The 57,671-nt window shown below is 55.2% G+C and carries 47 protein-coding genes and 3 pseudogenes (1 of these 50 running past the window's edge); 20 read left to right on the forward strand and 30 right to left on the reverse strand.

Annotation, left to right across the window (positions count from 1 at the left end; all coding sequences use genetic code 11):
• Positions 1 to 423: 423 nt before the first annotated feature.
• Together uxaC and B2G88_RS17890 are read left to right on the forward strand one after the other, a co-directional pair.
• Complete coding sequence (gene uxaC / locus B2G88_RS17885) at positions 424 to 1,791, forward strand: glucuronate isomerase (protein WP_087715569.1); 1,368 nt, start codon at positions 424 to 426, stop codon at positions 1,789 to 1,791.
• An 86-nt stretch (positions 1,792 to 1,877) separates the two neighbouring features.
• Positions 1,878 to 2,702, forward strand: coding sequence for an SDR family oxidoreductase (locus B2G88_RS17890; RefSeq protein WP_054861926.1), 825 nt, complete (start codon positions 1,878 to 1,880; stop codon positions 2,700 to 2,702).
• Between the two features lie 75 nt (positions 2,703 to 2,777).
• On the opposite strand, the gene B2G88_RS17895 is transcribed toward B2G88_RS17890, so the two are convergent.
• Entirely contained in the window at positions 2,778 to 3,626 is an 849-nt protein-coding gene (locus B2G88_RS17895) for a bile acid:sodium symporter family protein (RefSeq protein WP_054861925.1), read from the reverse strand.
• Positions 3,627 to 3,828: 202 nt separating this feature from the next.
• Between B2G88_RS17895 and B2G88_RS17900 the strand changes: the two genes are divergently transcribed.
• The 6 genes from B2G88_RS17900 to B2G88_RS17925 all read left to right on the forward strand — a co-directional run bounded on the left by B2G88_RS17900 (position 3,829) and on the right by B2G88_RS17925 (position 12,243).
• A complete protein-coding gene (locus B2G88_RS17900) occupies positions 3,829 to 5,250 on the forward strand; it encodes an extracellular solute-binding protein (RefSeq protein WP_054861924.1) in 1,422 nt (473 codons plus the stop codon).
• Between the two features lie 25 nt (positions 5,251 to 5,275).
• Positions 5,276 to 6,232, forward strand: coding sequence for a carbohydrate ABC transporter permease (locus B2G88_RS17905; RefSeq protein WP_087715571.1), 957 nt, complete (start codon positions 5,276 to 5,278; stop codon positions 6,230 to 6,232).
• A gap of 1 nt (position 6,233) precedes the next feature.
• Positions 6,234 to 7,151, forward strand: coding sequence for a carbohydrate ABC transporter permease (locus B2G88_RS17910; protein WP_054861922.1), 918 nt, complete (start codon positions 6,234 to 6,236; stop codon positions 7,149 to 7,151).
• Positions 7,152 to 7,206: 55 nt separating this feature from the next.
• Complete coding sequence (locus tag B2G88_RS17915) at positions 7,207 to 8,382, forward strand: ABC transporter ATP-binding protein (RefSeq protein WP_087715572.1); 1,176 nt, start codon at positions 7,207 to 7,209, stop codon at positions 8,380 to 8,382.
• Between the two features lie 121 nt (positions 8,383 to 8,503).
• Positions 8,504 to 10,264 carry a glycoside hydrolase family 2 protein gene (locus B2G88_RS17920; RefSeq protein ID WP_087715573.1) on the forward strand — a complete coding sequence of 587 codons (1,761 nt, stop codon included), beginning with the start codon at positions 8,504 to 8,506 and terminating at the stop codon, positions 10,262 to 10,264.
• Between the two features lie 215 nt (positions 10,265 to 10,479).
• Positions 10,480 to 12,243 (forward strand): glycoside hydrolase family 2 protein, encoded by a 1,764-nt coding sequence (locus B2G88_RS17925; RefSeq protein ID WP_054861921.1) that lies wholly within the window; start codon positions 10,480 to 10,482, stop codon positions 12,241 to 12,243.
• A 113-nt stretch (positions 12,244 to 12,356) separates the two neighbouring features.
• Here B2G88_RS17925 and B2G88_RS17930 read toward each other — a convergent pair whose 3' ends face one another.
• On the reverse strand, positions 12,357 to 13,601 hold the full coding sequence (locus B2G88_RS17930) for an enolase C-terminal domain-like protein (RefSeq protein WP_087715574.1): 1,245 nt from the start codon (positions 13,599 to 13,601) through the stop codon (positions 12,357 to 12,359).
• Positions 13,602 to 14,459: 858 nt separating this feature from the next.
• Between B2G88_RS17930 and B2G88_RS17935 the strand changes: the two genes are divergently transcribed.
• Positions 14,460 to 15,416 (forward strand): mannonate dehydratase, encoded by a 957-nt coding sequence (locus B2G88_RS17935; protein ID WP_087715575.1) that lies wholly within the window; start codon positions 14,460 to 14,462, stop codon positions 15,414 to 15,416.
• A gap of 175 nt (positions 15,417 to 15,591) precedes the next feature.
• Here B2G88_RS17935 and B2G88_RS17940 read toward each other — a convergent pair whose 3' ends face one another.
• The 4 genes and pseudogenes from B2G88_RS17940 to B2G88_RS17960 all read right to left on the reverse strand — a co-directional run bounded on the left by B2G88_RS17940 (position 15,592) and on the right by B2G88_RS17960 (position 18,142).
• Entirely contained in the window at positions 15,592 to 15,867 is a 276-nt protein-coding gene (locus B2G88_RS17940) for a HalOD1 output domain-containing protein (protein WP_087715576.1), read from the reverse strand.
• A 135-nt stretch (positions 15,868 to 16,002) separates the two neighbouring features.
• The gene (locus B2G88_RS17945; RefSeq protein WP_054862011.1) at positions 16,003 to 16,659 is read right to left on the reverse strand and encodes a trimeric intracellular cation channel family protein; all 657 of its coding nucleotides are present in this window, start codon (positions 16,657 to 16,659) and stop codon (positions 16,003 to 16,005) included.
• Between the two features lie 537 nt (positions 16,660 to 17,196).
• Positions 17,197 to 17,412 (reverse strand): MarR family transcriptional regulator, encoded by a 216-nt coding sequence (locus B2G88_RS17950; protein ID WP_054862010.1) that lies wholly within the window; start codon positions 17,410 to 17,412, stop codon positions 17,197 to 17,199.
• 53 nt (positions 17,413 to 17,465) lie between these two features.
• A pseudogene (locus B2G88_RS17960) lies at positions 17,466 to 18,142 on the reverse strand (IS6 family transposase).
• A gap of 809 nt (positions 18,143 to 18,951) precedes the next feature.
• On the opposite strand from B2G88_RS17960, the gene B2G88_RS17965 reads away from it, so the two are divergent.
• Entirely contained in the window at positions 18,952 to 20,076 is a 1,125-nt protein-coding gene (locus B2G88_RS17965; RefSeq protein ID WP_087715577.1) for a ComEC/Rec2 family competence protein, read from the forward strand.
• The gene (locus tag B2G88_RS17970; RefSeq protein ID WP_054862009.1) at positions 20,076 to 20,354 is read left to right on the forward strand and encodes a DUF3006 domain-containing protein; all 279 of its coding nucleotides are present in this window, start codon (positions 20,076 to 20,078) and stop codon (positions 20,352 to 20,354) included. The genes B2G88_RS17965 and B2G88_RS17970 overlap by 1 nt, the downstream gene beginning before the upstream one ends.
• A gap of 302 nt (positions 20,355 to 20,656) precedes the next feature.
• On the opposite strand, the gene B2G88_RS17975 is transcribed toward B2G88_RS17970, so the two are convergent.
• Complete coding sequence (locus B2G88_RS17975; protein WP_176393288.1) at positions 20,657 to 23,137, reverse strand: DUF262 domain-containing protein; 2,481 nt, start codon at positions 23,135 to 23,137, stop codon at positions 20,657 to 20,659.
• Positions 23,138 to 23,400: 263 nt separating this feature from the next.
• On the opposite strand from B2G88_RS17975, the gene B2G88_RS17980 reads away from it, so the two are divergent.
• The gene (locus tag B2G88_RS17980; protein ID WP_087715579.1) at positions 23,401 to 25,050 is read left to right on the forward strand and encodes an MBL fold metallo-hydrolase; all 1,650 of its coding nucleotides are present in this window, start codon (positions 23,401 to 23,403) and stop codon (positions 25,048 to 25,050) included.
• A gap of 42 nt (positions 25,051 to 25,092) precedes the next feature.
• Here B2G88_RS17980 and B2G88_RS17985 read toward each other — a convergent pair whose 3' ends face one another.
• The 20 genes and pseudogenes from B2G88_RS17985 to B2G88_RS18070 form a co-directional block, all read right to left on the reverse strand.
• The gene (locus B2G88_RS17985; protein WP_245835444.1) at positions 25,093 to 25,317 is read right to left on the reverse strand and encodes a PIN domain-containing protein; all 225 of its coding nucleotides are present in this window, start codon (positions 25,315 to 25,317) and stop codon (positions 25,093 to 25,095) included.
• 97 nt (positions 25,318 to 25,414) lie between these two features.
• The gene (locus tag B2G88_RS17990) at positions 25,415 to 25,744 is read right to left on the reverse strand and encodes a hypothetical protein (RefSeq protein WP_054862004.1); all 330 of its coding nucleotides are present in this window, start codon (positions 25,742 to 25,744) and stop codon (positions 25,415 to 25,417) included.
• Positions 25,745 to 25,746: 2 nt separating this feature from the next.
• A complete protein-coding gene (locus B2G88_RS17995) occupies positions 25,747 to 26,103 on the reverse strand; it encodes a hypothetical protein (protein WP_054862003.1) in 357 nt (118 codons plus the stop codon).
• A 78-nt stretch (positions 26,104 to 26,181) separates the two neighbouring features.
• Entirely contained in the window at positions 26,182 to 26,673 is a 492-nt protein-coding gene (locus tag B2G88_RS18000) for a hypothetical protein (protein ID WP_087715580.1), read from the reverse strand.
• An 11-nt stretch (positions 26,674 to 26,684) separates the two neighbouring features.
• A complete protein-coding gene (locus B2G88_RS18005; RefSeq protein ID WP_054862002.1) occupies positions 26,685 to 26,990 on the reverse strand; it encodes a ribbon-helix-helix domain-containing protein in 306 nt (101 codons plus the stop codon).
• A 158-nt stretch (positions 26,991 to 27,148) separates the two neighbouring features.
• Positions 27,149 to 27,406: pseudogene (locus tag B2G88_RS18010) on the reverse strand (DUF7437 domain-containing protein); the annotation flags it as partial.
• A gap of 12 nt (positions 27,407 to 27,418) precedes the next feature.
• Positions 27,419 to 27,685, reverse strand: coding sequence for a hypothetical protein (locus tag B2G88_RS19265; protein WP_140408906.1), 267 nt, complete (start codon positions 27,683 to 27,685; stop codon positions 27,419 to 27,421).
• A 23-nt stretch (positions 27,686 to 27,708) separates the two neighbouring features.
• On the reverse strand, positions 27,709 to 28,098 hold the full coding sequence (locus tag B2G88_RS18015) for a type II toxin-antitoxin system VapC family toxin (protein ID WP_054862000.1): 390 nt from the start codon (positions 28,096 to 28,098) through the stop codon (positions 27,709 to 27,711).
• Positions 28,095 to 28,253, reverse strand: a complete 159-nt coding sequence (locus B2G88_RS19755; RefSeq protein WP_176393289.1) for a hypothetical protein — start codon at positions 28,251 to 28,253, stop codon at positions 28,095 to 28,097. Before B2G88_RS19755 ends, B2G88_RS18015 begins: the two co-directional genes overlap by 4 nt.
• A 174-nt stretch (positions 28,254 to 28,427) precedes the next feature.
• Entirely contained in the window at positions 28,428 to 28,964 is a 537-nt protein-coding gene (locus B2G88_RS18020) for a hypothetical protein (RefSeq protein WP_140408907.1), read from the reverse strand.
• Between the two features lie 70 nt (positions 28,965 to 29,034).
• Positions 29,035 to 30,303, reverse strand: coding sequence for a phage NrS-1 polymerase family protein (locus B2G88_RS18025; RefSeq protein WP_087715581.1), 1,269 nt, complete (start codon positions 30,301 to 30,303; stop codon positions 29,035 to 29,037).
• 276 nt (positions 30,304 to 30,579) lie between these two features.
• Positions 30,580 to 34,887, reverse strand: a complete 4,308-nt coding sequence (locus tag B2G88_RS18030; RefSeq protein ID WP_087715582.1) for a primase-like DNA-binding domain-containing protein — start codon at positions 34,885 to 34,887, stop codon at positions 30,580 to 30,582.
• A complete protein-coding gene (locus tag B2G88_RS18035) occupies positions 34,880 to 37,051 on the reverse strand; it encodes a VirB4 family type IV secretion system protein (RefSeq protein WP_087715583.1) in 2,172 nt (723 codons plus the stop codon). The genes B2G88_RS18030 and B2G88_RS18035 overlap by 8 nt, the downstream gene beginning before the upstream one ends.
• Positions 37,044 to 38,159 carry a hypothetical protein gene (locus tag B2G88_RS18040; protein ID WP_087715584.1) on the reverse strand — a complete coding sequence of 372 codons (1,116 nt, stop codon included), beginning with the start codon at positions 38,157 to 38,159 and terminating at the stop codon, positions 37,044 to 37,046. The genes B2G88_RS18035 and B2G88_RS18040 overlap by 8 nt, the downstream gene beginning before the upstream one ends.
• Positions 38,160 to 38,161: 2 nt before the next feature.
• Positions 38,162 to 39,313 carry a hypothetical protein gene (locus B2G88_RS18045; protein ID WP_176393290.1) on the reverse strand — a complete coding sequence of 384 codons (1,152 nt, stop codon included), beginning with the start codon at positions 39,311 to 39,313 and terminating at the stop codon, positions 38,162 to 38,164.
• 3 nt (positions 39,314 to 39,316) lie between these two features.
• Positions 39,317 to 40,153: a hypothetical protein gene (locus B2G88_RS18050; RefSeq protein ID WP_087715585.1), complete on the reverse strand. Its 837-nt coding sequence runs from the start codon at positions 40,151 to 40,153 to the stop codon at positions 39,317 to 39,319.
• Positions 40,150 to 41,889: a hypothetical protein gene (locus B2G88_RS18055; protein WP_245835448.1), complete on the reverse strand. Its 1,740-nt coding sequence runs from the start codon at positions 41,887 to 41,889 to the stop codon at positions 40,150 to 40,152. The genes B2G88_RS18050 and B2G88_RS18055 overlap by 4 nt, the downstream gene beginning before the upstream one ends.
• 29 nt (positions 41,890 to 41,918) lie before the next feature.
• Entirely contained in the window at positions 41,919 to 42,341 is a 423-nt protein-coding gene (locus B2G88_RS18060; protein ID WP_054861997.1) for a hypothetical protein, read from the reverse strand.
• A 30-nt stretch (positions 42,342 to 42,371) separates the two neighbouring features.
• Positions 42,372 to 42,644, reverse strand: a complete 273-nt coding sequence (locus B2G88_RS18065; protein ID WP_054861996.1) for a hypothetical protein — start codon at positions 42,642 to 42,644, stop codon at positions 42,372 to 42,374.
• 379 nt (positions 42,645 to 43,023) lie between these two features.
• Positions 43,024 to 43,323, reverse strand: a complete 300-nt coding sequence (locus B2G88_RS18070; protein WP_054861995.1) for a hypothetical protein — start codon at positions 43,321 to 43,323, stop codon at positions 43,024 to 43,026.
• Positions 43,324 to 43,549: 226 nt separating this feature from the next.
• Between B2G88_RS18070 and B2G88_RS18075 the strand changes: the two genes are divergently transcribed.
• From B2G88_RS18075 to B2G88_RS18085, 3 genes are all read left to right on the forward strand, one after another.
• On the forward strand, positions 43,550 to 44,809 hold the full coding sequence (locus tag B2G88_RS18075; protein ID WP_087715586.1) for a sensor histidine kinase: 1,260 nt from the start codon (positions 43,550 to 43,552) through the stop codon (positions 44,807 to 44,809).
• 32 nt (positions 44,810 to 44,841) lie between these two features.
• A protein-coding gene (locus B2G88_RS18080) for an IS630 family transposase (protein ID WP_087715587.1) occupies positions 44,842 to 45,842 on the forward strand; the annotation gives its coding sequence in 2 pieces (ribosomal slippage) (positions 44,842 to 45,334 and positions 45,334 to 45,842; 1,002 coding nt in all).
• 96 nt (positions 45,843 to 45,938) lie between these two features.
• The gene (locus B2G88_RS18085; RefSeq protein ID WP_087715588.1) at positions 45,939 to 47,906 is read left to right on the forward strand and encodes an acetate--CoA ligase; all 1,968 of its coding nucleotides are present in this window, start codon (positions 45,939 to 45,941) and stop codon (positions 47,904 to 47,906) included.
• 155 nt (positions 47,907 to 48,061) lie between these two features.
• Here B2G88_RS18085 and B2G88_RS18090 read toward each other — a convergent pair.
• Positions 48,062 to 48,256: pseudogene (locus B2G88_RS18090) on the reverse strand (multicopper oxidase domain-containing protein); the annotation flags it as partial.
• A gap of 472 nt (positions 48,257 to 48,728) precedes the next feature.
• Between B2G88_RS18090 and B2G88_RS18100 the strand changes: the two are divergent.
• Positions 48,729 to 49,529, forward strand: a complete 801-nt coding sequence (locus B2G88_RS18100) for an IclR family transcriptional regulator (RefSeq protein WP_054861992.1) — start codon at positions 48,729 to 48,731, stop codon at positions 49,527 to 49,529.
• Between the two features lie 335 nt (positions 49,530 to 49,864).
• On the opposite strand, the gene B2G88_RS18105 is transcribed toward B2G88_RS18100, so the two are convergent.
• Together B2G88_RS18105 and trkA are read right to left on the reverse strand one after the other, a co-directional pair.
• Positions 49,865 to 50,146, reverse strand: a complete 282-nt coding sequence (locus B2G88_RS18105; RefSeq protein WP_006825315.1) for a hypothetical protein — start codon at positions 50,144 to 50,146, stop codon at positions 49,865 to 49,867.
• Between the two features lie 46 nt (positions 50,147 to 50,192).
• The gene (gene trkA, locus B2G88_RS18110; RefSeq protein ID WP_087715632.1) at positions 50,193 to 51,527 is read right to left on the reverse strand and encodes a Trk system potassium transporter TrkA; all 1,335 of its coding nucleotides are present in this window, start codon (positions 51,525 to 51,527) and stop codon (positions 50,193 to 50,195) included.
• Between the two features lie 770 nt (positions 51,528 to 52,297).
• Here trkA and B2G88_RS19270 point away from each other — a divergent pair.
• The 4 genes from B2G88_RS19270 to idsA3 form a co-directional block, all read left to right on the forward strand.
• Positions 52,298 to 52,477 (forward strand): DUF5786 family protein, encoded by a 180-nt coding sequence (locus B2G88_RS19270; RefSeq protein ID WP_140408908.1) that lies wholly within the window; start codon positions 52,298 to 52,300, stop codon positions 52,475 to 52,477.
• A 654-nt stretch (positions 52,478 to 53,131) separates the two neighbouring features.
• Entirely contained in the window at positions 53,132 to 54,109 is a 978-nt protein-coding gene (locus B2G88_RS18115; protein WP_054861991.1) for a deoxyhypusine synthase, read from the forward strand.
• A gap of 912 nt (positions 54,110 to 55,021) precedes the next feature.
• Entirely contained in the window at positions 55,022 to 56,944 is a 1,923-nt protein-coding gene (locus B2G88_RS18120) for a multicopper oxidase family protein (RefSeq protein WP_087715589.1), read from the forward strand.
• A gap of 503 nt (positions 56,945 to 57,447) precedes the next feature.
• Positions 57,448 to 57,671, forward strand: partial view of a geranylfarnesyl diphosphate synthase gene (gene idsA3 / locus B2G88_RS18130; protein ID WP_087715591.1) — the 5' portion only. Its footprint extends 826 nt past the window's final position; the window shows 224 of its 1,050 coding nt (coding positions 1-224); it begins with the start codon at positions 57,448 to 57,450; its stop codon lies beyond the right edge, outside the window.

The raw sequence follows: 57,671 nt of genomic DNA on the forward strand, positions 1-57,671 counted from the left end.
AGGCTTCTCGAGACTGAATATGCGGTCGATAGTTGGCGAGGAGCAGCGACTATGACGAGCGTATCGATGCCCCACCCACCTAATTACACCAGTACACGCGTAAATCAGTGTCGTGGAATTCGTAACTGTGGTGACAGTTCACACATGCTGTTCGAGTGTGTCGAATCATCCCGAATGGTGCTCGAGAGAGCTGTTTGGGAGTTATTCCAGAACACGCTATACGAGGACGGCCGCCGCGATAGTCGCATTCGCCACGCTCGAGACACGGCTAGAAGTGCCAGACACTGGAGGAAAACTCACACCAGAGACGGAACAGTCTGTTCGGCCCTATCGAACCGCTACCGCGCGCTAGTGCGCACAAGAGGCGTCAACTCGGCAGTTTGTAGTCGGTATCCTTTTGTGAGCTGGGACGAACCGACGTGTATGGGCTTTCTGAGTGACACATACCTGCTCGAGTCGGCGGCCGCAGAAACCCTGTACGCCGAAATCAAGTCAGTTCCGATTGTCGACCCACATACGCACGCAGACCTCGAGGAAATCGTCGCAAACGATGGCTGGGACGATATCTGGGAGGTCGAAGGCGCAACGGACCACTACGTCTGGTCGATGATGCGAACACGCGGCATCCCCGAGCGAAAGATTACGGGTGACGCGTCGAACAAGGAGAAGTGGCTGGCACTTGCAGCGGAGTTTCCCAACTTCGCCGGCAATCCGAGCTACGAGTGGATTCATCTCGATCTGAAACGCCGATTTGGCATCGAGAAGCCGATCTCCGAGGCGACGGCCGAATCAATCTGGACCGAGACGAAAGCGCAACTGGCGACGGACACAATGCGTCCACAGCAGTTGCTCGCGGACATGAACGTCGAACTGTTCTGTACGACCGACGACCCAACATCGTCGCTCGAGGCCCACGAAGAAGCCGAACGTGCCATCGATGGCGTCGACGTTCGCCCGACGTGGCGACTCGACCGGGCGCTCCACATCGGCCGGGACTCCTGGGACGAGTTCGTCGACGACCTCGAGCAGGCAACCGGAACCGGCGTCCAGTCGTTTTCGGGATTTATCGAGGCACTCGAGCAGACCCACGAGTATTTCCACGCCCATGGCTGTCGAGCAAGCGACCTGAGTCTCGAGCAGATCAGCACGCGGCCGGTGAGCCAGCGGCGAGCACGAACAGTGTACCGGAAAGCACTCGAGGGGACCAATCTCACACCGGATGACGTGGCAGACTTTCAGGCGTACCTGATCGAGACGGTCGGACGGCTCAACGCAGCAAGGGGCTGGGTCACCCAACTGCACCTCGGCGCAGTTCGGGATTATCGCGACGAACTATTCCAGACTGTTGGCGCTGATGCCGGCGGCGATGTCTCGAAGCACTCAATCGATCTCGCTGACGAACTCGTGTATTTCCTCAACGAGTTCGATGGCGAGACCGATATCGTCCTCTACACCGTCGATCCCACGCAGTACCCAACGATCACGACCATTGCTCGAGCGTTCCCAAACGTCAGCGTTGGACCCGCATGGTGGTTCAACGACAGCCCGTACGGGATCGAAGAGCAACTGCAGTACGTCGGGTCCGTCGATCTATTGGCTAATCACGCCGGTATGGTGAGTGACTCGCGCAAACTGCTGTCCTATGGCTCCCGATTCGAGATGTTCCGTCGAACGCTGGCGAACGTCGTCGGCGAAATGGTCGACCGAGACCGCGTCGCCATGGCACACGCCGAACACCTCGTCAACTATCTGGCCTACGAGCGGCCGAAATCGCTCTACGGCTTCGAGTAGTCATAGTTGCCTGCGGCCAGAACTGGCTGCCGTCGAGAACACGGAACATACATACTCCTCGTTGCCAACAGCTATCGTAGGGACCGATGACAGCGCAAACTGATTTCGACCTCGACGGCGACGTATGCGTACTAACCGGCGGCTCAGGCGTCCTCGGCACAGAAATGGCAACAGCCATCGGCGAACAGGGTGCTACCGTTGTTCTTCTCGCTCGTGGTGAGGACAAACTCGAGGCAGCAAGCGACGACCTCAAGGCGCGGGATATCGAGCACATGACGATTCAAGCGTCAGTGCTCGACCGCGCAGCGTTGGATGCAGCGGCCGAGATGGTCGTCGACGAGTACGGTCGCATCGACGTCCTCATCAACGCAGCGGGTGGCAATCATCCAGATGCGACAACGGGCGAAGAGACGTCATTCTTTGACCTTCCGAAAGATGGCCTCGAGCAGGTGATGAACGTCAATTTCGTGGGGACAATCCTTGCGTCGCAGGCGTTTGGCGAGTACATGGTCGAACAGGGAGAGGGGCGTATTCTGAACGTCTCATCGATGAACGCCTTTACGCCGTTGACCAAGATCCCGGGCTATTCGGGTGCGAAGGCGGCAGTATCGAATTTTACTGAATGGCTGGCAGTGCATATGGCCCAGGAGTACTCGCCCGATATCCGCGTCAATGCGATTGCACCGGGCTTCTTCTTGACGGAGCAAAATCGCTATCTGCTGATCGACGAAGAAACTGGCGAGTACACCGACCGCGGGCAGACGATCATCGATCACACGCCACAGAACCGCTTTGGCGATCCGGAAGATCTCTCGACGACGGTCTGTTGGCTGCTCGCTCCCGGCTCTGCGTTCGTCACCGGTACGGTGATTCCGGTCGACGGCGGCTTTTCGGCCTTCAGCGGCGTCTAGCGGCCGTACTGAGAACGACTCGAGGATGGCGCGATCGTCTCGATCTGTGTCGTGTTGGACAGACCAGCCCTGCAGTCACTGGGGATCGTCCGTTCGCCAGATGCCAGCCGTAACAACGGAGACGACGAGTCCGACAGTACCGAAAACGAGCGTGACAGCAAGCACCCGCGTATCTGCAAAGGTCGTCGTTGCAACGAGAAGGGCGATTGCAATATTCCGTGCGGCAGTCGTCGTCGCGAGCGCCTCACGCGTGCCCACTGCTGGCCCGCCAAGAGCATAGCCAAGCGCAATTGAGCCGACGACGACAGCGACCGACACGGACAACACCCCGGTGCCAAGTAGCGAGACAAACTCACTGGCAGTCGCCGGAACGAGCAACACAGTCAACAACAGCATCGAGTACGTCGACAGTCGTCGCATTGGCTCGAGGAGTCGCGTTGCAACGGATCTGAACCGGCGGCGAATCCCAAGACCAACGAGCAGCGGCGCGAGCTGGGCGATGATAACGACCTGTGCGACCGTCATCGGATCGACGGCGGCCCCATCGGGGATGAGAAGTGCCATACTGAGCGGAATCGTCACGACCGAGACGAGACAGAGCAACACCATAAGCCCGCTTGCGAACGCGATGTTGCTCCGAGAGATCTCAGCGAGTTTTGGGCCAAACGGCGCACCAGGAGCAATCGCAACCAACAGAAGGCCGATTGCATAACTCGAGTCCATCGGGACGACTGCGATCAACACCACGGCAAGCAACGGGACGAGAACGAGGTTCGACAGAAGCGAGCGAACCACCAGCCAGCGCTGCTCGAGCGAGGCAACGAGGCGACTAACTGGAACACCGAGGCCGGTCGACAGCATGGTTGCGAGGACGAAAACGGCAGTCAGGAGATCGATTGCGGTACCGACGGGACCCTCTAACATTCGTATTGTACTGGAGAGAAGGCCAGTAAAAAACATATTGGTTCCACCGTCTCGGTCGATTCGTGCCCGACTGGCCCGCTGAGGCTTGCTATTCGGAATGGCAATGTGAGACACACCCAAATCTATAAATAATAGTGTTGAATAGCTACGGGTGGTTATGCCAGAACATACCAGTGCCAATCGTCTCTCTAGGCGACGGGTTATGCAAGCAGTCGGGGCAACAGGTGCAACAGTCTCGCTCGCGGGCTGTTCCGGGAGTAACGGCGATGGTGACGACGCTGTACAGATCACCGTTCTCGAGGACGGCTACCCCACCGAGGAAGACCGCGAGGAGTTCAAACAGGCACTCCATGACGCGGGTGTTTCAGAGGATATCTCCCTCGAGGTCATGACGATGGGGTTAGACACGATCGACGATCAGTACAGACAGTGGCTGAACGCGGGGCGATCGGAACCGGACGTCCTGACCATGGACGTTGGCTGGTCGATCCCGTTCATCGAGCGGGGCCAGTTAGTCAATCTCAACAACCACCTTGATGATGACGAACTCGATGAACTCGAGAGTGAGTTCAATGGTCCAAGCCTCGACTCGAGCCGTGATCCCGATGGGGACCTGTATGGCGTTCCGTCAAACATGGACATCCGAGGAATGCTCTACCGGAAGGATCTCGCGGAGGAGGCGGGGTACGACCCGGAGGGAGAAAACTGGTCGACGGAACCGATGTCGTGGGCCGAGTGGTCACAGGTCGTCGCGGATGCAATGGAGGAAAGCGACGAGTTGGAGTACGGACTGACGCTTCCGCTGGAACTCTCACAGACGATTACCTGTTGTTCGTTTAACGCGATCATGTCCCAATGGGGTGGCGCATACTTCGGCGGGCGCGATCACCTGTTCGGCCCAATCGGAGATCGGCCGGTGACAGTCGATGAGGAGCCAGTTCATGATGCGTTGCGAATGCTCAGGACGTTCCTGTACGGCCACGACGACGACCACTCCCTCGACAGTTCCGACTTTGCAGGCGAGATCGTTCCTGAAGGGTCCCTCGGCTGGCGGTTTACCGTCGACATGGAGTCGTTCATAAACGGGGAATCGTTCGCATACGACGGCGGGATACCGCTGCTCATACAGATGGCAGCCAGCGAGGATAACTTCGGTGATGATGTCCACGACAAGGTCGGCCTGATGCCGTACCCGTACGGCGTTGAGGAATCCGAATCGGAGTACGATGGACTCGGCGGCTCAGTCTCCGAACTGGCTGGATACAACTACTCGATCAACGAAAACACCGAGATGCTCGAGGAGTCAGTCGAAGTCATCACGGCAATGATGACCGACGAGTTCCAGGCGTTCCAGTTTAACGCAACGGGGAACATCCCCCCAAAGATTCCCGTGTTGGAGTCCGACGACGTACAGGAGCATCCGTTCTTCGGAGACTACATGGACACGTACGAAATCGCCGCCGAGAACCCGATGCCACGGCCAGTCACCTCGATTTACTTCCAGCAGTCAGACATCATCGCACAGGAGGTCCACAACGTCCTCTCACAGGATAAATCACCAGAAGAGGGGATGGGAGACCTCGAGGAGCAGCTACTAACGATCGAGAACGACAATGCCCAATAGCACATCGATGCGGTCACAGACCAGTATGAACACGACAGGGACGATCCGACAGACCATCGCGACGGTCAACAACTGGATCGAAAACCGGACCGAGTCCCAGTTCGCGTACTTCATGCTGTTTCCGGTACTGTTGGTGTTCAGTGTGCTGGCTCTCTGGCCCGTCCTGTACACGTTAGAAACCTCACTGTACGCAGATAGCTTCAGTCAGTTCCGTGGAGAGTTCATCGGGCTATCAAACTACACGGAACTGGTGACTGGCGGGCGAGACTCCGTCCTGATTCGCCCATTCATTGATCTGGGCAATCCGTTCCAGAGCATCCTGCCAGTAACGCTCATGTTCACGGCCGTCACGGTCGTGTTTGCGACGATACTCGGGTTCGTACAGGCGCTCGTACTCAACGGAACGTACCGTGGCCGGTCAATCGTCCGAGTGGCAGTGTTGCTCCCATGGGCAGTCCCAATCGTCGTCCAAGGAATGATTTTCTACCTCCTCTTTATTCCGGCCGGCGCTGGGACTGACCTCGTCAACTCACTCGGGTTGATGGGGTCCCAGCCGCTCAACGAGAGTGTAACCGCCTTTGCGATCGTCTCACTCGCCGATATCTGGGTGAGCGCCCCGTTCATCGCACTGATAATCCTGGCCGGGTTGCAGGGGATCGATCAGAACCTCTACCAGGTCGGGAAAGTCGCGGGTGCCTCGAGATGGGAGCAGTTCCGACTGATCACGCTTCCGCAGGTGATGCCCGTTCTGATGATTGCGATGTTGCTGAAGTCGCTGATGTCGATGCGCGTATACGGGCTCATCGATGCGACGACGAACTGTAGCACCGTTCCATCACTGACGTGTGGCGTCGTCGGAACGTTCAACGGCAGCCTGTACGGAACGTCAGCAGCGCTGGCGTTCATTACGGCGATACTGATCGGTCTTGTGTCGGTGGGCTACCTCATCAAGTACGGCAATTCCAGTACCGGAGGGATCTAACATGAGCACCGAACGATCAGGGAACGACTCGAAACTTGAGCAGCTCGTCTCATACAGTATCGTCAACAGTGACACGTTGTACCGCAACCTGTTTTACTTCACTGCGATCTGTATCGTGCTGATCTCGCTAGCCCCGTTCTATTATCTCTTCGTGATCGCACTGACGCCCAGTAGTCGGACGACCGATGCGGGTATTGTACCCGCTGGGTTCGACCCATCATCCTTCATCGAGATGTTTCAGGTCGTTCCACTCCATCGGTTCGTATTCAACAGCCTCGTTATCGCGGTGATGGTGACCATGATCGTGCTCGTGTTCGCGAGTCTCGCTGGCTACGTCTTCGGACGGATGGATTTCCGAGGGAAGCCGATACTGTTTATCGGAATCCTCGTCCTCTCGTATTTCCCCGGCGCGACGTTCATCGTGGGGCTCTTCCGACTCCTCACCGGGAATATCAGCGTCCTTGGAATCAGTTCGCCCGATCTGTTCGGTACCCCTGGCGTCGTTGCACTCCCGTTGACGACCCTGACACTGCCGATTGCGATCTTGCTGCTAACGACGTTTTACAGCCAGATCCCGGACGGTCTCGAGGACGCCGCACGAGTGACCGGCTCGACACGGATCGGGTCGCTATATCGCATTATCGCACCGCTTTCGGCACCGGGACTCGTCACCGCGGGTATCCTGACGTTCATCACCGCGTACAACGAGTTCTTCTTCTCACAGTTGCTCACAACTGGCGCCGCAGCAGACTGGTCGCCGATCGTCTGGGGATTGTCGAACTACCAGACGCAGGTGTCGGTCAGATACGACCTGATGGCAGCAGCCAGCCTGTTTGCGATCCTTCCGATCGCGCTACTCGTGTTAGTCGCACAAAAGAAAATCGTGAGCGGACTCTCCGGAGGGACACTGCGCGGATGATCGAACTGAATCACGCACCAAGCAACACGCACGAAAATAACGGAGGTAGTACGCTATGAGCCACCTAATGTTAGATGACGTAACGAAGCAGTACAGGGACGTCGTCGCCGTTGACGACATGAATCTCGATATTGAAGACGGGGAGTTCATCTCCCTCATCGGCCCGTCGGGGTGTGGGAAATCAACAACGCTAGAGACGATTGCCGGCCTGACGAAGCCGACCGACGGGACGATCGAAATCGCGGGACGAGACGTCACGAACGAACCGCCGAAAGACCGAGATATCGCGATGGTGTTCCAAAACATCGCGCTGTTCCCGCATATGACCGTCCGCGAGAACATGAACTTCGGTCTCCGGCTGAAAAACTACGACGACGACAAAATTGAGGAGCGAGTCCAAGACGCCGCCGATATCCTCCAGATAGACGGCATGCTCGATCGGATGCCCGACGAACTATCCGGCGGACAGCAACAACGCGTCGCCATCGGGCGTGCAATCGTGATGGATCCCGAGGTGTTCCTGATGGACGAACCCCTCGCAAGTCTCGACGCGAAGTTGCGGGTCCACATGCGGACTGAACTACAACGACTCCAACAGGAACTCGACGTAACAACCGTCTATGTCACGCACGACCAGGCGGAGGCAATGACGATGTCCGACCGGATCGCCATTATCAACGACGGTGACCTCCAGCAGTTTGCGCCCCCGCTCGAGTGTTACAACAAGCCGGCAAACCTGTTCGTTGCAGGGTTTGTTGGCTCTCCAAGCATGCGGTTCGCCCACGGGGAGGTAGACGGCGGAACGTTCACTGATTCCGAATTCGGCATCAGCCTAGACGTGCCGTCATCGGTGGATATCGACGATAGCAGCCAGATTACGCTCGGGGTTCGTCCTGAAAACGTCTACCCCAAAGACCACGGCACCGTCGCAAACGCCACTGAACCGATAGCGCTTGACGTAGATGTCGTGCAACCGATGGGTGACGAGCTGATGGTCTATCTACGCGCGCCAGATTCGGGTCAGACATTTGAATCTGACCTCGATGACACGGACCAGACCAGTTCAAAAACAGAGCAACTGCTTATGTCGGTCGACCCCACCGTGGATATCAACGTTGGGCAGTCGATCGATATCGTTCTCGACCGTTCGCAGGTCCATCTGTTCAATTCGGCGAACGGAGACGCCCTCGTACATAGCTTAGAACAGAAGCCTGACCCCGTCTCGAGATAGCGAATCAGGCTGTTTTCCGTTCGGTATCGCCCCGTTTGACATCGATATCCGTACCAAGGTACGATATAATAAATATCTAATAACCATAGTTTTTTATAGTTACATACTGATGTAATACTCGATGCAGTTGTTAGTAGGTCCTCGAGAGACTGTCTCGATCGACGGTGTCTGGCAGGCAATTCCAGATCAATACGAACAGCACGATGGCTACGACGAGGATTATTTCGACGACCTCGACCAGCCTGATATCGAGATGATGCATAGGTCAATCTACGAACCGGAGGCGTCAACCGACGCCGACCTGATCGATTACAACATTTACGATGGCTACTCCGTGCAGGTACCCTCGAGTCTGGGAGAGAACATTCCTGAGTTCCGTGGCTACGAAGGATGGATGTGGTTCGCACAGACATTCGATCGCTCGCTCATCGAGGACGGAGACCGGACGCATCTGCGCTTTGGTGCCGTCAACTACAAAACAAAAGTCTGGCTGAATGGACACGAGTTAGGCACCCATGAAGGCGGGTTCACGCCGTTTAGCTTCGAGGCCACTGACGCTCTCGAGGACGGTGAGAACGTGGTGGTCGTCCGGGTAGACAGCAAGCGATACGAAGACGGAATGCCGGAGAAGATGACCGACTTCTACAACTTCGGCGGCATCAACCGAGGGGTCGACCTCGTCACGACTCCGGCAGAGTTCATCAGGAACTTCAAAGTCGGGACGACGATTGCAGACGGGGCTGTCGACATAGACATATCGGCCTGGGTCGACGCGTCAGAGCCATCCGAGCCAGTCACCGTCGAAATACCAGACCTCGGAGTCGAAACCGAACTCGAGGCCGAGAATGGGCCAGCGTTCAGTGGGACGATCTCAATACCGGAGTCGGCTGTGGATCTGTGGAGTCCATCCGATCCACGTCTTTACACGGTCCGACTCTCATACAGAGGTGACACGATCGAAGACCGAGTTGGGCTCCGCGAGGTGTCAGTTGACGGCGGCGAGGTTCGCATCAACGGGGAGCCGATCTGGCTACGTGGTATTGCACTGCACGAAGAAGTCGCCGGGCAGGGCCGTGCACTGGACAGCGAGGACATCAGAACACGGTTCCAATGGCTAAACGAGTTGGGCTGTAACTACGCGCGGTTGGCACACTATCCACATACCGAGGAGATGGCTCGAGTAGCGGACGAAGAGGGCATTCTCCTTTGGGAAGAGGTGCCTGCATATCACGACGTCAATTTCGGAGACGAGGACGTCCAAGAGCTGTACCGACAGCAACTCCGTGAGTTAATCCAGCGCGACTGGAATCGCGCGTCCGTGATTCTGTGGTCGATCGCCAACGAGACCAACCACAACGACGAGACCCGGAACGAAGTCCTGCCGCAGATGGCCGACTACGTCCGCGAACTGGACGATACCCGGCTCGTGACCGCAGCCTGTTTCATCAAAGATACCGACGACGGACTCGTCATCGATGATCCGCTCAAAGGCCACCTCGACGTCGTCGGCATTAACGAGTACTACGGTTGGTACTACGGCGATGCCGACGATATGCGACGCTTTCAGGACGACCCTGAGGGCACACCTGTCGTTATCTCCGAAACTGGCGGCGGTGCAAAGTGGGGCTACCACGGCGAGAGTAACGAACGCTGGACCGAGGAATTCCAAGCCGATATCTATCGAGGGCAAACAAGCGCCCTCGAGGATCTCGAGCAAATCGCTGGGATGTCCCCCTGGATTCTCTTCGATTTCCGGGCACCAATCCGACAGAACGAGTATCAACGCGGCTTCAACCGGAAGGGACTGATTGACCAGCACGGCCGCAAGAAAGAGGCCTTTGACGTCCTTCAGGAATTCTACCAATCCGGTCGCCTCGAGTAACAGCTATAGTAGCCACTGAAAGTCAGTGCACACCCAATCGCACGAGGGCTATGCGATTGGTGTGTAAACAGTTTCAGTTGTTGCTCTAGAATCAACGCAGCACTCACCCGGCTTGTCTCGCCCATTTTATGTAATCGCTAGCGTCGTCTGTCGCCGCGTTGAGGTGTGAATTGGTACCGGTATACTTTTATCGGATTAGCCGGAACGATAGTTTGATGCACCTGTTATCGTACCCGCGGGACAGCGTCTCGCTCGACGGAACGTGGCAAGCGATCCCCGACCAGTACGAGATGTACGACGGCTACTTCGAGGATATGGTCGGTGACGATGACGAGGATAATCCGGCTGGCTTTTCGCCAAAATCGATCTACGAAGTTGGTGCCTCCGAGCAGGAAGGCATGCCGGTCGATTTTAACGTCCACGATGGCTACTCCGTCGATATCCCGGCAAGTTTCGGTGAAGCGGTCACTGAGTTCCGCCACTACGAAGGGTGGGTCTGGTTCGCGCGGACGTTCGACTGGGACGCCGAGACAGCCGACGACCAAACGCACCTCCAATTCGGTGCGGTCAACTACAAAGCAGAAGTCTGGCTCAACGGTGAACGACTGGGCGAACACGAGGGTGGATTCACGCCGTTCAGCTTCGACGTTACCGACGAGTTGGTCGACGGCGAGAACCTCGTCGTCGTCAAAGTCGACAACAAGCGCTACGACGACGGGATTCCAAACGCCAGTACGGACTGGTTCAACTTCGGCGGCATCAACCGCTCGGTCGAACTCGTCTCAGTGCCGGAAACCTACATCCGTAACTACAAACTCGAGACCGAGCTTTCCGAAGACAGCGTTCACGTCTCCGTGCAGGCGTGGGTCGAACACGCAGCAGGCGACGCCGAGGTGACAGCGTCGCTGCCCGAACTTGATACCTCGCTCAAGCTTACTGCTGACGACGATGGCGTGTTTACCGGCGAGGTAACGCTCGCTCGCACAGACGTAACGTTGTGGAGTCCATCGGATCCGCGGCTGTACACCCTCGAAGTGACGGCTGACTCGGATACGCTCGAGGAAGCGGTTGGACTTCGCGAGGTCGAGGTCGTCGATGGCGATATTCAACTCAACGGCGAGGATCTCTGGCTCCGCGGTATTGCACTGCACGAAGAGTCCGCTGGGAAGGGGCGTGCACTCGATATCGAAGACGTCAACGAGCGCTTCGAGTGGCTCTCGGAACTCGGCTGTAACTACGCCCGGCTCGCACACTACCCGCACACCGAAGAAATGGCGCGGAAAGCAGACGAAGAGGGAATCCTCCTCTGGGAGGAGGTCCCCGCCTACTGGGACATCAACTTCGGCGACGAGGAGATCCAGGAGCTGTACCGCCAGCAGCTCCGTGAGGTGACCCAGCGCGACTGGAACCGGGCGTCGGTCGCCCTCTGGTCGATCGCCAACGAGACCGACCACAAGGACGACACCCGGAACGAAGTGCTCCCGCAGATGGCCGACTACGTCCGCGAACTGGACGAGACCCGACTCGTCACCGCGGCGTGTTTCGTCGACGACACTGACGACGGCATCGTGCTCAAGGATCCGCTGAAGGAGAACCTTGACGTGGTCGGGATCAACCAGTACTACGGTTGGTACTACGGCGATGCAGACGACATGCAGCAGTTTCAGGAGGACCCCGACGGAACGCCCGTCGTTGTCTCGGAAACCGGCGGCGGCGCGAAATGGGGACACCACGGCGACGAGGACGAGCGCTGGACCGAGGAGTTCCAGGCAGAAATCTATCGCGGCCAGACGGAGGCCATCGATGGGAACGACCAGATCGCCGGGATGGCGCCGTGGATCCTCTTCGACTTCAGGGCGCCAATGCGACAGAACGAACACCAGCGCGGCTACAATCGCAAGGGTGTCGTCGACCAGCACGGCCGCAAAAAGCAGGCGTTCCACGTCCTGCGAGAGTTCTATCAGGAAAAGCGGCCCTGAGAGGGAACGTAGACACGACACCGGCCGTCAGATGAACAAAACCGGATGACAGCCCTCAGTTCATCAGTCAGTTCGTACTCGGACCGCCACGAGGACGTACGATCTGGAGGCTGCTAGTCCTGATCGTAGCGGAATTCGGTCCACGGCCCATCCACGAACGGATACTCCTCGAGGACGTCCACGTTTAGTTCGATGCCTAATCCGGGCTCGTCGGAGACTGACAGCACGCCGTCGGAAATCTCGGGTCGGCCCTGGATCAGGTCGAACGCGAGATCGAACGGGTACATGCCCGGATCGACGTCCGTGTCGAACAACGGATCGTTCTCGAAGACGGGGTACTCCACCAGCTCCGCATCGGGAGCGGCGGCGACGAGGTGTGCGTTCGCAGCGAGTCCGATCCACGTCCCGAAGTTGTGCGGGACGAACTCGACGGCGTCCCGTCCCGCGCAGCATTCGACGGCGTCACGACAGCCGGTAAAGCCCTCGTGGTGGCGAACGTCACCCTGCAGGAACGCGACGGCGCCGGTCTCGCCGAGTTCGACGAGCGTCTCGGGCGACGCCTCGCTCTCGCCGCCCGCGAGGGGCGCTCCCGTCTCCGCGAGGTCGGCGTACCCTCGATGGTCGGCAGGTTCGACCGGCTCTTCGATCCAGTACGCGCCGTGCTCGGCCGCGTGAACGACGAGATCGCGGACCGTCTCGCGGTCGTACCCCTCGCGGAGCTTCCACCAGGTGTGGACGTCGAGCATGAGCTCGATGTCGTCGACGGCGTCGGCGAGCCGTTCGACGATCCGGCGGTCGCCATCGGGCCCGATCCCGGGTCGGTACTTGTATCCGAAGAAGCCCAATTCCTCGAGAACGCGGGCCTGTTCGACGTAGCCCTCGGGCGCCATGTACATGCCGGCGCTGGCGTAGAGATCCAGTTCGGTGGTCGGGGTCGATTCGTACTCGTCGGCGAGCAGTTCATAGACCGGTGCGCCGTGGTACTTACCCGCGATATCGTACAGGGCGACGTCGATCGCGGAGATCGCCTCCGTTAGATCACCCTCGGGAACGTCGCTCTCGCGGAGCAATGCGTGGGCGTCTTCGATTTCCTCGATGGTCTCGCCCTCGAGGGCGTCGGCGACGGCGGTATCGACGACGTCGGCGAACGTTCCCTGTGACTCGCCGTCGAAGTACTCGCTCATCGCGGAACTGCTCGCGCCGGCAGTTGCGACCCCTCGTTGTCCGTCGGCTGTTTCGACGACGACCACCACCACGTCGCGCTTGCGTAGTCGTCGGACGCCACCGTGAAATGGTCGCTCCTGTACCGGTTCGATTGGCGACGAAAGGGCGTATCCGTTTACATTGGCAATATCCATGGTAATACTTCATCGGACCAGAATTATAAATCATACGTGATCAGCCACTGTGGAGACAGGTACGTGCGTATCAAAGGGTCGTTCAGAAGGTGTAACGGAGTCAGTAGAGTGGATCGTCACAGTGTGAAGAGTGACCAATCGTTCTCTCGTGTCGAATCCTCCGGGTTAGGGGCGATACTCGCTACGAATCGGCGCTAACCTCGAGTAGTGCGGATTTTGATTTCCGAAATTATCTACGAAACAGTATACGGAACGTCGTCATCAGTGAGTCTGAATTCGACTCTCGAGGTGTCGATGCTCGAGTCGCAGTCAGCGCCGTGACGAGCCGTTGCGTTGAGAGATGGGGCCGGACGAGTGAATCGTTCGACTGGAGCGAATTCGGGGTTTCAGATCGTCTTCTATCGATATTTCGTAGCAAAACGGGATATCCGACTCACGCCGAATCAATTACACTCGTACTGGTGTAAATGGACAGCCGAGTACTGACAATGGAATGAATCACGGACGAGAGTCCGGTATCCCCGTATCCCCAAGATGGGGCCCATGCGGAGCGGAGTCGGAACAGTGTACGCTGAAGCCAATTCGCCGCGAGTATCGGCTCGGTCGCGCGTTCGAGCGTGGCGAACAGTCTTGCCGATGAGTATCTATTTTCGCGATCTGGGGCGTCGACCAGAAACGCGGAGCTGATCCGCGTTTTAGCAGCATCCCACCCCAGGCGTTCTGATATGTACCGCATCGTATCAGTAGTGGTCCGGCACAAACGGCATCTCAACCGCTCAGATCGGCTATTCTACCGAATCGAACGGGATTGTGACTGTAGAACAGAATGCATATATGTGGACCGGACTAGCGAGAACTATGGTACGGCCAGCACTAGTACTCCCTCCGGAGCCAGACGAACGATGGGACCTCGCAAAACAGATGGGCGTCACGGACGCCGTGATTCACCCGCTGGAAATTGGGACTGACAAAACGACGTGGACGTACGACGAACTCCGACAGCTACAGAACTGGCTCGAGAGTGCCGGACTCGAGTTCTCCGTGCTCGAGGGCAGCGTTCCGTTGACCGATCAGATTCGGCTCGGCCTCGACGGGCGCGACGAGGATATCGAGGACTTCAAACAGTTTCTTCGAAACTGCGGTGAACTCGGCATCTCCACCGTCTGCTACGATTGGATGGCGGGCGTTCGCTGGGCGCGCACCGAAGCGCACGTCGAAACGCGCGGAAACGCCCTCACCACCGGCTACGATAACGCGAAGATGCAGGGCGGACCGACGGTTCCAGCGTCCGAGAAAAGCCACGACGAAATCTTCGAAGCGCTCGCATACTTCCTTGAGGAAGTCGTTCCAGTCGCCGAGGACGCGGGCGTCCGTCTCGGACTGCATCCCGACGACCCACCTCGTGACTCGGTTCGGAACGTTCCTCGAGTAGCGAACAGCGTCGAGAACTACGAAAGGATACTGAACGTCGTCGAGAGCGAATACAACGGCGTCACGTTCTGCCAGGGGAACTTTGCAGCGATGGGGGTCGATATCCCGGCGACGATCCGCCGGTTCGGTGACCGGATCAACTTCGTCCACTTCCGAGACGTCAACGGGGATGCCGACCGGTTCGTCGAAACGTGGCACGATGCCGGGCCGACGGATATGCACGCGGCGATGGCGGCCTACGACGAGGCGGTCGATGAAGACGTCCCGATGCGGCCGGATCACGTCCCGACGATGGCCGGAGAGGACAATTCGAACCCTGGCTACCATACGAAGGGGCGCCTCTTCGCGATCGGATACATGCGCGGGCTCTCGGATTCGCTATGACAGGTTTCGTCAGCCGACTGCTAGCACACGGATATCCTAGCGACTGATCAATGCACACCTAATTGCACGACGGCGTTGCAGCCGGTGTGGAAATCAGTTCAGTCGCAACTACAGCTCTTCTACCACAAATTTTCCAGCACGAACTCATTACGAGTTGACGCGTCCCGATTATCGATTATCGGTCGGTAACGGTTATCCCGCCGGTGCTCTCGACGGTTACCGTGTATCCATCGTGGACGAATTCGACCGTTCCGATCGGTTCCTCGCTGGCTGCAGTCTGGAATAGCGCATCCAGGGCGTCCGGATCGATCGTTTCGTACAGGGGTGCGATCTCCGCAGTACCGTCCGCAGACATCGCCACCGGGCTCTGGTCTGCGTGAGCGGCTATCGCTTGGACCACTCTCACAGACAACCGCGTATTTTCCGCGTTGGTCAGTAGTGCCGTTGACATCACATACTACTTCGATGACGAGGTATGAAGGTCCTCACGTTCACCCTCTTCATGGTATATATGCGGCCGGAATAGCGGGTACAGCAGGACGAAAACGGATCCGATGTGCTGCGTATATTCACAGGAGGCTACGGATCATCGCTCGACGAGTCCTAATCCCTGTACTGTCGGGAGAGTCCAACCGTAGGTGACCGCAGCTAACCGCGTGAGCACAGTAACAACCGCGCATAGTCCGGCAGCGGTGCCCCCGGAGACGCCGACAACCGTCGCGAGAAAGTAGGCGCACCCGCCTAACACTGCACAACTCGCGTAGAAATCGTCGAAGAGAATGAACGGGGAGCGATCGAGCAGGATATCGGCGACTGCACCACCACCGACTGCGTTTATCGTTGCAATAGTAACGACTCCAAACGCCGATACACCCGCTTCGGTAGCGACGATCGCCCCGGTCGTCGTAAACGCGGCGAGTCCGATCGCATCCGCGAGAAGCGTGATTGGATGCGTATCCGGTGACGTGAGAACGATGCTCAGTGTAATCGCAAGGCCAACGCCGAGCAGTCCCAGACTGATTTCGATCGGGGACTGAAGCGCTAACGGAACCCGCGTCACGAGAATATCGCGCGTCGCGCCACCGGCAAATGCCATCGCCAACCCGACGATGGTGATCCCAAGCAAGTCGAATTCCTCGCGGATCGCCTTGGATGAACCGACGAGAGCGAACGCGAGTAAGCCGATCGTATTCATTACCGCAAATGGATCGCCAAACAATACTTTGAGGAGACTCTGACCCATTACCGACGCCTACGAGGACGAGCCTCTTAAGCCTCTTGAGTGCGCCGAGTATTCGTCTTTAGCGAGGATTCGCACCTCGGTTGTGTAGCGGTAGCGAGCGTCTCTTGTAACAGTGGACATTACTGGTGACTCTTCCGTGCGTCTTCGGCCAGTCGTTCTATAGTAACAACTGAAACTGTTTACACACCACTGGCACTTCCGCAGTTCTCGCTCATTTCACTCGTTCACGGGTCGTTCCTCCCCGTTCGCGTTTTCGCGGTTCTCGTTCACTTCGTTCACTCCGAACCGCGCTGCCTTCGTGCGATTGGGTGTGCACTGACTTTCAGTGGCGACGATAGCATCAGTGTCGATGAATAGCCGAGGTATTCACAACGTTCGTAGAGGATGAGTTGGCGCACGACCGGAAGATCGCCGCCCAGCGTTCTGGCGAAATCGGAGACTGTCTAATCCACACATAACCGTAGAAGTACAGCGAAGAGCGAGGCCCTACTCTATATCGAGGTTGTACAAGCGCTTGCGGGCATCCGAGAACGAGAATCAGGAGTCAACGACGTCCTTCTCGTCAAGTCTATTCAGGGCATAGCGAACTGTCCGGGCCGGTAGAAGTGTTTCGTCGGCGATCTGTTTCTGGGCCATCGTGCCACTGTACTCGAGGACCTTTGCGACGAGTTTAGCGCTCGGTGGCAAATCGTGGATGTCGTCCCACGATCCATTTTGCGTCGGCTTTCGATGCTGAGACTCTGCTGAACTCATTATATACACACCATTCCAAATATAGTGTCATAATATTTTCTATTCTTCACTGTCTAGTTTAGCACCTCCTCAGTCGGCGTTCGTCCATCGAGCGATTGATGCGGTCTCTGTCGGTTGTAGTAATGCACAAATTGTTCAATCTATTTGCGAGCGCTCCGCCGACTGCCCACCATGAGTTATGGAAACGGTCGACGCGCATTTTGAATGTGTGAAACCACTTTTCGATGAGGTTTCGGTCGGTATAGTCAACCCGACCGTTCAGACCTAACCGCGCAATGGCAGTCCGATTGCCAAATTGATAAACGAGAAACACCGCCTCGGAGAGATCGTGTTTCTCGCGGAGTCCATGCAGGAACGCAGCCGCCGGATCGGTGCCGTGGCGTCCGAACAATTGAGCGTCGAGAATCAACTTTGTATCGAGGTCTATTGCAGCGTATAACCAAGACCATTCGCCGTTTATTTTGACAGCGGTCTCGTCAACCGCGACCCGCGAGGGCTTCGCCCTCCGCGGGCCAGGAACGATATCAGCCAGCCGATGTACCCAATTCCAAACTGCGCCATGAGAGCGTTCAACGCCTAATTCAGCGAGAATAGTTGTTGTCTCACAAAGTGAACAACCGGTGGCATGGAGGCGGACGGCAAACGCCCTGACGGGCGTTGCCGTCCGCTCGTTCTCCCAAGTTTCTTTGAAATCCGCGTCGTAAGACTCGCTGAGCAGGTCTGCAAGCATTGTTCCAAACTAACTCAACGACCTGCTCACTTCTCAAACTGGCTCAACTAGACAGTGCCTCCAAATCAATATTCTGCGAAGTTCCCGATCTACGACCGACGAGTCTGGAACGCCTATGTTTATCTCTGGAGGATCCGCGGAGACGGAGAGCAGTTGTATAGACAAGCGAGTCAGAGTCCATCCCAATACAGTGAATTCTGTCGAAAGTTCAACCAGACCTGTCCAGACGGAGAGGCACGTGATTACGAACGGGCACTATTCATGTTCGGAGGTTTCATCATGAATCTACAACCGGGAGACTCTCCGACACCAATAGAAAAGATAGACGAGAAACTCAGAGAACAAGAGAAGTCACTCACCAACATGCATGATACATCGGGATACGCGTTGATCAATATCACTGAGATACAGGACTCTAACTAATAAAGAGAGACAGATATTTCTGAGTTCACTATCTGGGTCCTATACCGTACTTCTCACGGATTATATCGAATTGCAGGGCAAAACCGAGACAGCAGAATGTCAGCGGGGTGGTAGTGCCTCTGACGATTATGGTTTGTAGTAGGACCGAGAAAAGCATACCGAGTGTGGTCTTCCTTAAGTCCTTCTGGATACAAAGCAGAGCTATGACAGAAGCCGTTCTTCGATATATTTCATCTAAGAACTCCTCATAGACTTAGGGACGCTTCAAATTTTCAGCCGCAGTATCTACTATTGTCAACAACCCCCACCTCAAGGGTCGGGGTTCTCGTCCTGTACCGCCTATAGAAACCGAACGGTCATATAGTGGCGACCGAACCTCACAAGCAATGAAACGGCTTCTCCTAATCGCTCTCGTCGCAGCACTGCTCATCCTCGCGGGTTGTACTGAGACTGGAACAGAGACTGATGACCCGACAGTCGAAGCAGATGATGCCCTCGAGAATGCCGACGAAACTGGTTCTGAAGACGAGACAACAACCGATGGAGACGAAGCCGATCCAGAGGAGACCGACGAAAGCGAAGCGGATGAACCCGGCTCAGACACTGACCCTGATGTCGACGGTGATCTCGAGATTCATCACATCGATGTCGGCCAGGCCGATGCCACGCTTCTGATCGGCCCCGCCGGTGAGACGATGCTCATCGATTCCGGCGATTGGCGTCAAGGAGGCTCCGGTGTGATCGAGTATCTCGAGGACCAAGATGTCGACCGAATCGATCATCTCGTTGCAACACATGGCCATGCCGACCACATCGGCGGGCACGACGAAATCATCGCACACTACGAAACCGAACACGATGGAATTGGCGTAGCCTATGACTCCGGCGTCGCACACACGAGCCAGACGTACGAGCGATATCTCGACGCCGTCGAAGAGTACGATGTTGAACTCCTGGTTGTCGAAGACGGTGACCACTTTGAGTTTGGTGATGCAGACGTCGACGTCCTCAACCCACCAGAAGGTGACTCGGATTCAGATCTGCACTACAACAGTGTCGCATTCACCATTAAATTTGGTGAGTTCTCCTATCTCACTACGGGTGATGCAGAAGCCGACGCAGAGCAACGAATGATCGACGCACACAGTGATGGCCTCGAGGCAGATGCATATCAGGCTGGCCACCACGGTTCGACGACGTCCTCAACAACGCCGTTCATGAACCACGTAACTCCAGACGTGGCGATCATCTCGAGTGCATACGACTCCCAGTACGGCCATCCACATGACGAGGTCCTCAAGGACTTTGCTGACCGCGGAATCGAGACCTACTGGACCGCCGTCCACGGCGATATTGTGCTCACGACTAACGGGAACGACGTTGCCCTCGAGTCAAAACACGAGTTCTCGACTGATGCGACGGATCTCCTCGAGGAGAAACCAGCTGATGACGATACACAAGCGTCGCTCACCCACCCGATTGACGTGGTTACAGCACCACTAGTCGGCTAATGACCGAGACCTACATTGCGACGCTTGACCGGATCGTCGACGGACAAACAGCAGTGCTCTTACTCGAGGAGAACGGCAAGACCGTCGATCAACTAGACGTCGACGTAACGAAGCTGCCACCAGAGGCTCAGCACGAGGGGGCCGTTCTCGAGATTGCTGTTGAAGCAGGCGAGTTCTGTGACGCCGAATATCGTCCTGATGCTACACAGTCTCGCAAAGAGTCTGCACAGGAACGGCTTGATCGTCTGTCGACGAAGTTATCAGATCGGGACAGATAGCCTCACCTGGATCTGTTGAAATCCTCAAGTCGTGATCAGTTTCGCGCGTCGTGCTGCATACAGAGGATGGATGTTGCGCCGAACGCTCTGTTCAGAGAGCTGTTCCCTTGCGGGACGGAACGGAGTCGACGACTTCCTTTTCTCCCCCGATGGAACCGATCTCCTTTCAGTCCGTGCTGTCACTCTACATCTTTGAGACCCGTAGGCGAACAGAACCCGCAGCAGCTTTGTGGACGATTTCGGCGCGTCAACAACCACCATTACGCGATGTCCCACTCGCTTCAAGAACAACGACAGACAGTTCACAAGGACTGGAGAGAGATCCGATTCTCGAACACTTCGTCAGTCAGCTCTCGGACCTTTTCGTGGGTCTCTTCCTCGCTTGTCTCCATCCCGAATTCGTCCTCGAGTGCGTCGAATCGTAGCGTCTCCAGAATGTCCAGTAGCAGTTCGACACGTCTGTCTTTCATGGTCGCGTGCGTCCATAGGGAGTTGAACTCCTCTTTTAGATCCTCGTCTATCTTCGTTCTCTGTGTCGCATCGTTGTGTTTCGCTTCGTATTGTGCACGCAGATTCTCAAGTTCGTCACGGTCGGTCGGCCCCTCGTCTGGCGTAAAATACCGATTCGGATGGATGCTCGTGAACTCGTCGACGTGATTGTAGTATTGAGGGAGTTTCTGCGAAAGTGGGCGATTACTCGCTCGGATGTTGTCACCTTCGCCGAGGAGCAAGAAGTTCCCAAGATCATCGATGAATCGCTGTTTGATGTACTCCTCGATTTTTGCCCGGTCTTTCTCTTCGTTCTCCTTCAGGTCCGCCTCTGATTCCGTTCGCTTGCGGTGTTCAAGTTCCAAGTAGCGATCAACCGCCTCGACAAGGTCCTCTTCCGTACTCTCGGGAGGGAAGAACTTCGGAAGCCAGACGGGCTCGGTACTATCAGTCACGGGTGTCTGTGGCAACACGTGCTCGATATGTATACCACTCATATCGAGGGTCCGTTCGAGATTCCCGCCACTATTCCGGTAGTGTTCATGAGTTATCCGACCGAAGAGGAGTTTCGTAGATCTCGTGTTCCAGTCCTGAGCCTGTGTAGCAAGATTGATGAACCGATCACCGAATAGTGACGCAGCCTCAGAACGAGTATGGTCGATCAGATACTCGATGAGTGTCCTATCAAGTTCATTCTCCAGCCCGGTGTCGCCCAGTGGTGAGAGCTCGAATTCATCGACAGCCTCTATGAAGATATTACTGAAGATATTGGGATTCTCGGAGACCAGGAGACGCCGGAAATTGAGTTTCTCGATAGCATCGAGGACGTTGTACAGGGTAGCAGCGTCAGCCTCCGAGTTCGCATCTGCATGGAAGTACAGCGCTAACACCAGCGGCCGCCACTGATCCATACCTTGTACGTTCAGCCGGATGAGTATCTCCTGGATCTCTTGTTTATGCGCCGCGAGCTGCAGGTCGCCTCGGTCGAGATCGGGGTCTGTGATCTGTTTGTAATATCCAACCAACTCATCTGCCCTGCTAATGAACTCTTTTGCGTCCTCCGGATCCTCTAGGCGGGGTGTAGCTTTACCATCGAGTTTGCGGGTATCGAAGGCATTCGTGAGTTCGTCGCTGGCGTCGCCAATCGTATCGACATCAGCGTCCACCGTTGTCAGGTACACCGACAGGTAATCGTCGATCCGCCCGTCATCGCCGCCGAACTCCGAAACGATCGATTCCCACTTCCTGATGTAATTGTCTCCATCCTCAGGATCGTAGAACGCGTTGACGACTGCGGCCCGGATCCGGTCGATCTTCGTGAGTTCGACGCCCCTATCGTTCAAAATCTCGAAGATCTGCATCCGGAAATCAGCTTCCGCCTGTCGTATCACATACTCACCGACATGAAACGCATGCTGGAGGTATCGGCTTACGTTGAGCAGCGCTCGTACCATGTCATCGGTCGTATCCGCTCGGTCAACTATCGTCTTGATCTTCTTATGATAGAACTCGTAGGCACTCAGGAGCTTCTCGTGGGAATCATACAATCGGAAGAATCGGTTCGATGGAAGCGAATCCGCGACGTCTAGCTCGCCCAACTCATCGGTGGTGATGCCGAACCGCTCTCTGCATCTGGAGATACGAATTGCGTTGCTATTGTTGCCGTGGATATCGAATTCAAGATCGGAGGTCAGGTAGTCGATCTGTGCTTCCGTCCCCTGGATAAGGGCGTCGAAGAACTCCGCGTCGTGTTTATTCAACGTCAGTCTCGGTTCGCGCTGTCCATAATCCCCGACAACGTACAATAGTTCCTCGATCGTGTTCCGCTCCCATTCCCAGAGGTCTGCCAGTTCATCCTCTTCGATGGCAGCTTTCTCTATCTCTTGGAGATGTTCTAGGATCACCCGCAGGAGGATGTGTGTCGTGGTGAGTCGTTGTTGACCGTCAATGACGTCGTAGACTTCGCTGTCGGCGTCAACTGCGAAGTACATCGTACTGAAGAACACGTCCGAGACGTTCTCCTCGTCGGTGATGAGATCGGCATTCACGAACTGCCGGATATCGTCCCAGAACTGCCGATGTTGGTGTTCCGTCCAAGAGTACGAGCGCTGGTATTCTGGGATGTTGAACTCCTGATCTTTGAGAATATGTTTGAGTGTCCGCTTCTGCATCTCGAAGTCGTTCTGCGCAGTCGTTTGCATCACCCGATCGTGGCTCACATCGTGTATCGAGAAATTACGCTTCTGTTCGTAATCGATGAACACGGAGTAGAGGTCATCCCCATCGCTGGACATGTGCATGGCAAATCCGGCTACGCAGATATTCTTATTGGAGTGTACATCGCATACTATTCGGTCTTGTCCTTGGAACGTACGCGCTGCGTATTCAGCACGCAGATCATACAAAATATTAATTAAATCAATGGATCTTCTCATCCCCTTCAAAACGCACTACTGAAGCACTGGTTGCCAGAGAGCGATTGACAGCCCCATATATCTAATCCATCCAACGTAAAAGCTGAACTTCATGCAACTCTGAATAGAAGCTATCCCCACGTATGCGTGTCTCCTATCAACATGCGAATGTTCACAGCGGCAACGAGTCGACGCTCCTGCGTTTTACTGCCGAGGATGGCACGCGTGCGTGTGTTCTCGTCGATGCTGGCGACAATGTCGACGTCGAATCCATGCTCGCCGACGACGAGTATCTGAACGCCATTTTGCTTACCCACGCCCACATCGACCACTACCGAACGCTGGCAAGAAACGTTCACCACAGCGCCCCAATTTACACATCACCAGCAACAGCATCAATCCTCGAGCAGGCACTCCCCGAAGCCCAGAAGGACAACGACCTTGGCGAAATTTCGGTGGCACTCGAGGCGCTCAACCCAATCAACGAGTGGACGTCGATCCTCCCCACGCTCGAGGTTCGACCGATCCCGGCCGGACACACGCCTGGTGCAGCTGGGTTCGTACTCAGATTTCGCGACGAGAACTCGAGTGATGACCCCTTTACTGGTGACCAATACCTCCTTGTCACCGGCGATTTCACGACGCGACCGTGTGCCGGGTATCCCGGACTCGAGACCACGTATCCGTTCGATATCGACTGTGTGTTGCTAAACGTCTCGAGCGACGACGAGTATACGACCGCTCTTAATGAGTCACTCGAGACAGTGCTCGAGCGTGCGTTTGCTGGATCACAGGTCGTGGTCGCGACGAGTTCGCTCACCGGCGTTCAGTATGCAACGATCCTCGCCCACGTTGCAACAGCACTCGAGCGCGAGTTGCCGATTACACTCGTCGGGCAGGCTGCCAAACTGTACAATGCACTCGAGTACGACGACCCAGGCGTTACGACCCACGAAGTGTTCGAACGACCTGATGAGGTGCTTGAAGACGGAGGCGTGACGATCACCGGTCCAGAGTCGCCGACGACTGGGAGTTCCCACCGACTGCTCGAGGCAATTGGCGACGACCCAGGGGCACTGTTCATCCAACTCGCGACAGACAACAACGACGGCGTCCCGAACACCCAGTGTACAACACAGTCGGTTCGACTGTCCAACCATCCGTCACTCGAGACGATTGATGACGTCGTCCGTTCACTTGCTCCAATCGAAGTCGTGATCAAGCACGCGAGAGGTGGTACACTCAATCGGTTTCAACGTCGCTTCGATCGGTGTTTCACCTGGGGAACAAACGACCAGGATGTCCACCGACTCTACGAAGATGGACGCTGGAATGCCCCAGGGTGGATCGCGGAGGAAACTGCAACTCGGATTCGAAGACGCCAGTGGGAAGCGCTACAGGAACACGCTCTCGAGGCTGATACCACACTGGATGTCACCCGACGCGAACCGATCACTCTCAAGGCCGAAGGCGTCGACCTCGACGCCCTCGAGGCGACGTTTGCCCGGACTGCGGTAGACCCATACGCGTCGACAGACTCCGCTGCTGTGGCATCTGACACTGAGACGCTTCCTACAGAAACGGACTCACTCGAAGAACAGTCGCTCGAGGCTGAACTCCTCGCTCGACTCGATGACATTGATGCGAAACTCGAGCAGTCCGAGGAGACCGTCAGAGCTCGTGTGCTGAGTGGCGGAGAGGGTGACCAATTTCTCCAACTGCTGGATCAGACGGAACTCGAGGCTGGGGCAATTATTGAGCTATCGATCAAATCAGCTTCACACAAAGAATAGATCGGAATTCTACTAGTTCTGTTAAACGATCCACTTGACTGCTTAGACACCACCCTCACGAAATCGAACGACGTCGATCTCAATTGGAAGGGTCTCGAAGTCGTCATCAGCACCAGCGATGAGTGTCCCATCCGTCTCGTGGGCGAGTGCAACGCCATGAGCGTCCGCAAAGGAGATGTGGCCATCTGCCTTTACCTCGGCCGTAGGTCGCCAGTCAGCCCGCTCTATCTGGATGCCCCATCGCTCGAGCGCAGTATTGAGGGTCACAATGACTTTCTCGTAAGCAAAGCAAACGGGAACCAGCGAGACGCAGGCTCACGTAGTCGTGGGATCCGAGCGGCCAAAGGATTTCACAAAACGCGTCTCAGTCGTCTTGCTGCGCGTTCAGCTCCCTCAGGAACCAGCCAGCCGTCGTTCCGATATGAACGCCGTCGACGTTGCGCATCTCGAGGCCACTTGTGGCGGTACGGAACGGATGGTGTTCAACGAGAATACGATGGATAACTGTGCGGGCGGGTTCCGTCCCGTATCTGTCGACGATGGCCGACATCGCCTCGTCGAAATGAGCATCTTGGTGATTCTCTCGAGGATTCTGCGCCCGCTCGAACACGAGGTCAATCACGTCGCTAACCGATGCGTGTTCGGGATTCCCTGTTCGTTCACGAACGTTGTAGAGGGCGTCGCTATCGGTCATACCTACTTATTGCGTGTCTTGTCCGTAGATTCCTTCGAAGATGGTTCGAGCCGGCGCTGTCGGCGGATTTCAGCACGAGCATCTTCAAGCGTCGCCAGACTATCGATGGCTGTGAGTTCATCGGTGATCTCGTCAATGAGGGCAGCTCGCTTGATGGCCACATCATCTCCCTCGGCCGTCTCGAGTGACTCAACTCGAATGTAGCGTTCTTCGCACCATCCACAGTTCCAACAATTCTGTGTGATCACGATTTGCTCATCTTCATCGGCCGCAAGAATAGCGCTGGCAACTGATGTCGAAAGCGGCCGGTCCGGTCCAGTCTCGAGCGTGACCGACCCACCACATGAAGGGCAGTCCATAACCGCATAAAAGGGCTCTCCTGTGTTGAAGACAAGGGTGCAATGAGACTTCCTCACAAACAAGGACCGAGATATGAACTACGCAGAAAACAAATCTTGTGCTCGCCGGTAAATCGGCGATTCTAGCCAGTCACGATTTTCTGCCAGTGTTTCGACCCTCCCCTTTGCCTCTTTTTCTGTGAGTCGGTTCCGTTTGACCAATGCTTTCAGCATAATCGGTGAAATCGCCACCTGTGCATCGGTCAGGTTCTGGAGTTCAGGTAACGCTCTGAGATCATCAGTAATCAAAAAATCCGCTGAAAGTTCTCGACAGAGGGTGACGCAACTGGCCTCGCCACTATCGACTCGAGACGTCTCGAGTGCTGGCTCCGAGGTGTCGTGAATAGTATACTCATGCTTCAATTCGAGAACAGACGTTGCTGCGCGACCGTGAACATCGTCATACTCTGCTGTCTCCACCAATTCCTCGAGTATTGTCTCGGTTGTCTGGACATCGTATTCCTCGAGAACCATCTCTACTGAGTCTGCTGTGGCTAAAGAGATGAACGCGCTTGTATCGATGACGATCATTCCTGACCCTGTCACTCGAGATCTGCAAGTTCGTCTGCTAGGTCATCTCCCTGTTCAAGAACAGCTTTCGAAGCCTGAACGGCTTCAGCATCTTGCCGACCGACGAACTCTTTCAGGGTTTCGAATCCAATTTTCTCATCAAGATAGAGTTCAATGAGTGCTTCATTAAACCGCTCGTCATCTTCAACCTCTTCGAAATACTGCTGTAGTGCCTTTTTGATGACTTCTGTACGGTTTGTATGTGTTATTTCAGCCGCAACATCGGCCTTCTCGAGTAGTTCCTCTGGAAGCCGAAAGTTGACTCGCGTTGTTCCCATTGGTCACTCACTCGTACATACGTTGTACCCACAGAATTATAATTCCTATCCCTACTTGCGACAGCGCCGCATACTACTGCGTCAAGAAAGACCTGGCAGGAAATCGACTCACAGAAATACAAGGAGGAAGCCCACGACTTCAGTCGTAGGTTACTGACTCATTCAATGTCACGTACTGTATTGACCTCGTTTTCCAGGTCTTCCATGTCTTGAAGCGAAGAAAGATCCATCTGATCGTGGACATCTGGAAACAGATGCTCGAAGAACGGATCATGCGTCCGACCAACAGTCAGCGCTGGTTCGAGCGCGTAGATAATCATCATGGCTTCGGTCTCACGAACGTCGATATCGGTTGCAACCATTCGTTGGGTCGTCTTTCCTGCGAAGTACAGCCCTGCACCCCGAAACGCAGCGATAAAATCTGCAGATCAATCAGTTGACTGACCCGCTGCGCGAATTGCGTCTGGATCGAAGTGATCAAATTGTGGAAAATCCTCTCCTCGAGCCTCTGAAAGTGCTTCTGCCCCGCTAACTTGTGAGTTGATTAAACTGTTCAGTTCTGCACCCCATTCTGGGGCAGGGGTCGAATTGATGTGCGCTACCCACTGGTCAATCGCGTCGAGCCGTCGCGCCAAACGATCAGGATCGATATGTCTGTCAGCCCGATCCGTTTTCTGATTGGCGTTTGAGCTCATGGAATTCACCTTCTACACCATACTTAGATACAATCTTGGGGATTGAGTGCACCCGCTTCTTGCAATTCCGAATCAAACGAAAGGAGATCAGCGTCATGGCCCTGTGCACAGGCAAGAATCGAGCAATCAAGGGGATACAAGAGAGTTTCACGCTGCAATCGATTGGCGTCCATCATATCGGATGCATCAGGAATTACAACTCGGACATCAGCGGTGATTTCGTCTTGAATTGCCTCAGCCTGCGATAACTCGAGGCGTTCCTTTTTGGTGAGGACTGATCGTAATTCCATGAGATTAAGCGTTGATGTGAGGAAGTCGTGGCCTCCATCAAGGAGATCAGCAGCTACCGCTCCACTATCTGGTTCGTCAGTCACTGCGGCGATGAATACGTTAGTATCGAGAAAGAGCTTCATGACCGTTCGCGCAGTTCACGGACCTCAGCGACCGAATCGACATCAAGTTCGCTGGCAAGTCCTCGAAGTCGTTCGCCGAGCGGCGGCCGGTCACCTTCCTCGTCTTCGTTGTCAGTGCGAGCAAATTCGTTTACGTCATCAGCGTAGACTCCCATACTCAACTAATTGCTTTCCGTCGGTAAAACAGTTCGGCACAAATGGAGCCAATACTCATGTTGTCTGCCGGCACTGTGAATCTTTAATTGATTAGTTACGCTTATTACTGAACTCTTCTCTCTTTTGGAAAGATACTGCCCAAGGGCACCTCTAGACTAAGTAAATGTGCAAAGTTATCTTGAAATCACTTCGTACTCGTACTCAATTTCGTCGAGACCACGAATCGCTGTGAGGTCAAGGTCACTATCTCGAACCTCTCGACAACGCCATTCATTGATTGGCCACCCAACATTGGCCAGCCGTTGGTTAGCTCTATCAAAAACCTCGACACCGCTGATTATGATCGAGCCCTCCTCCGGCTCGAAATCAGGATAATGATCAGTCACACGCACATCAATTGGTAAGGTAAAGTCGATGATTTCTATTGTTCCATCGAGTTCCGAGGGTTCGTCGTAGTAATCAGCTTCATAGCCTAAATGATGGGTGTGGACAGCAATCGATGCAACTTCGATATCATTTGTATCGATTATTGCTCTTGAACAATCCCATTGAATGAACTCAATACCGTTATCGATAACTGTTCGAGGTCTATCAAACTCGTCAGGATCTCGTTCTTGTGCTGTTCCCGTTGTAGACACAATTGTACTCGATGTTACTGCACTGACAGCGGCTAATACTCTTCGTCGTGATAAGGAATTATCCTCCATCATGTGGGTTGTTCCCATCTCTCTATCCAAATAACCATAGTCCACAGGTCATTGCAGGAGAATGTGAACAATCTCAGCGAGAAATGGTTTTCTTCATACGCTTCCAAATTGTGTCTCTATCATCAGTAGCTTCTTTGAAATTCGAAGACTGATCACAGTCCTCGAATTGTTCTGCACAATTCTCAAGAGACTCTCGAAGTGCTGTGTTCTCGTCTTCGAGTTCCTCGAGACGGGCGTTTTTCTGCTCGAGCGTCGCCTCGAGAGCAGACACACGCTCGCTCAAGAGTTGATTCTTCTCGGCGAGATAGGCTGCCCGCGCACCGTCAGTGCCGCTCACAGTCCGCTCAGTCGTCGATGTGGGTCCATCCTGGCTGTTGCCCTGTGCAGCCGTCGTCTGCCCTCCTCCAGTGCTTGTCTCGTTTCCACTCGAGGGATCGTAGACGTCCTCCGTACTCGCGATTGCTCGCTCGACTGTCTTCTCACCGTACGTTGAACCGTCGCTGTAATGGACCTCGTCCCACTTGTCTCGAAGCAGTCCCGACTGTCGGAACAGTTGATCGACTCGAGCAGCGTCACCACCCGTCCAGAACGCCAGCAAACAACACAGCGCCATATCGGCTTCCGACTGGCTGTCGTATCCAGCAGTCGAACCACGCCACAGTCGATCAAACTTCTCACCGTTCGATGCGTACCTCGCTTTCTCGAGGAGTTCCTCGTCCTCGAGTGCCAGTGATTGCTGACGGCTCTCAGTGACCGGTGGGTTAGCCTCGACAGTGTCAGCCCCATCACTGACCTCGGACACGATAAACTCCTCGTGAACCGCCTCGAGTGCCTCCTGTCGCTCGTTGATTGACATCGGCGTTCCTCTGACGTGGTCTGCGGTCACGGTAAAGAAGCGAGCGTGATCATACATCTCGAGCGTCCCATGTCGATTTCGCCCATCAGGAAGCTCACCCTCGAGGAGTACGTGATACCCCGTTCCCGACGGCGAGACCTCAGTGAACGAATCCAATTGGTCGATGATCGACGGCGCTGGCTCGAGTGGCTTGCCTGTCTCGGGATCGCGGCAGTCGTCTAGGTCCACACCGACCAACGGATCCGTCGCGGTGAAGACGAAGCCGATGCCATCAGCACCAGTCACCACGTACTCGAGTGCCTGCTCCAGCGTCGTCCACGTTCGGTCGTCGGTCGTCGACGCAAAGCTTCCAGTTGTTGGATCCACTGGCACCTTCGTTGTCTTTCCATCCCTGTCTTCTGCCCGCCAACAGATCCACTGTGGGCGTTCGGCTAGTTCGTCTGGGATCGCTTCGATGTCGAATTTATCTTCATTCTGATTATTCATATTTAGTCACCATCTGCATTGACTCTCCGGCTTTGACGGAGTCGAGAAAACCCTCGAGGCACCGAACTTTCTTACGTGATTTCGACTGCCCTGACCGACGGGGAAACCCCCTTCTATACTAGTCGGTTTTGTCCACGAATTTGCCTGGACATTCGACGCAGTCTTGCGGTTTTTCCCTGGACATCCCTGTCCAGGCATTTCCCCGGCCCCCAGAATGCCTGGACGGCACTGATTGTGGATGGAGAGTTCCCTATCTCTGGTAGGTACTATCATGGGTCAGTCGAGGAAGTCTCGCCCATAGGATGAGAGCATAATACCAGTATAGTGACGTACGCGCTCACCGTCCCGTGTCGGACGATATTCGTCATACGAAACATGCTCGCTCAGCTTCCGGCCAAACCAGGACTTCGCATACGTTTCATGGTCGTGCGTGCCTGCCCACGCTTCGTAGGCGGTGTAGAGATCATCCTTTGCAATTTCGGCACCTTCCTGTTGAAGAAGGCAGTCCTCGACGAAGGTCCCGAAATCGACATCTTGTGAGCCATCTAATGGACTCTGTTCGGGTTGCTCCGTCGAAGAAGCAGCAGTGGATTGCTCCCGGTCACTTTCTGAAAGAACAGGCAGGACAGATGTCTCAGACTGGTTTACTTCAGCAGGGCCGGGACAAGACTCAGCGGGTTGCGAGTTCATCACATCGACGAGAGAATCGAGAGGACGTCGCTGCCCATCACGGTAGATCTGCATGGAGTTACTGTCCCTCTCGAGGACGGCAATTACAGACGATTCGAGAGGCGCATCCGTTGTCGATGTGACTGTCTCAGGAACGAACGGCTCTCGGATCGACACCCACTCTTGTTCGAACGCAGATTTGCTGTCGTAGCGGTGGCGTTTGCTCGGTTCGTAGACAACGTACTCATCGGTGGCTCGATCATAGCTATACACGGCAGGCACATCGCTTCGTGAAAGCGACTCGAGTGACGAGACGGTCACAAATTCAGTACCTAGTCCATCGCTCAAACGATACTCACCCCTGTCCTGAGTCCACACAGAACGTCTCGAGTCACCAGTCGCCGGTCGAACTGCGGTCACACCATCTCGAACGTTTGCACCACCATCGAACGTGATGTGCGAATCAGTCGTGTATAACCGTACTTCCCCGGATTCGAGTTCGTTGACTGGCGATGTGAGGATATCCTCGAGACGGGCTGCAGTTTGCAGTTCATCGTCACCGCCCTCAGTAGTGGTAACGACGAACAATGGAACGTGATCAGCCTCTCGAGCCCGTTGGAAGTTTCGAAGGACTTTCACCGGTTTATCGACTGTCGTTGACTCAACCTCGATATCGAAGATCTGCTCACAGTCGGGATGAACCGCCCGGCCATCGGGTTTCTCGCTTCCATCCTGCGTGAATATCGTGACATCGAAATCCACCTGTGAGAGTTCTCGCTTGGTAGCGAACAACAACTCATCGTGCAGATCGCTTCCCGAGGACCGCACATCACCCGTATCCGGCTCAGTTACCGCTTCACCGTCGTCGGTCAATCGGACGACGATCTCCCCATCATCCTGATCAAGCGTGACCTCGAGCAATCGGGATCGGTCTCGGATTGCTCCAAGCTCTTCGATTGATGGTGGTGATGCATCGGCAGCCTCGTATCGTGTTCGAAGCGTCTGATCCACCGACTGCACAGGAACCCATCCGTTCGCCTCGCGAACGCCCTGTTGGTGTTGAATCGTTCGGACAGCGTTTGCGAGCGCAACGTCGAGATCGTCGGATCCTAACTCAAACGTTTCACGAACAGTAGACGGTGTTTGACTGGTTGGCGGTGAATCCGTCACCACACCGTACTCTGAATCTGCTCGCTCGTGAATTCGCTCGAGTGCGTTCTGAAACGCCTGCTCTTCAGCAGCGGTCAGCGGGGTATCGCTCTCGGGGTGGCCAAACGGAATCGGGAGTGGTGCCAGACTGAACGGCTCTGGACCAGTCTCGCCGAACGTTGGACTCGGTAGTCGAACAATCCATTCGCCACGTGGCAGTGACCGAATTCGATTGGCGAACTCGACGGGATCCATATCCTCATGGGCCATCACCTTCGCGATCTCGTTGTCGACGGCGATCTTGCCGATGATCGGACTGCCGACGTCGTTGAGAACATTTAGATAGACTTCGCGACCGCCCTTGACGTCGAGTTGCTCAGGGAACTGCAGTGAGAGGCCAACAGAGAGCCGGAAACTTCGTCCCTTCTCCAACAGCGTGTTCATTACGTCAGAGACAGCCAGACTCGAGGCCTCGTCGATGATCAGGTTGACCACGTAGTCGTCCGGCTTCTGTTGGATATCGTCACTACGCTCTCGCAGCGCGTTGTATAGCTCCGTCAGTATGACGCCGGTCATCGCCTTTGCAGATTCATCTCGAAGCCCGCCGAGGTCGAACAGGATCACGTTGCGATCATCGAGAACATCGCGGAAGTCGAACTGCGACTCGGTGTTGTTGAAGACTCGTCTCAGATGCTCGTCCTGTGAGATATAGTCGAGACGATTACTGACACCCCCCATTACAGTCGCGAACGTGTTTGGGTCGAGCTGTAGTTGGCGGTCGAGCCGTCGCTGGACCTGTGCATTGCTCGAGCGTGGTGCTGCATCATCCACGGGGTTCGGCGGGCCAGCATGCCAGAGTTGGTCGACAACGTACTCGAGTTGATCGTGAGCGAAGTAATCGACACTCTCGCGATAGCGGCCGTTCTCGCGGCCATACTCGTCGTCGTAGAGTGTCTTGATGAGGTATTTGATGAGCGTTGGCGCGACAACCGCTCGCTCGTAGCGCTCTTCACCCATCACCATCTTCAGAATCTCCTCGTAGTGATCCGCCTTGTTCTGGACTGCATCGACACGCCGAACCCCGTTCTCGAGTTGGCGCCCGATATTGAAGAACGCAAACCCGGGAAGGACCTCCGGAATCGGAAAGTGTAGGACGTTTTCGTCGAGATCGTCAACGCCGAATCGGTGGGCGTGGGCTCGCATGTAGTCCTCACAGAGTCCGTCGCCTTTCGCATCAATCAGAATAATCGGGCCGTCAGCCTGGTCGTAGAGTGAGAGCTTGTCGTTGGTCAGTGACTTCGATTTACCACCACCTGTCGTAGCCGCTCGAACGTAGTGCGTTGGAAGCAACGATGGGGGAATCCGAACCGGCTGTCTTTCCGGTTCACCATTCTCATCAATGGCATAGCCGATTGCCATACCCTCCCGGAACTCGTCCATGAGGTCCGGGTGCGGCCGTGGCAATGGATTCCGGGAGCGTTGCTCGGAGCGTGTCCCACGGCTCCCTTCGACAGTGAGGTCCTGTGAAGAGGGGACGACAGTAAGATTCGCGAGTTCATCGGCGTTCAATACGAGATCGGGACGGTGTTTCCCCCGTCCAGTTGAGAGTTCCGAATGAAGTACCTTGTTGAGAACTGCTCGAGCGCGTTTTCGTTTCGTTCTGGTCAGCATCCCCTTCGAGCGAATCCGCTGTCCCTCGAGTTCGTAGAACGGGCCATCTAAGGCGTTCAGTGATTGTGCGAGTTGGTCGAGTTGAGTCTCGATCTGCTTATCTAAATCTCCATCAGCAGTGGGCGGAATTGCAACTGCTCGAGCGTTCACGGAAAAGGTTCGTTTTGGATGCTTGGCCTCGATTCGGTTGATTCGATTTTGGGCTTCAGTTCCAAGGGTCGGCTCACGTTCGTCTGCATCGAGATCACCCGTCTCGAACAGGGGACCGATATAGCGCTGGCCGAACGTATCTCGTCCATCTCGAAGATCCTCAACGCGTAACTCTGCATCAGCTGTCCACTCGTCTTTGCGCTGCCAGACCACCTGGAACGCAACCGGGTACTCGAGTTCGGTGAGGTGATCAATCAGCGTCGCGAGTGGCGGTTGATCAGTATCGTACTCGGTTGGATCTGGATCTCGACCAGCAAATGATTTGATCGTCGTCATCCAGTCGCGCTTGCGCTGCGCCCGTCCGTGCCACTGAACGCCAATCGGCTCGACGTCCTCGAGTGGTGGCCGAGCGGAAACCGTCGCTGAGTCTGAAGACGACGCTTCTACCTCAAGAGACGAATCGGTGGTGACCGCGGAGTCATCGACTACGTCCTCGAGGATCGAACGACCACCGTCAGTTTGCTCATTCTCTCTATACTCATCTCGTTCATCAGCCAGTGGCGGATCCAGCAGTCTCCCGTCCTCGAGGCGTTCGTGATACTCGTCTTGTGTGTAGTCGACTGGCTGGACGAGCTTCTGCTCGAGACGTAACTCACTCCGTGTGATGTCGAATGTCTTCGGATAAATCGTTCTGAGTTGCTTCTCAAGTGTCTCGAGGTGTGCCGAGTGATCAATGCCGTAGTAGAACTCAACTGGGTCGTCTTCGCCTTCGCTGATGGCAAGAAATTCGAACGTCGGCGGGGCTGTATCAGTAAATGGATTGAGACGGTCAGACACGTTTCGAGCAGCAGGATTCGTGAGTTTATGCAAACTCTCGAGTGCGGCAGGAACCTCAGCAGTCCGCAGTTCCTCGGAGGTTGGCGTCACTCGGATGTACTCACTCATCCGTGTGGTCACCTCCGTCAATCCACGTTAGCACCTCATGATCCTCCACTTGTGCTTCTTTAGAATCGGTTTCCTCGTCTCGAGAGTCGTCTACAGAGCGTGTATCACTTCGATCAGGAACGCCGGGAAGATCGCCTCGAGACTGTTCTTTGGCGTCGAAATCGATCACAGCCTTCTCTTTCTCGAGTGCATGAACCTCGATCCCGCGCCAGTCGCCGTCAACGCCGACAAGGGCTTCCGAGTATCCGATGTCCTCACTCCCTGGAACGGCGTCTTGGACAAACCGCATTTGCGCCGAGTTCAAGCCGAATTCGTTCGCCCAGTGCTGGTCCATCCCATCGAGGTGGTGGAACTGCTTGATCGCACATTGATCTAAGATGGCCTCCGACTCGGCATGCTGGAAGAACTCGTCGACAGTCTGAGTGATCATCCGGATCGAAAGATCATGGTGGCGGTGGTGACGGAACACGATCTCGAGATACTCGAGACTGGCTGCATCCTGCATCAGATAGCGAGCCTCGTCAATGACGAACACGACCTCTTTGTCCGTCTCCTTTGCTCGCTCGTAGACTAACGTGATCAACAACTGCATGATGAGACTCGTGCTTCCACCGAGGCTGCCTTCCTGCTGAGCCAAATCCAGGTAAAAGACCTTCTCGTCGCGAAGATCGAACTCGGTCGGTCGCCCGAGGTTTTCGTAGCGACCATCCGCTGCAAAGGATCGCAACTGGTCAATCAGCCACGTCGCATCCGACTCGATCTTCTGTGTCTCCTCGTCAGTTCGGACGACGAAACCGTCCGGCTTGTCGACCATGTCCTCGAGGATATCGAGGACATCCTGCATTGTCGGACTCTCGTTTTCGTGGGTCGCAATATCGTCCGTAATACCCTTCGTAGCATATGCCTCTTCGATGGCCGTCTCGAGCGTTGTGCGTTTGTCGCCGAGTTGGATGCCACGAAGGGCAAAGTAGTTCGAGAGGAAGCTCATCACGCTGTCGAGCTTTTCGCGATACGGACTCGCGTCTTCGCCCATTGCTCGCTGGATACGTTCGGGCGTTGGCTTGATCTCGAGCGGGTTCAATCCCATATCACCGCCGACCGTAATTCGTGTGCCACCGAGTGCTTCGGCGACGCCGGCCCAGTTATTCAACGGCTCGAGGATGATCCCGATTCGGTCCTCACTTTGCTCAATCGACCGGATGAAATTCTGTTTTGCACCGAACGATTTTCCGGATCCAGGATCCCCAATCGTGAACATCGCATAGCCATTTTCTCGAGCAAATGGATCGATCACGACGGGGCTCTCGTTTTTCCAGTGAGTCCCAAACTCGACGCCGTCATCCTCGAGAATCGTCGCGTTGTGTGGCGAAGCAAGGAGTGCACCGACAGCCCCTCCGAGCGAGATTGCTTCGCGACCGAACGGGTTCGAACCGATTGGTGCAGCAGCCTGAAGGGCAAGATCCTGTGTACAGATCGCTGTTTTCGGTGAGAGGCCAGCAGGCTGTTCGCGAAGCCGACTCCGAATCGTCCGGACTGCCTCCCGAAGTTCGTCTTTTCGCTCTGCACGGACAGTGATGAACATTCCCTGATCGAACACACGGCTGCCGTTCTCGACCGCCTTGTACGTCGACACTGCCTCGTTCGCTCGCTCCTGGAGGTAGGCCCCACGAACGCTTTGCTCGAGATCAGCGTCGACCTGCAGGTCGTCAGCGACTCGCTGGAGTTCGTCTCGAGCTTTCTGCTGATTCTTCGGCGTAATGTGGACGGTTAGATCGAACTCGATATCGGTCAGTTCGAACAGTTCGTTCAGATAGCCGTCCTTCGGGTAGTCCGGATAATCCGCAATGTAGAGCGTCGACGTCCACTGCTCGCCGACCTGTGCAGCGCGTGTTTCCCACGTGATTGCCGACGGTGCAACGGCGCTTTTGTGACGTTCCGGAATCTCCTCGAGGATCGTCTCTTCGACAGCGCCCTCCTCGAGCGTGTCTTCGTCGAGGAACTCCGAAAGGTCCACTTCCGTTTCCTCGTGTGTCCGAGCCTGGTAGATCTTCACGCCAACACCGAGAAGGACAGCAAATACGACAACGCCGGCAACGATGTGCGGCGTCTCGAGTCCAGCCAGATACTGCTCGAGAGCGGAGACAGCAAAGATAGTGCTACTCATCGCTTTCCCTCCGCTGGCGGCCAACGGCTGACTGTTCGCGAACCGCGTCAGCAGCGTCGTCGTAGGTGTGCTCTTCGCCGTTCCAGAAGTCCATCGCGAGCACGAACAACTCGACTGTACTCAATCGACGAGCTGACCATCCCGGCGCTTTTTGGACTAATTCCGTCTGAACGGCTCGACAGCGTCGATCAAGCTTATCGAACATCCGTGATCGGACTTCGATGTCCGCTAAGTCCTCACGGCGGGTGACGAATGGGTTGAACAGAAAGCCGATCACCGGCAGCGACGTGAGTTTCTCAGCAGGCGATTGTTCGTCACGGTAGCGACTGTAGACCTCGAGCGGGTTGACCTGGACGCCAATATAGTAGCGAATCTGTTGGGCCTCGTCGAGGTCTCGAGGGCGCTGTTCACGATACTCCGCGAGTAGCTCCTCGAACACCGGGTTATCAGAAACGTCGTCGTCCTCGAGTCGCTCGTCGATCTGTGTGATGAGTTCCTCTACTGGAAAGGTTCGAGTCGTCGTGTAAAACTTCAGGTTGTAATCGAGTTCCTTGTTCGCAAACTCGCTGGCGACGTCTTGGACGTGAGCCCAGTCACCGCTCATTGCGAAATCCATGTTCCCCGGATCGACCTGGAGAAACGCTTCCATCGTGCCATCCGTTCGCTGGACGGTTCTAGCACCTGGCCACGCTCGCTCGATATTAGTCAGATCTTGCGTTCGCTCATCCGGTGCAAATGGCGTGTAGTTGATCAACCCGCCTTCGTTCCGGGCGGTATTCGAGTGGGTGTGAGCATGTTCGTCTTTCGCTGAAACGCTGTAGGTCACTCGAGGGCGTTTGCAATAGTGACGATAGACATCGGTGAGCCACGTTGCAGCGGACAGGTGTGACGGACTTGCATAGACGGCTGCAACGCCGAGCGCAAGGCCAACAAGAACCAGCGGAAAGACAAGCGCATCCACACCGCTGAAGCCACCGATAAGTAAGCCGCCGATCGGGAACCCAAGGAGTACGTAAACGTCTCCCTCGTCAACGTTGACGATTGGGACACGGTTCTCTTCGCCCAGTTCATCCATAATTCGTCGGGAAGCAGCGTCTTGATCAGCCATGGTCAGTAGTATCCTGGATCGTTTTCGGTGCGTCGGTACTGTGGAACCCCTCGTTGCCCGTGGGCGTCAGCGACGACGTTGTCGTGCGTTGTGCCACCAGCTGCAGCATTCGATGGAGCACCGCTCGAGTTGGCGCTAGAGCCCCGATGGCGGCCACTAATCTGCTGACCGGCGACTTGCCATGCCGCAGCTTTCGGCCCCCACCGAGCAGCCGTTGTGGCAGCGAGTGGGCCAGCGACTTTCGCAGCCCCGAGTGTTGCCCCAACTGTGACCGCTCCTTTCGTTGCACCACCGATGGCTTTCGCCGTCAACGGACTCGCATACGCGAAGAGCTTCCAGATGAGAACGAGCGCGAAGATCGGGAGCGATGCACCAATAATATAGCTTAGAAACGCGCTCTCCGGGGCAATGGCAGAGTTTGTTCCTGTCCCGAAAAGAAGATCATAGCCACGGAAGAGGATTGCAACCGGTAACGGCATAATCGCTAACGGAACGAACTTGATCGCGATTTGCTTCGCAATTCGAGAAACAACGGGGAGATACCCATACGCGACTGCAATCGCAATCGGTGTCGCGTACAAGTAGATGTACAAGAGAATCTCGCGAATGAAAAACAGCGCCTGTAAGATCCACATCGCAATCCCACCGATACCAGCCATCAACAGTGCCAGCGCTGGGTTCGTTATTGAGACCTCGAGGAAGTCTAAAACGCCATCGATGAGAGCATCAATACCAGGGACAAGGGCAATTGTGAAACCGTTCACCAGGTAGAGGGCAAGGACTGCAACCCAGTACCATGTCACGATCAAAACAGCACCAGTCCAGGCAGATCGTCTGGCTTTTCGGGCCTGATAAACACTCCCAAAGTCGAAGATACGAATGGTGTGATGTCCCTGAACGAATATCACGAGCAACAATAGCGATAAGAGCATGATTTCGCCGGTGACGAGTGCATCATGCAGCCCTATCCACGGTTCATTTGTTGGCTGGCCGAAGACGAAGTTCCCGTCCGTTTCAGGAACTGGTGTTCCAAACAGCTCCTCTGAGAGGTAGTCGTATCCGTCGATGAGTCCGTCCTGAAACCACTCGATGATCGTCTCAACGATGTCTTCGAACCATCGGCGACCAAACTCAGTGAGCGACATCGGATACATACCCTACTCCACCTCAATTTCGATATCGCACTCAACAAGATCCTCTCCGGTATACGTGACCTCATAGTCTTCAGAGACTGCATCGTCCAACATAGCAGTCTCAACAGCGACTTCAAAGACTCCATGCTCAGTTTCCGGAGTACACGAAACACGCTCTGATGCCGCTGAAAACGGCCGCCGCTGACTGTAGATCGTGACTCGTTCACCGGGGGGAAGGTCAATCGTATCTGCATAGCTACCCAGATCGCTTTCCTCGTCATAGATACCACTCTCGTCATACTCATCTCTACTCGGCGTTTGGCGTGGAACGTCACCAGAAAAGGCGAGATGAGTTGCAGCATCAGGACCACTTCCTTGATTCTTGAGTGTGATGATAGTCTCTGTCCGGACCTCACGGTCACTCGCCCCCTCAAACATCTCATCCGGATGATTCCGACCGAGTCGCAGGTCGGTAATACGGATATCGGACTCAATCGTCACTGACTGCGTGGACTGTTCATCGCCGTCCTCGAGCGCAATAATCTCGTACACACCGGGATCGTAGTCAGTCCCAATCGCAATCGAATCACGACTAACACCGGATACAATCGACAGTTCGTCGAACAACTCACCATTGGGGTCGATGACGTTTATCTGGTCAATCGACGACTCATTAGTGAACTCGAGGACGAGGTCCGTGTCCTCGAGAAAGATGTCCGTGAAGACATCGTCACCGTCGAAGTCATTCTCCCCGTTTTCGGAGCCACTATCGGAACTACTGAAGCAACCACTCACGGCGACAGCAGCGCCGGCTACGATTCCACTGAGGACGGTTCGTCGGGGTATTGGATTCTGTGTCATGGGTTGTGTTCGTCAGGGATTCGAAGAAACGAGCCGAGTTTCAGACCCGCATACAGAGCCACGAGAAACGGAATCGAGAGCCAGACAATATCGACAAACAGTGTAAACCAGCCACTAGCGGTCGTCAGCGGATGCCAAGACACACTCGCTGTATCTCCAACGTACGCAGGGTTGTTCATCCGCCACGAATCAGGATGGTACTCTGCAGTGTGAATACCGGGCTGTGTGAGTGTGACCGTCGCTTGACCCGTTGCGTTTGTCTCGACACGCTCACCGGCAATCGAGATGTAGCCATCACGCGTCGAAGCGCCGATTGGCCTAAATCGAGGATCGTTCTCGAACGGGTCCTCGAGCATGATCGGGTTCCCAGTCTCGACGTCGTGAAGCGACACCTCGAGCGTCATCGTTGACTCATCCTGCTCGAGGATTTCGACAGATAACTCACTCTCACGGATTTCGCGTTCTGCGCCACCTTCTGGCTCGACTAACTCAGCAGTCGTCCCACGGACGATACCCTGTACCTCGAGGTGATCACGGTCGAACTCATCGTACCGTACGGCAAGCCCATACGAGCGCGTATAGGGTTCCTCGAGAACGTCGATATCGACGTGTTCGTGGATCGTCTCATTCGGGGACGGACGGTCACTACCCCACACTTCGACGATGTCTGGTCCGTCATAGATGGGATCTGCACGAGGACCAGCCTCGGATGGATACGCCCTCACAAACACTGGCAGCGCATCCGAGTGACGCTCAACACTATCTGTTGCTGAAGACTCTACGAGGTGATCCCAGTCCGTGTCTCGAGCAGTGTAATAGCGCCAGTTACCACGAACGGCAGCGTCCCCATCTTCTGAAAGGATGTATCCATGCCACGGCTGTGCCTGGTAGATCGCAACGCCTGTGTCTCCATCTGGGTACTCAGCGTAGTAGATCGATGCCGACAGATCGTAGACTTCGACCTCGAGGTCACTCGAGACCGTGAGATTATCGACCTCCGTTTCAGTCTGGTTACCGCCTGGTAGCTCTCGTTCGTGCCAGACCTCGATATCTGCTTCAAACGTCAGCGTTGATGGCCCGCTCCCATCGAGAGCATACTCGAGTACTGGGGTATGCGTTCCATCCTGCGTTGAAATCGTCTCTTCATCCTGTTTCAGCCGAACCTCGTCAACGCCGTGCTCGAGCACAGACCAGTCGCTGGAGAACGTGCTATTGTTGCTGCCGGGAGTGCGGACACGATAATCTACAAATCCACGAAAATCACCGTCAGGTGCGACATACTGCGGTGTCTCCGTCTCATCTTGATGGACGATCGTCGATGGTTGAAGCGCAAATGATGTTGCATGAGCCTCTGCTATCACACTCGAGTTCTGCGTCTCAGCACTCGCCGGGTACACCGATGTGTTTCGATCACCGGCCTCGAGTGTATCAAAGTCTGCTGCAGTCCAGGTTGCCGCTGTATCTGGAGGTTCAGCAAACGAGATGTCAGTGCACTCTCCAAGTTCTTGCATGTCGGTTCGGTTCTCGCCATGTTGCTCATAGTACTCCTCGTCGCTGCGACACTCGTTTGGCAACTTCGACCACAGCGTTGCTGTCTCGTTTTCGTCGAGCCCACTCCCTCCGGGGTCGGGTCGTGGCGGATGGTCAGTACTTGCGGTGCTGGGGACCGTAATAAGACTCCCAGCGAGGAGGACGATCCCGATGGAGAGTGCCAACTGACGTATTTGGAGAGCCATGGACTTGCGTATTCAGTTGGGTGTCTGGATCACCACGGCACCAAGTCAACACATTCGGCGAGCGGAAGCCCCATCGTCGATCCGGCCACAGTATACAGCGGCCCGAGGACGAGCAGGATGATCGCAGATTTGAGAGCAGTTCTCTTGTGTTGTTTCAGCCCCTTTTTCTGCTCAGGATTCACGGTGAACATCTCAGCGAGTGAATCCGCTTGCCAGACAACAACCAGACCGATGATACCGAGTGCTGTCGTGATCTGGAAGAAGCCCGAAATCATGTCCGGAAGTTGCTCTGCTTCGCAGACTACGCCGTCCTGCGCGACGACCGGTTTGATCAGAACGAGGCTGAACAGAACTATCGAGAGGGATAGCTGCCGAACAAGCCGCCACGGCACGCGCCCAGAGTTCGTCCGCGATTCTATCGACTCCGTATTTTCATCGAAAGGTGTCGTCATCTTTGGTCACGTTGGGGAAAGTTGTCTGCGTCACTCTGTTGTGGACTGCTGCATTGACTCCGCCTGCTCTGCAACTAAGTGCTCTAAATCATCGATTCGGCTTGTCTGCTCGAGGATTTCATCAAATTCATAGCCCTGTTCAACTGCCTGTTCAAACAGGGTGCGAAATTCGTGTGGGTTGATGTCACGAATTTGCATTTCGTCTTTGAGCGCTCGGCGAAAGAGCGCAGACGCATTGATGTGGCCGTTCCACTGGAGGAACAGTTCATCTATCTCCTCGAGGGTTACTGATCGTGACTGCATAGAGTTTCTGGAGGGGATAATGGTGAGTGAATCACGCTGCCTCACCATTTAGTGGTGGTCTCCAGTATATAAATTCTTCTAATGTAATTACTAAATTATTAGTCCTCTGGTGTGGATTTTGGTTGAATAGGATTCCACTGCAGCTCAAGAGAAAAGGGTAACTGGACATGGTCGAAACCGAGGTAAGCACCTTCAAACAACAGTGTTCTAATCGATAGATCAAGCTACACCAGTGTTACCTCATTGAAGGTGGGAAGTATCTACATTTTCAGAGTTGAAGCGACACGCAGTGGCCACTTGAGAGGATATGACTTGAGGACTGACGCTACTGAGTAAAGTGGGAGTATTATTTCAAGAGCCTCTGAGCACCTTTTGGCTATTACACCGGCAAAGTCAGACAGTACGCCTCAATATTTGGGGCAAGTGAAATGACCTGCTCGCGTTTTCTCAGGTTTGCTTTCCGGGAGTGGATACGAGTCTCCAGTTGTCCAAGACGTTGTTTCTGGTTCCGAATTGCGATGCGCATATCCGATCCCGTTGTCGCTTTTTGTTCGTACGAATCGATGAACGACTGGATCCGATCTCGTTCTGCTTGCTCATAGGCTTCCAAGTCAGAGAGTTCTTTCTGAACGTCCTGCTGACGGTTTTCGAGGAGATCTTCGCGGATGTCGGCGACCATACTACTGATGTACCTCTCAGCGGCGTCCTCGAGGTCACCTCGTTGTTGGACCGTGATGGGGTCTGGCCCGAATTCTTTTCACACTCGGTAGTTACAGTGAGGGAACGATCTTGGAAAATTCCTCGCCCAATGTTACGGCCACCAATTTATTCTATTATACTAGGGTATTGTTTTAGTATCTCACTACCATGGTAGTTATATATCGACGATACCGTACCGGGCGACGATGAGGCACTGGAATCGACTTCTTACAGCACTAGGTCTCTTTATCCTCACTATTGGCGGCGTGAGAACAGGTAATGCGTTGTTGAGCGAAGGAATACCACTGGATGACGTACTGGCAGGGATAGTGATTGAGGTAATTCTCATCGGCCTTCCCGGCCTTGCACTAATGTTCGTTGGATTAATGTTGCCCAAGTGGTCAATACTGCCTGTATTCTATTCACGAATTATCATGTTCGCCGTCGGCGGTGTCGTCGTCGCAAGTGTTGTTACCGTATTGAGACAATTGCATCCTGCCGTTGAGATAGTCGGTATAACCACCAGTACACAGCTCATCCTATTGTCGGTCGGTTCGGTTGCAGGACTCTTGTTGGGCGTTGAAAACGCGCACACCCTCACGAAAGCCAAAACCCTCGAAAAGAAAAACGCCGAACTTGAACAGAAGTATCGTCTAGAGAAACAGAACAAGGAACTGAAACAAACGGAGCGACGCCTCGAAGAAGCGGTATCGGAACTGGAATCATCAAACGAACGGTTAGAAGAGTTTGCATACGCCGTTTCCCACGATTTGCAGGAACCGCTCCGGATGATCACGAGCTACCTGCAACTGCTTGAGCAACGATACGAGGACGACCTTGACGACGAGGGCGAGGAGTTCATCGAGTTCGCAGTCGATGGGGCCGAACGAATGCGCTCGATGATCGACGGGTTGCTCGATTATTCGCGGGTACAGACGCAGGGGGATCCGTTCGATACCGTCGATCTTGATGATGTTCTTGACGATGTTCTCACCGATCTACAGTTCAGGGTCGAAGAAAGCAATGCCGAAATCGAACGTGAGCCATTACCGACGGTCGAAGGCGACAGAAGTCAATTACGGCAGGTATTCCAGAATCTGCTCACAAACGCGATCGATTATAGTGGCGAGGACCCTCCACGAATATACATCTCGGCGGAACGCGATGGACCGGCGTGGACAATATCCGTCAGTGACAACGGTATTGGGATCGATCCGTCCGATGCCGAGCGCATCTTCGGTATCTTCGAGCGCCTTCACTCGATCGATGAACACACTGGCTCAGGTATCGGGTTGGCAGTTTGTAAGCGGATCATCGAGCGTCACGATGGAACCATCTGGGTCGACTCTGAACCTGGTTCAGGATCGACGTTTTCCTTTACGCTCCCCGATGCCGAAGCTGTATCAAACGACCTCAATCATAACAACGAGACGAAGCCCACCCGCCACACCTATAGTAACCGTTAGAATTTTCCGCCCATAGATTGTTGCTACTTCTAATGGATCATCTCGACGAGATCTCCGTCGAAGAACTTCACGACGCACTCAACAACGTCGAGGGAAGGAAGCCGACACAACGGCTGTTAGCGGCAATTGCGTACAAAAACGGCGTTACGCAGACCGAACTAGCCGAGTGGCATAACACCGGCCGGCGAACAATCTATAGTTGGCTCAAACGACTCGACACTGACGAGTCGCTTGAGCAGGCCGTTACTGATGCTCACCAGTCTGGAAGAAAACGAAAAATCTCAGGAAAAGAGCAACAAGAGTTCGAAGAAACAGTCCACAGGTCTCCTGAAGAAGTTGGCTTTGACGCGCCGGCGTGGACGCCGGCGCTCGTCCAGCAGCATCTCGCCGAGACATACGATGTCGAATACTCAATCCCGAGTTGCCGGCGGTTGCTCAAAGAAGCGGGATTGAGCTTCCAAAAACCACGCCGTACTGCCGCCGAATCAGATGCTGAGGATCAAGAAACGTTCCGCGAGGAACTCAAAAAAAGCGGCGGGAAATGGACGCCACAGTAGTCTGTATCGATCAAACCAAGAAATCCGTCCAAGTTGAGCCGCGTGCCGCGTGGTTTCCTCGCGGCACGCGACCGTCTGTTGAATTGTCCGGACAACGCGACTGGACGTGTCACTTAGGCGAGATCACCGAGGACGGTGATCGCTTTTTCTCTCGATTTGAAGAGTACGTTACCGCCGATCACGCAAAACATTTCATTCTCGCGTTATGCCAAGAGTTCGAAGATGACTTGATTATTGTGTTGGATGGAGCGCCGTATTTTCGGGCGTCGGCCGTCACGGACCTGGCGGCCCGTGACGACCTCGCCTTCGTAACATTGCCAGCGTATTCACCTGAGCTAAATCCGGTCGAAGAGTGCTGGAGACAACTCCAAGCGGCACTCAGCAATCGCTTCTTTGACTCACTCAACGAGCTCACAGCAGCGATTGATACAGCTATTGATCAACTCTCGCTTCCAGAAGTGAGCAATTATTTCTAACGTCTACTATAGTATTCCTTTCCCGATTTTTAAACCACAGTACTATGCGGAAACAAACAGAATCTACAGGAAGATGGGCGTCGAAGGGACGAATCTATGACCGAAGAGAGACCGGCGTATCTATCCCTCAAAAACCGAACGGTTCGACGCCGGACTCCACAAGCGTTCGATCGCAACGGAACTGCAACGGAGCCAGCCGATGGCGATTGCTCCGATCACGAGTGGCCGGCGTGCTGGGACGCCGCTGCATCGTTGCTCGAGTGGAGCGAGCCCTACGATCGCATCGTCGACGAGGAAAATGCGCCGTTCTACCGATGGTTCGTTGGTGGGCGCTTGAACGCCGCAGAAAACTGCATCGATCGCCATCTCGAGGAGCGGAAGAATCAGGTCGCATTGCGGTGGGAAGGGAAACGTGGCGAGCGTCGAACCTATACGTACTACGATCTCTATCGCGAGGTGTCGGCTGTCGCAGCCGCGCTCCGCGACCTCGGCGTTGACGAAGACGATGTCGTCACGATCTACCTGCCGAAACTCCCTGAGTTACCGATCACGATGCTCGCCTGTGCCCGTATCGGCGCGCTTCATAACGTCGTTTTCTCGGGGTTCGCCCCCAACGCGCTCGCTGAACGGATGCAACGTGTCGACTCACGCGCGCTCGTCACATGTGACGGTAGCTTCCGTGAGGAGACCGTGATCGATCAGAAGCGGAAAGCCGATACGGCACTGGCATCGATCGAAGAATCGCGCCCGACGGTCGTCGTCGATCGACTCGGTTCGAGTCACGATATGCACCTCGGTGAGAACCAATACGACTATGACGATCTCGTCGAGGCGTTTGCCGGGGCGAACGTGTCCCCAGTTCCGCGGGAGGCAACCGACCCGCTCTTTCACATCCACACGTCAGGAACGACCGGCGAACCGCGACGGATGACTCACTCGACCGGGGGCTACCTTACAGGTGTCGCGTGGACGGCCCAGACCGTATTCGACCTCGTGCCGGGGACCACGATCTGGTGTACAGCCGATGCTGGATGGATTACCGGTCACTCCTACGTCGTCTACGGGCCACTGCTCTCGGGTGCGACGGTCGTTCTCGCAGAGGGAAGTCTCCGCTATCCGGACCGCCACCGTCCGTGGGAGGTGATCGAACGGAACGGTGTGGAGGTCTTCTATACGACGCCGGGAGTAATCCGGACGTTCATGAAGTGGGGTGAGTCGTTTCCCTCGTCACACGACCTTTCGTCGTTGCGCCTACTCGGTAGCGTCGGTGAGCCGATCGGTCCGGACACCTGGGAGTGGTACTACACCCACGTCGGCGAGGAACGGTGCCCAATCGTCGACACGTGGTGGCAGACCGAAACTGGATGCGTCCTCATCTCGGTCCGTCCTGGAATCGACGAGTTAAAGCCCGGTTCAGTCGGTTCTCCGTTACCCGGAATCGAAATCCAGATCGTCGACGAAGACGGCCGCGAGCTCCCGCCGGGCGAACCCGGCTATCTGACGATTGACCGTCCCTGGCCGTCGATGCTTGTTCCGCTCGAGGGAGACCGGTACTGGGTTCTCGCAGAATACTGGCAGGCGTTTTCGGACCCACGGGCGGATTCCTGGCAGTACTTCACCGGCGACCGCGCCGTCGTCGACGACGACGGGTACGTGACGATCATCGGCCGCAACGACGACGTCATTACGATCGGCAACCGTCGCATCGGAACGGCCGAACTCGAGGCTGCAATAACGACCGTTGACGGCGTTACCGAAGCCGCTGCCGTCGCTGAGCGTACTATTGGTGAGACCGCGCTCTGCGTCTTTGCGACACTTGAGCAAGGGCAGCAGGATCGGACCGCCATTCAGGACGCGGTTGCGGATGCAGTCGCTGAACACGTCGGTGAGTTCGCACGACCAGCGAACGTCGTATTTACACCCGAACTACCCGAAACCTACTCCGGAAAGACGATGTACAAACTCCTCGAGCGCATTGTCAACGACCGACTGCCCACGGATAGTGACACCCTCAGAAACCCGGAAGTCGTCGGTGAGCTTACGACGATTTGGAATCAGGAGTGAGCAAGACGAGAGTGTACCCGATTACGCCGTCTCGTCCGCTGGTGACGGGGTATCTTCGCGGTCTCGAGTCTCTGTTGGCTGGTTCGATTCTGGAGGCAACGGTGAGAGACGTTCGTGTCGCCTCCTTCGTCTATTCGGAGCCGACGCCTTGCGTCCTATCCAGTACGAGTGTCAGCATCGTCTGCGCGGGGTCGAGCCTCGAGCGGGCGCATCATATCATGATCTTCGTGCTCGATCATATGGCAATGCCACATATATGTGCCTGTCTGATCGTTGAATACCCCGTCGTACTCTCCGAAGTGGACGACAACGTGGACGACTTCGGCGGGGTTTACAGTGACCACGTCATGCTACCCGCGTTCGCTGTGGCCACAGCAACATCATTATGGTTCATCCGGAATAAACTATCTATACGCACCTCGGTAGCCGCTAGAGGCACCTCGATAACCATGACCAAAGTCCCTTCCCAGTTACAGACGTTCGATATCGCAGAAACCGACGACGTAGTGCGAGCGTATCTACAAACGGAGTGTCTGGATCACCCGACGAGAGGACCCTACATAAAATCACGAGTACTGTACGAGGGTATCGAAGACGAGATCGACGACCGGTTCTCTCTGGAGTTGTTCGGGTTATTCTGTGAAAGTCGACCGTACTTGGAGAAGTGGTCAAGAGGATACAACGGATCGTATCGCTATCGAATCCTACGAGAGCACCTCCGCTAACCGTGCGCCGCATACGAATTGCTGATAGGAGCGGCAATAGTACTTAATAATCCGACTGGAGCGAATCTTTATATCTATTTGACCGGTACGAAGAGGTATGGCCAAACAGACGGCGAAAACGACGGAACGATCCCTGGTCGTAATCAATACGATCCAGAAATTGGGCGGTGCAACACTCGATGAATTGACCGGTGAATTAGAGATCGCGAGAAGTACGATTCACCTCCACCTCCAGACCCTTCTCGAAGAAGGGTATCTCACGAAGGAAGGCGCAGTTTATCACATCGGATTACGGTTCCTCAACCACGGCGAGTATGCACGCTCACGCAAAAAGGCGTACACACTGGCGAAACAGACAGTAACAGAACTTTCCGACCGAATCGACGAAGAGGTCGAATTCGTCGTGGAGAACGATAATCGCGGCATTCTCGTCCACGAATCCTTCCATCCGGACAGCCACTTTCCGTCCAAGGAACGACATATATCCACCGCGCCTAGCTCCGCTGGGATCTACTATTATCTCCACAGCGTTGCAACCGGCAAAGCGATTCTCGCCGAATTACCCGACGAGCGCGTCGAAGCAGTACTGGACGACAGGGGACTCCCTAGACAGACAGCACACACCATCACGGACCAAGACGATTTTATCCGCGAACTCGAGCAGATTCGCGATCGAGGCGTTGCATTCGCCGATGAAGAGTACGTCGACGGTCTCAGAGAAGTCGGGCGACGTGTGACAGGTCCTGATGGGAGCGTTCTCGGTGCAATCGCCATCATCGGCCCGAAGTATCGATTCACGGACGAACGGTACACCACCGAGTTGCCGGAGATCCTGATAGAATACGTCGACGACCTCGAGACCGAAATCAGCGATTCGTACTTGGACGATTATCGCTAAATAATCAGATCTCTCACGTGGTTCAGCAAATAATCCGAGTATGCTGTATCATTATATGCACCCCTGTTTTTGGAACGAGATGACCAATCACCATTACAGTAGTATGGATGTAATTCCGAAAGCCTAAATCCGTCACCGACATTGTTCGGAAAACTCGGACTATTATATAATGTCGGACGAACACGTTGTATTCCAGGAGAACCGCCAACTGTCGTCAACCGTACTGACAGCAGTTAGGTCGGCGAAGAACCGACTAGAACGAGAATTCTCCCTCACAGTGCGATAAGCGATACGTAGCGAGCGGGAGCACGGTATGATTCGTAGCGAACAGGTAATTACGATCCGTCTCTGTTGACTTCAACTATCGTCCCGATCATCGTCCACGCCGATTCGTCTACACCCTTCCGTCCGACCAGAATCGATTCGTTATCCGTGCTCGTGATGAATCGATAGTCCGCGTCATCGTCCTCGCAAACACCTTCCGCCTGAAATTCCTGCTGAAAGAATTCGGCACCGGAAATATGAAATATGGCTGTCGTTCCGTCGTCAAGCGTCAACTCGACGGGGTCGGGACTGATCTGGTGTATTCGTTTCGCGGTCGGATTGAGGTCTGCCATACGTACGTACTGACGGTTGCGGCCTATAAGTCGTGTTGATTCTGCGCTAGATAACCTCGATGACTTCCTCGAGTACATCTGTATCAACGAACAAAATGACGTGGTCTCCCGGTCTGATTACGGTCGTTCCGCGAGGCGTCACGAGTTCACCGGAGCGAGAGATCGCACCGATAATGACCTCGTCCGGAAGGCTCGCCGTAGAATCCCTGATTTCGCGATCTGCGAGAGTACTCCCTTCGGTAACGACGATCTCGATCACTTCCGCGCGATCGTGGTTGAGCAGTACGATTTTTTCAGTCGGAATCAATCGGGTAAAGCGAATGATTTCCTCGGCGGTCTCCTCGCGTGGATTGACAGTCACGTCGACGCCGGCAGCTTCGAACAGGTCGGCGTACTCTCTGTTCTCGACGATAGCGATGGTTTCACCGACGCCGAGCTGGCGGGAAACTAATGATACGAGTAAGTTTCGTTCGTCACTCGGCAATGCAGCGATGACGATATCGACATCATCGATGTGTTCACGCTCCAGAAATCCGATGTCCGTGGGATTTCCCTCGAGTACTGTCGTGTTCGGGAGTGCTTCAGCCGCGTTTCGAGCGCGATCAGAATCCTGTTCGAGTAACCGGGGACGATAGCCGTGTTCTTCGAACAGCCGAGCTATTTGAAAGCCGATCTCACTCGCGCCGGCGATAACGACCTCGTCGGTCGGACTTCGCGACGATAGTGAAATACGATTTGCGACGTTCGTAACGCCGCTAGCGCTTCCGATGACTACGATCCGATCGGCGGCCCGTATGGCGGTTTTTCCGGCCGGAAGCACCAGTTCGTCGTCGCGGAAGATCGCTGCGACCGTGACCGATCTGTCCAGATCTATCTGGTGCACAGTTTGATCGACGAACGGACTCTCGGGGTTGACTTCGAACGCAGCCATTCGAACGAGACCGTTGGCAAATGTATCAACCTCCTGTGCAGCAGGGAGTCCTGCGATCCGAAACGCCGCTTCGGACGTCAACGAGTCCGTGCAGATCATGAAATCGACACCGAACGCGTCCGGACGGCCGGTCCACGTTTCGAAGAGCGTTCGACGTCTCACTCGAGCAATAGTGAACGCGTCGGAGACCATCGTTACGGTCGCACAAATAACGGTATTGACCTCGTCGTTGTCGGTACACGCGATCACGAGATCCGCCCGATCGATTTCAGCCTCGCGTAGTATTTCGATATCTCGGCCGTCTCCGTGAACGGCGAGGACATCGTACGCGTATGCGAGTTCGTCGACGATCCGCTCGTCGCAGTCGACGACGACGACCTCATGAAGGTCTGCGAGCGTCGCGGCGATCGCTCGTCCGACTTCACCAGCCCCAATGACCGTTATACGCATCGGACTCGTGTTCGACTGATACTTAAGTGGTGACCTGAGAGCGGCATCGGTGACCGTCATTGATTTCTATGGAGCATCCGACAGACCGATCGACCGACCATATGGTCGTCTCGTCCCGGATGTGTTCACGTATAGAGTTCGTGGACCATTATGAGTTCCGTTCGTGGACGATTCTGTTCCTGGACAGTCCCAAATTCCGGTGCAACGACGACCGAGTCGATTACTATCGGTATCGATCCACCGTTGCTTCCAGGCTAAGTGGTGAACGCTGAGTAGTAATAGATACGAACTCTCACAGGCGGTCGGGCCGCCGTCATCCAAACCGAAGACACGACAGCTTCTGATCTCGTCTCAGAGGCTCTCAAATGGGGTCTGATACCGTCTGATAGATTGCTGACCAGCCAATCGTGTAGCTCGAGTGAGTCAGCCACCGTGACTGGGTCACACGCTCGCTCGATAGCACGAGAGAATTGTTCGATATAGCTGGATTATTATATTCAAGTGCCAATTCAGGAATCATATCTCTGGATACGGCGCTCCCACAATTTTGTATAATACTCTGGATCTTGCATGGAAATATCGATACCAGTGCAGTCATTACAGACGTACGTCTGTAACGACAATTGAGCGGGAAGCAAACGGGGCAACAGGATCCAATCATGCTGCACTTTTAAGAGTAGAGTTATCAAAATCCTCCTGCAGTGTCTGTATCGCTGCTCTGTCGATGACCGATACCTTGATTACGACTCCTCACAAACGTTCGTATTCACATGGGAATGGGTAACTATGACCAGCGTGAGTACGAACGTCGCGAACGGACAATCTCCGAAATTGAGTCCGACTCGGACGACCAGCCGAATGAGTATCGAGGCAAAATAACGTTCGACGACGGCAGTTCAACCAGCGAACTCCTCGAGAACCTCCAGAAAATCAAATCAAACGAATCGTGATAGAGGTAGAGAATAAACCAGACCAAACGATTTATCTCGATCCGACAGCTACTATTGTACATGGCGCTCGACGAGGTCCTTAGCGGTGACCAGCTCACAGGCCGACAAGCCGCGACGATCTTCTTCGCATGGCTAACACTAGTGTTACTAGCTGGAATTACTCTCCTACTGATTACGAGTAATACCATTGGATAGATGTTCGACTCCGATCACATGATTCAGGACGTCTCGCCCCTCACTTTCACCGAACTGTGACGTTCGATGAGCATCTTCGAGGTGCTGGCCCCATCGGTAGGTGAATCGAGACTCCAGGTGGTAGTTCGCTCTCCAGACACCGACGAGATGCGAGCAGCTACATGAACACTCTCTCAACGAGCAGCTGAACCGGCCCGATCTGTGTATTCGCTGGGTTAGCCCCCTTGAGGTCGTTCGCGATGCTGATCATGGACAGTGAGTAGTGGACCGTTGCCGTGATGATCTCAAGCATCCGTCGAAAATTCCAAGAGAAAATCGTGTGGCGAGACGCGCATTATCGAGGTCGAGGACGCTACGATGGCGGATACGGATTCGATCCGTTCACGATTGACATGGCCGTATCGGAAGCGAGCGATCCATCTCGAGACATTCAAATCACGCGTCGTGTTACGGAATCATATGGAGAAAGACGACTCTCGTGAGCATGTTGTTCCGGATAGTGACGATGAACTACCCACGGCGGACGTCCACGGATACGATTTCCGCGGAGAGTTCGATTTTCACGACCTTATCGCGTCCTATGAGACAACGGGATTCCAGGCGACACAACTCTCCAAGGCCATCGATATTGCCGAGCGAATGCGAGAAGAGGAAGCAACGATCTACCTCACGTTCACCTCGAACATCATCTCCTCGGGATTGCGTGAAGTTGTCGCGTATCTGGTCCGCGAAGGGTACGTCGACGTACTTATCACTACGTCCGGATCGCTCACAGAGGACGTTATCAAGACGGAGAAACCGTTCAAAATGGGCGAGTGGGATGCTGACGAGGCGACGCTTCGCGATCGAGGGATCAACCGTCTCGGAAATATTTTCGTTCCGTCCAATCGGTACGTGTGGCTTGAGGAGTACCTCTACGACTTCTTCGACAACTTCTTCGCGGACGAAAAGGTGCGCACGCCGACAGCGTTCGCACGAGAACTCGGGGAGACGCTCGACGACGAGGACTCCGTCTTGAAGCAGGCCGCAGACAACGATGTCCCCGTCTACTGCCCGGCGCTGACGGACGCCGAAGTCGGTAATTTCCTCTATTATTACAGGCAAGGATACGACTCAGAGGTTGGGATCGAAATTCTGGACGACTACGACTCGCTCATCGAAGACGGCCTGCTCGCGGATACGACGGGATTGATCGCTGTCGGAGGTGGCGTGCCAAAACATCACGCAATCATGACGAATCTGTTCCGTGGTGGTGCAGACTACGTCGTCTACATCTCGACAGGAATGGAAGGAGACGGGTCGCTCTCGGGCGCGCCACCGAACGAGGCAGTGTCGTGGGGGAAAATCAAGGACGAGCAGACAAACTACACGCAAGTCGACGCCGAAGCAACGCTCGTGTTTCCGCTGTTAGTTGCGAGTGCGTTCACAGAGCGATAGCCGCACAGTTAGCGCCTGATTCGAACCTCTCGCTTCGGTCGGCATCACCGTTCACTTCAGAATCTTTAACCGATCATATCGGTACACTGGTCCGATTACGTTCTCGAGCAGGACTTCGGGGAGATACTTCAGTGACTTATCTGGTTTTCATTATCCCCATATGAACTGTCGCTGTGAATCCCGTGTTATCTCGACGGGATCGATATGTAGATAGAGAAAGTTCACGTGGCTGGCAGCCTCGTGCCAGCAACTATATTGCGACGTGACATAGTACGTTGAACTATAGTAACTGTTAGAACTTTTTGCTCGGAGATTATTATAAGAGATAGTGAAGGATATCCTCGAAGTAAGGGTCCTGTTTTGCTTCGACATCCGGGTCGAATCGGTAAATCTTCAGATGAACTGTATCTTCGGTTGTCTCTGCTTCAGCATCTTCTCTCTTTTGACCAACTGCTCGTGCTTTCTTTTCGTCTACTCGTTGTTGGTGAGATTGCTCTGTGGTTGTCTTTGAAGACACGTTATTCCTTGTGACGGTCCCCCGCGGCTTTACAATAGTAGTAGAAGGTCTTCTTTAAACACAAAACGAGAACTGTTTCGCCTGTCTGATCAGCGTAATCTTCCTGAATGAAAGGGTGTCATAGAACGATGTGCATGGGTTCCTTTCACTCGTGCAAGCGATTCGTCAGAGGACGAGTCGGCCGTCATAGCCAAATATCCTATCGACCGAGCGGACCTGAACGCCCGATTCGTCTCCGCCTCCCGTTCACAAGGATCCTCAAGTACATAAGCCGTCATTGGGATCTCGGCACGGCGGGATACCATGGTGTCACCGGTAACATGTATGGCTCCGATTCCGACTCCGTAGGAATCGTCAGCCCCCGTATATCGGGGGCTCTCATATATTTACATACTATGCGTGGCTGCACCAGGCGTCCCGGGCGGGAGCTATCGCGTCGTGAACTGGTCCTCGCAACCGGTGCTGTGGGTCTCTCGGCGTTCGCAGGGTGTACGATAGACGATTCGAGCCCACCGTCGGGAGACGAAACGGAGACGGGGGCCACGATCACGGGACACTCCTCGCCCGACCTCGAGAAGTGGGTTGACGAGGTCCCTCGGCCGGACGTGCTCGAGCCGTCGGGGACGAAGGAGGGACAGCCTTACTACGAAGTGGAGATGCAGGAGGTCGAGCAGCAGCTCCACGGCGACCTGCCGACGACGACCGTCTGGGGATACGACGGCCGGTACCCTGGGCCGACGATCGAAGCCGAGCAGGGCGAACCGATCTATGTCCGGTGGAAGAACGACCTGCCGGACGAACACCTCCTGCCCGTGGATACGACGCTGCACAGCGACGCGATTCCGTACGACATGCCGGGGATCCGGACTGTGACGCACCTCCACGGGGGCAACGTCGAAGCCGAGAGCGACGGTAACGCACAGGCGTGGTTTACCCGCGACTTCGAGGAGACGGGACCCGCGTTCGAGCAGCGGGACTATTACTACGCCAACGAGCAGCCGACGTCGACGATGTGGTACCACGACCACGCGATGGGGATCACGCGACTCAACGTCTACGCCGGTCTGGCGGGGTTCTACCTCCTCCGCAACGACCACGAACGGGAGCTCGACCTGCCCAGCGGCGAGTACGAAATTCCGCTCGCGATTCAGGATCGGAGCTTCGAGGATGACGGTTCGCTGTTCTATCCGACGACCATCGCGGATGAACAGGGTGGCAGCGACGACTCCCATCCCGATCCGAGTGTAGTGCCGGAGTTCTACGGCGATACGCCGGTCGTCAACGGGAAGGCCTGGCCCCGGCTGTCCGTCGAACCACGACCATACCGGCTCCGGTTCCTGAACGGATCGAACAGCCGATTCTACCGACTCGAACTCCTGCAGTACGACGAATCATCGGGCGAAACCGGAGGCAACGGCCCTGCGTTCGTCCTGATAGGGAACGACGGCGGCCTCCTCACGGAGCCGGTCGAACTCGAGGATCGCCTCGAGCTTGGCTCAAGCCAGCGGGCCGACGTCGTCGTCGACTTCTCCGACTACGCGGGCGAGACGCTGTTGCTCCACAACGATGCGCCCGCGCTGTACCGCGGCGACGGAAGCGACGAGAGCGACGACATCGTTCCGCTCCACGAAGTGATGCTCGTAGACGTCGCCGATTCCGGATCCGGTACGGCGGCCGATGACTCCGACGTTGACGCCGACTCAGTACCGAGCGAACTGACCAGGGTTCCGGAAATTCCCGTCGACTCGGTCGACACCGAACGCTATCTCACGCTCGCGATGGACACGGACGAGTACGGCCGATCTCGCCACCTGCTGGGGACAGCCGAAGAACGCTCCGGCATCCCAATGATGGATCCGGTCACCGAGATGCCGACGCTCGGTGATACCGAAATCTGGAGCCTGGCCAACTTCACCGGGATGTCCCATCCGGTTCACCTCCACCTCGTCCACTTCCAGGTGCTCGGCCGCCAGCCGGTCGGCGACTACGATCCGGACGAGGACGCGATCGACCCAGACACACTCGAGGACCCCGAGCCGTACGAACTGGGCTGGAACGACGTCGTGACCGTCGACCCAGCCGAGGTCGTCCACGTCATCGCCCGCTTCGGAGAGTTCGAGGGGCTGTTCACCGACCAGACGGGCAGATACATGTGGCATTGCCATATGCTCGAGCACGAGGATCACGACATGATGCGCCCGCTTGAGGTTGTCCCACCATCCGACGATGACGACTCCCGCAGAGATGACGACTCAATTGGTGATGGTGCCGAATCGGATGCCGACGATAACGATACTCTGGACGGCGACGATGGATAACCGGCGGTGTTTCGAACAGTAGGGACAGCCCCTGAACAAGCAGCTGGTACACACTATTGGGAAGATACGGCTCTGTTGAAATCCTCCCCATCATATATTAACTCTCATCGAACTACTCCTCACTTCAGTTGTGGACTTGTTGTGGCAGTGTGCGGGCATGATGAGGTGTTCGGATAGAGACGCCGCCCATAGCGAGATAGCCGATGCGCTGTTGGCTATAGGATGGCGGCCACCTACTCAGTAGTCCATGGGTTGTTTCAATAGAGTTTACACGCAGCTGTCTGTAGTAGTAACTATGGCAGTTGAAATCACCTCGAGGTATCACAACTTGAAAGATCACTACAAAACACTCAGCGCGCTGCAGTCACAGCACATCATCCCCACACTCCAGATCCTGAAGATTCTGTTAAGCTGCGTTAGACTTTTCAAGAGTGAGATGAACAGAAGGAGAAAGGGCTTTCACGCGACGCCCGACAGAAATAATACCGGTTTCATTAACTAATATGGCAGGACCTAAAGTGCACGATGAAGCGATACTTGGGGCCATCAGCAAGCGCCGTGATCTGATCAACGACGCGATTCCTGAAGAGCTGCCAATCCACCGACCTAAGCGTCTCTATGAGGCCTCGCGCTACCTGCTGGATGCGGGTGGCAAGCGGCTCCGGCCGACACTATTATTGACTACCGCGGAGGCACTCGCCGACGTTGAGCCGCTCTCAACTAATTA

The sequence above is a fragment of the Natronolimnobius baerhuensis genome (assembly GCF_002177135.1).
Classification (GTDB): Archaea; Halobacteriota; Halobacteria; order Halobacteriales; family Natrialbaceae; genus Natronolimnobius; species Natronolimnobius baerhuensis.

Bases quoted from the DNA above. Each gene is read 5' to 3' on its own strand.
- uxaC (WP_087715569.1), top strand. From the start codon at position 424: ATGGGCTTTCTGAGTGACACATACCTGCTCGAGTCGGCGGCCGCAGAA.
- B2G88_RS17890 (WP_054861926.1), top strand. From the start codon at position 1,878: ATGACAGCGCAAACTGATTTCGACCTCGACGGCGACGTATGCGTACTA.
- B2G88_RS17895 (WP_054861925.1), bottom strand. From the start codon at position 3,626: ATGTTAGAGGGTCCCGTCGGTACCGCAATCGATCTCCTGACTGCCGTT.
- B2G88_RS17900 (WP_054861924.1), top strand. From the start codon at position 3,829: ATGCAAGCAGTCGGGGCAACAGGTGCAACAGTCTCGCTCGCGGGCTGT.
- B2G88_RS17905 (WP_087715571.1), top strand. From the start codon at position 5,276: ATGAACACGACAGGGACGATCCGACAGACCATCGCGACGGTCAACAAC.
- B2G88_RS17910 (WP_054861922.1), top strand. From the start codon at position 6,234: ATGAGCACCGAACGATCAGGGAACGACTCGAAACTTGAGCAGCTCGTC.
- B2G88_RS17915 (WP_087715572.1), top strand. From the start codon at position 7,207: ATGAGCCACCTAATGTTAGATGACGTAACGAAGCAGTACAGGGACGTC.
- B2G88_RS17920 (WP_087715573.1), top strand. From the start codon at position 8,504: ATGCAGTTGTTAGTAGGTCCTCGAGAGACTGTCTCGATCGACGGTGTC.
- B2G88_RS17925 (WP_054861921.1), top strand. From the start codon at position 10,480: ATGCACCTGTTATCGTACCCGCGGGACAGCGTCTCGCTCGACGGAACG.
- B2G88_RS17930 (WP_087715574.1), bottom strand. From the start codon at position 13,601: ATGGATATTGCCAATGTAAACGGATACGCCCTTTCGTCGCCAATCGAA.
- B2G88_RS17935 (WP_087715575.1), top strand. From the start codon at position 14,460: ATGGTACGGCCAGCACTAGTACTCCCTCCGGAGCCAGACGAACGATGG.
- B2G88_RS17940 (WP_087715576.1), bottom strand. From the start codon at position 15,867: ATGTCAACGGCACTACTGACCAACGCGGAAAATACGCGGTTGTCTGTG.
- B2G88_RS17945 (WP_054862011.1), bottom strand. From the start codon at position 16,659: ATGGGTCAGAGTCTCCTCAAAGTATTGTTTGGCGATCCATTTGCGGTA.
- B2G88_RS17950 (WP_054862010.1), bottom strand. From the start codon at position 17,412: ATGAGTTCAGCAGAGTCTCAGCATCGAAAGCCGACGCAAAATGGATCG.
- B2G88_RS17965 (WP_087715577.1), top strand. From the start codon at position 18,952: ATGAAACGGCTTCTCCTAATCGCTCTCGTCGCAGCACTGCTCATCCTC.
- B2G88_RS17970 (WP_054862009.1), top strand. From the start codon at position 20,076: ATGACCGAGACCTACATTGCGACGCTTGACCGGATCGTCGACGGACAA.
- B2G88_RS17975 (WP_176393288.1), bottom strand. From the start codon at position 23,137: ATGTCCAGCGATGGGGATGACCTCTACTCCGTGTTCATCGATTACGAA.
- B2G88_RS17980 (WP_087715579.1), top strand. From the start codon at position 23,401: ATGCGTGTCTCCTATCAACATGCGAATGTTCACAGCGGCAACGAGTCG.
- B2G88_RS17990 (WP_054862004.1), bottom strand. From the start codon at position 25,744: ATGACCGATAGCGACGCCCTCTACAACGTTCGTGAACGAACAGGGAAT.
- B2G88_RS17995 (WP_054862003.1), bottom strand. From the start codon at position 26,103: ATGGACTGCCCTTCATGTGGTGGGTCGGTCACGCTCGAGACTGGACCG.
- B2G88_RS18000 (WP_087715580.1), bottom strand. From the start codon at position 26,673: ATGATCGTCATCGATACAAGCGCGTTCATCTCTTTAGCCACAGCAGAC.
- B2G88_RS18005 (WP_054862002.1), bottom strand. From the start codon at position 26,990: ATGGGAACAACGCGAGTCAACTTTCGGCTTCCAGAGGAACTACTCGAG.
- B2G88_RS19265 (WP_140408906.1), bottom strand. From the start codon at position 27,685: ATGAGCTCAAACGCCAATCAGAAAACGGATCGGGCTGACAGACATATC.
- B2G88_RS18015 (WP_054862000.1), bottom strand. From the start codon at position 28,098: ATGAAGCTCTTTCTCGATACTAACGTATTCATCGCCGCAGTGACTGAC.
- B2G88_RS19755 (WP_176393289.1), bottom strand. From the start codon at position 28,253: ATGGGAGTCTACGCTGATGACGTAAACGAATTTGCTCGCACTGACAAC.
- B2G88_RS18020 (WP_140408907.1), bottom strand. From the start codon at position 28,964: ATGATGGAGGATAATTCCTTATCACGACGAAGAGTATTAGCCGCTGTC.
- B2G88_RS18025 (WP_087715581.1), bottom strand. From the start codon at position 30,303: ATGAATAATCAGAATGAAGATAAATTCGACATCGAAGCGATCCCAGAC.
- B2G88_RS18030 (WP_087715582.1), bottom strand. From the start codon at position 34,887: ATGAGTGAGTACATCCGAGTGACGCCAACCTCCGAGGAACTGCGGACT.
- B2G88_RS18035 (WP_087715583.1), bottom strand. From the start codon at position 37,051: ATGAGTAGCACTATCTTTGCTGTCTCCGCTCTCGAGCAGTATCTGGCT.
- B2G88_RS18040 (WP_087715584.1), bottom strand. From the start codon at position 38,159: ATGGCTGATCAAGACGCTGCTTCCCGACGAATTATGGATGAACTGGGC.
- B2G88_RS18045 (WP_176393290.1), bottom strand. From the start codon at position 39,313: ATGTATCCGATGTCGCTCACTGAGTTTGGTCGCCGATGGTTCGAAGAC.
- B2G88_RS18050 (WP_087715585.1), bottom strand. From the start codon at position 40,153: ATGACACAGAATCCAATACCCCGACGAACCGTCCTCAGTGGAATCGTA.
- B2G88_RS18055 (WP_245835448.1), bottom strand. From the start codon at position 41,889: ATGGCTCTCCAAATACGTCAGTTGGCACTCTCCATCGGGATCGTCCTC.
- B2G88_RS18060 (WP_054861997.1), bottom strand. From the start codon at position 42,341: ATGACGACACCTTTCGATGAAAATACGGAGTCGATAGAATCGCGGACG.
- B2G88_RS18065 (WP_054861996.1), bottom strand. From the start codon at position 42,644: ATGCAGTCACGATCAGTAACCCTCGAGGAGATAGATGAACTGTTCCTC.
- B2G88_RS18070 (WP_054861995.1), bottom strand. From the start codon at position 43,323: ATGGTCGCCGACATCCGCGAAGATCTCCTCGAAAACCGTCAGCAGGAC.
- B2G88_RS18075 (WP_087715586.1), top strand. From the start codon at position 43,550: ATGAGGCACTGGAATCGACTTCTTACAGCACTAGGTCTCTTTATCCTC.
- B2G88_RS18085 (WP_087715588.1), top strand. From the start codon at position 45,939: ATGACCGAAGAGAGACCGGCGTATCTATCCCTCAAAAACCGAACGGTT.
- B2G88_RS18100 (WP_054861992.1), top strand. From the start codon at position 48,729: ATGGCCAAACAGACGGCGAAAACGACGGAACGATCCCTGGTCGTAATC.
- B2G88_RS18105 (WP_006825315.1), bottom strand. From the start codon at position 50,146: ATGGCAGACCTCAATCCGACCGCGAAACGAATACACCAGATCAGTCCC.
- trkA (WP_087715632.1), bottom strand. From the start codon at position 51,527: ATGCGTATAACGGTCATTGGGGCTGGTGAAGTCGGACGAGCGATCGCC.
- B2G88_RS19270 (WP_140408908.1), top strand. From the start codon at position 52,298: ATGGGAATGGGTAACTATGACCAGCGTGAGTACGAACGTCGCGAACGG.
- B2G88_RS18115 (WP_054861991.1), top strand. From the start codon at position 53,132: ATGGAGAAAGACGACTCTCGTGAGCATGTTGTTCCGGATAGTGACGAT.
- B2G88_RS18120 (WP_087715589.1), top strand. From the start codon at position 55,022: ATGCGTGGCTGCACCAGGCGTCCCGGGCGGGAGCTATCGCGTCGTGAA.